This window comes from Pantoea agglomerans, assembly GCF_021397715.1.
Lineage (GTDB): Bacteria > Pseudomonadota > Gammaproteobacteria > Enterobacterales > Enterobacteriaceae > Pantoea > Pantoea astica.
Window position 1 is genome coordinate 1257738 of record NZ_CP090207.1, and the last position, 56237, is coordinate 1313974.

Sequence of the window (56237 nt, forward strand, 5' to 3'; positions counted from 1 at the left end):
CCTGTAATCAACCGATGGAAATTGATGCCGGTGAAGATCCGGCCGATTTTGTTGCGGCGCAGGATGAGCAGAATACCGCCGAACTGGTGGTGCGCCACGCGCTGGCACCGTTACTGCGGGCCGGCATTAATGCTCGCGGTATGATCCTGGCCGGCGAAGCGGCGGATACCATCGTTGCGCAGTCGCTTCAGCTCAAGGCCAGCATGATCATTATGGGCCGCCGTCATCTCTCTTCTTTTAACCGACTGTTAAAAGGATCGGTCAGTGCCTCGGTGATTGAGCGTGCTCACTGCCCGGTGCTGATTGATGTGCGTAAGGATTAATGCCGTAGCATGACCTCTCTGTCTGTTATAACGCTGGCCGCCTTTGCGCTGCTGGCGCTGATTATTATTGTGCTGATTAAAACCACCCGACTGCGCCTTTGGCAGGGACTGATTATTTTTCTGCTGCCGCTGATCGTGGCGAATCTGCTGTGGTTTAGCTGGGTTGCGCCGCAGCAGGAGCAGACCCGGCAGCGCGAGCAGGCGATCGGTTACCTGGCGCAGATGCCCGGTTACCGGGTATTGCAGAGTCAGGAACCGGCGCTGTGGCAGCTACTGACCCAGGAACTGACGCGTCGGATTCGCGCCGGCGAACCGGTTGAACAGGCCACCGGAGAACTGCGCGGCTGGCTTATTGATGTGGTGAATCAGCGGCTGATGCGGGGAACGGATGCGGCGGTGGTGAACTACATACGCGTGTCGGTGGAGGAGATGCAGGCGCTCAATGCGCAGGACGCTGGTCTGTGCTTCCGGTTTCTCTATCCGCAGGTCAACGGCGGCGTTAATTTAGTGAAAACGCTCACGCCGTCGCTTAACCAGAAAGAGGCCGAGGCGATGGAGCAGTTGTTGCTCAATAGTACGCATCCACCGCAGCCGGTGGACAGCGCGCTGGCGCATCGCGATCTGAAACAGGTGGTCGCACAGCTTTATCAGCGCTGGGGCGATAAGCTGCAACAGCTGAACGTGCCAGCCGACACCGCAGTGGATCGTTCATCGATGTGTGCCATGTCAATCGATCTCTACAGCGCTATTCTCGCATTACCTGACAAGCGCGCGGCCAACCTGTTACGTAAAATGATTGCTGTTTCCGGTTAGCGACGGGCATAAAAAAGCCCGCTTAGCGCGGGCCGAAAGGTCAGGATGATTTTATTGTTCTGGCTTTTACCTGGTGTGGTACAGACTTCGTTTTGTCTGAAGGCATTTTGTCATACCCTCTCTGATAGTGATAGCCGTTTAATCGTATCGCATTAATCGGCTAAAACTTATCAAGTTTCCGTTTTTCGCGCATTAATCCTATGGATGCGCGACATGCTGCGTCATACACTGCGCAGCAATGTGAGGATAAATAAATGAAAAAACAGATTATTGGCGCGCTGGCGCTGATTTTGCTAAGCGGATGTACCGCCAGCAAACCCGGGGCATTTGAACGTATCGACGAAGATCCCAGCTCAAATACTGTCCAGTACCGCTTTGACCCAATGAAAGTCGATCGCGATGCGCTGGATATTGATCTGGCAAATTATTGCAATAAGAAAGGATTCGATAAGGTAGAAGCATTGCCGGCACAGGACAGCCATATTCCGGGGCTGAAAAAAGCCTGGTTCCAGTGTAATTATGCGGTTAAAAGCTAAATAAAATGGGCGGGATAATTATCCCGCCCTGAATGTTTCTCTTTCTTTTATTATGCTGTGTGACGTCTTTGCCCGTTAGCGGTGATGATGTCCGCCATGATACCCACCGTGATAGCCTCCATGATAGCCGCCGCCACCTCCGCGGTGCCAGCCATTGTCGTGCCGTGGTTCGATAATGCAGCCGCTTAATAACGTCATCAGCGCTACTACCGAAACGACTTTAATTAATCTTTTCATAGGAAAGCTCTCCTCTTTTCCAATGACTACGACGTTACGCTGGAAAAGTGGAGTGAAGATGCAGGATTTGTAGAGTTATTTAGGAAGATATTACCGGATATTTCATTTTGCTGAAATTTATAGCGAGGAAGCAGAAGAAAATAAGAAAGGGATGAATAGCGATTATTCTTAGCGAGAATTTTCTTAAAAGCAAGCGAAAATAATTCTCATTTAAAATGAATTATAGCTACATTATTAGCAGGACTTTTCATCGGGAGAGAAACATGGCGTATGAGGTAAAAAATGTACTGAAGTTGCAGGCTGAGCTGGGCGAATGCCCGCTCTGGTCAACCGGGGAGCAGGTGCTGTGGTGCGTCGATATTCTGGCACCGGCGATTCACCGTTTTGATCCCGCCAGCGGCGAACTGCAAACTTTTCCTCAGCCAGAAGAGGTGGGTTGCATTGGCCTGCGCGAGCAGGGCGGGCTGATTGCGGCCTTGCGCAGCGGCGTCTGGCTGCTGGACGCGCAGGGCAAACCAGAAAAAAAGGTAGCGGATAATCCGGGTGAAGCCGCACGCAGCCGTTTTAATGATGGCCGTGTCGATCCCTGGGGTAACTTCTGGTGTGGCAGCCTGTGGGAACCACAGGATAAAAATGGCGGGCTGTTATGCCGGGTTACGCCTGAGCTGAAGCTGGACGTCAAAGCGCGGGATATCAAAATCTCCAACGGCGTGGCGTTCTCTCCCGATCGACGCTGGATGTACCACAGCGACACGCCCAACGAAGTGCTCTATCGCTATCCGCTGGACAGCCAGGGTGAACCGGGTGAACGCACTGTTTTCCGTCGCTTTGACGCGGCTGGTGGCTTACCGGATGGCGCGGCGGTGGACAGTGAGGGATATTACTGGTCAGCGCAGTTTGATGGCGGGCGCGTCGTGCGTATCGATCCGCAGAGCGGCGAAATAGTCGACGAGATCCTGCTGCCGGTGAAGTGGCCTACCATGGTGGCCTTTGGCGGTGCCGATCTGAAAACGCTGTTTATCACCAGTTCGCGTGAAGATCGCACTGAAGAAGAGCTGGCGCGTTACCCTGAGTCAGGGGATATTTTTGCGGTTGAGGTCGACGTGGCGGGTATTGCAGAGCCGCGTTTCCGCGGTTGAGCAAAGGGCCGCGTTATCGCGGCCCCGGAAGATTAATGGCGTTGCAACACCGGTTTACCGGCCACCGGCTGATTCGGCAAACGGATGGTCAGTGACAGCAACAGGGAGATCACCAGCAGAGTCATAATCAGACTGAAGGTGACGGTAAAGCCGCCAAACAAGGAAGCCACCAGTGAACCCATCACGCTACCGATACCAAAGCCGAGATAGAGCAGCCCGTAATTTTTAGTCAGGTTGTTAAGGCCGAAGAAGTCACTGACCAGTGAAGGGAACACGGTGATGGTACCGCCGAAGCTGAAGGCGATGCAGGCTAACGACAGGAAGAAAGTGGTTTCATTCATATGGGTAAACAGCAGCACGCTCATTCCCGCCAGTGAAACAACCTGCGCCAGCGAAATCACCCGAATACGCATCATCTTATCCGAGAGCACGCCCAGCACCAGACGGCCGCTAAGGTTAGCAATGGCAATAACCGTCACCGCGTTGGCGGCAGTCTGGGTGGAGAGATGCACCAGACCTTCGCCGATATCCTTGGCGACACCAATCACATATAAACCGCTCATGCAGGCCGTCAGAAACATCAGCGCCAGCATCCAGTATTGTGGCAGACGTACTGATTGGGCCAGCGTGTAATCACGCGCCTGCTGCTGGCTGGTGCTGGCTGCGCTTTGCAGTGGCGCATCACGCATCAGCAGCGCGCCCAGCACGATCATCGACATGGCCAGCAGACCCCAGATGATAAACGTCTGTTCCAGACCAAACCGGCTAAGCAGCGCGCCGCAGATAAATTTAAAGCCCAGGCTACCAAGGCCGTAAGCCCCAATCGCACAGGCCGAGATCATCCCTTTACGCTCCGGGAACCACTTCACGCAGTTTGAGAGTGTCATCAGGTATCCGGCACCATCTGCCAGACCCACCAACAAACCCGCGCTGAAATAGAGCATCATCAGGTTATCGGCATGGGCGGTCAGCCAGAAGCCTGAAGCCATCAGCAGGCCTGCGCCGATAGTCACACGGCGAACGCCAAACCGCTCCTGCAGTTTTCCCGCCAGCGACGAGGCAATTGCCAGCCCTAAACTTAACAGGCCAAATGAGAAGGCGACCTGACTGATCGACGCATCCAGTTTTTGCGACAGCTGGCCGTTGAATAAACTCCATGTGTAGACCGAACCCAGCGCGAACTGAGTAATGACCGTTCCGATCAGTGTGAGCCAGCGGGTACGCTGGTAAGTAGCCTGTTGAGTCTGGTTCATTTTGTCTCTCCCGTCCGGGAATCCGGAAATTACGCTCAGAATAGGGCAGCCTTACGCGTGCGTGATGGGTAACGGCATGAACGGAAGCGGGGACGGCATGAAATGCCATTAACCAGGTATGAACGGCAGCGGGAGGAAGTAACCAAAGCGGCAGCTTAATGATTAAGCGTAATTAGCCGTAAGATAATGTTTCAGGCAGGCGATTTCACCAGCAACTTTGCAGATTTTTTGCCAGGCTAAGGGTTCACTTATCAGGAGGAAATATGAAAGACCGGACATATGAATCCATTACCAGTGAGGATGAGGTTTGCTGCATTATCGGTCAGGCAGTGATTGAACTGAGTGCAGAACAACAGCCTGTGACCAAATCGACGCTTGCGCTTAAATTATTGTCGATGGCCGATCGTGATAGTGACGATGAGCGTGTTCTGCTCTACTGGATTGCCCGTAAGGCAATTAATCAACCACAAAAACTTATTCAACAGCAGCAGCAATGGGCATGATGCTCATCCGGAAGCGGGCCGCAACCCGCCTCCACGTCAGACGATAGCGCGGCGACGGCTTGCCGGCCAGCGGGCAAACATCACCAGGTTGCCCAGCAAAATCATGACAAGGCCAGGGATGGCGCTGACATGCCATTCGTAACCTTCATAGCGGGTAGACAACGCCAGCGCAACCAGCGGAAACAGCACTGTTGTGTAGGCAGCCCGGCTCGATCCGATGCGACCCACCAGCGTAAAATAAGCGCCAAAGCCCAGCACCGACCCGACGATTGCCAGATAGCTCAATGCGCCCAGCCATTGTCCATTCCAGGCAGGCTCAAGCGACACGCCCTGCAGCAGTGACACCAGCGCCATCAGCAGCGCGCCATACAACATGCCGTAACTGTTGGTAGTCAGGACATCACGTTGCTGTCGCTGATGACGCAGGCTAATCATATTACCGAACGAAAAGCCCAGCGTGCCGAGCGCGCTCAGCCCGATTCCCCACATCAATTCGCTGGAGGCCTGAGTGTGACGCAGGTCGTGCCAGAACAGCGCCACAATACCGGCCATACCCAGCACTATCGCCGGAATCAGACGTGGAGAAGGGCGCTGGCCGAAGAAAATCCAGCTATTGACGGCGTTATACATCACCGCCATCGAGAAAATTACTGACTCCAGACCGCTGCTGATATAACCGGAGGCGTAGTAGAAGCAGACAAAGTTGAAGCCGAACACGCAGCCACCCTGCAGCAGGCAAAACAGATGATCGCGCAGGTTTAAGCGATGCAGCCGTTTCACCGCTTTCAGCAGCAACAGCATCACCAGCGAGGCCAGTAAAAAGCGCCAGAATACCGCCACGGTCACGGCGGTGATGCCTGCCGATTGTTGCGCATAGATGGCGATCCAGGTAGTGCCCCAGATCAGAACAACAGAGAGATATAAAAACAGGTTCATGGTCGCGTCCTTTTTCCCTAAAGCACACCAGTCTGCGGCCAGCTGGCGATGGTGTCTTGCATCAGGCTGCGTGAGATTTGCAAAATCTTGCGCATTTTTGAGTCGCCAGGGCGCGGCGGCCTGTTCTCGCCGCCGCCGGAGCCGTAAACTGGCCCTCTGTTCACTGACCCTGACATCATGATGCGCACTTACCAGACGTTTGAAACTCTGCAACGCCATAAAGCGCAACTGCGCGATCGGGTGCAGTTGCACAGCGGCCTGCAACTGGCGGCCTGGTTCAACAGTGGCGATCGCGTGACGACGCTCAGCGATCACCACACGCTGAGTCTCTATGTCGAAGGGGGCTACGATACCTGGCATAAAACTGCCCACGGCTGGCGTAATGGCGGGGCGCCGGATCGTTTCTGTCTGATGCCCGCGGGCATTGAATCGACGTGGGATTTGCGTGCCGATTTGGCCTTTGTGCATCTTTACTGCAGCGAAACGCAACTGCGGCATCTGGCTGAACAGGTCTGGGATCGCAGCCCGGCGCAGTTAAATCTGCATGAAAAAATCTTCTCAGCCGATCCGCGGATTACTCAGCTTTATCGCCACTTTCTGCTGAGCTGCGACTGGCAACAACCTGCCAGCCAGCTGACGCTCAGCAGCGCATCAACCTTATTGCTGACCCATCTGCTGCAGCAATATAGCGAAGTACAGTGGCAGCTCCCTCAGGTGCGCGGCGTTCTGGCACCGGTGGTATTACGTCGGGTGCTCGACTTTATTGATGCGCATCTCGATCAGCCGTTAACGCTGGCCGATCTTGCGTGCGAAGCGGCACTGAGTGAGTTTCATTTTGCCCGTATGTTTCGTCACACCGTGGGCGAAGCGCCACACCAGTTCGTGATGCGTCGCCGTATGCTACGAGCGCAGTTATTACTGGCGCAGCCGGGCCTGACGCTGACAGAAATTGCTCTGCACTGCGGTTTTCACTCTTCCAGCCACTTCAGCCACCGTTTTCGTCAGGTACATGGCGTGACGCCCTCGGCTTTTCGTCAGGCGAAGCGCCCAGCGCGGATTGAATAGCGGCGTTCACCGCACAAGAAACGCTTAACCGCAAACTGCGATAATCTGGCATCGCTCTCAGCGGCTGGCGGCTGTGAGGTTAAAGGCAGTCAGATAATAAAAAACCTCGCCGGAGCGAGGTCGTTTTACCCGTCAGGCCGTTACTGAATGGTAAACTGCCAGGAGCCCATCGGCTTGCGAACCAGCATCATGGTTTTTTCCACACCATCAATAACGACATAATATTGTTCATTGAGTTTGAGGCCTCTGGGAAACGATTCATTCCCTTCATAGCGCACCGTAATTTTATTGCCGAATACCTCTGCATCAGCCTCCTGACCAAACTGGGGCAGAGTAATTTTCTTTTTCACGCCTTGGGTCCTCGTTTTGATAAAGCGGGTGAGTAGCGAACCATCCTCGTTGTACAGCGTTGCTGTAATAGTGTAGCCGCGCGCAGAGACGATCACGATACCCCAGCCGCTATTACGTTGATGGAGAAGTCAGTTTACAGCTGATTAGGGCAGGCATATCTGACGAGAAAGTTACTGCTTTTGCGGAGATGCGCTTCCGGTGAGTCAGTTTATCTGTGATGGGCAAACGTCTTATCACATTCAGCTAAGAAGATATCGCCACTGCCGGAACCGGTGGAGCAGAGCTGAAGGTTTGTTTTCACGGCGGCAAGGTTTAAACGTTGTCGTACTCGGTACGGCGCGCGAATTAACGAGGGGTTTGGGGCAGGTAGCAAGGATGCGGCGTGCTGGTGTCCCCTGCAGGAATCGAACCTGCAACTAGCCCTTAGGAGGGGCTCGTTATATCCATTTAACTAAGAGGACGACGGCGCGCAGTATAACGTAGAAAGCGGCAAAGATTCACTACAACGCCGTGCGTTTGTTCATTCCGCCAGCAGTTTAGCGGTTCTCTCCCCAACATTACCGCTTTCCCCCGCTTCACCGGTGCCAGCTTTGCGTGAAATCCGTGCCGCCACCACCCTCATTTTGTGTAGCGCTGAGCTGTGCCAGCATCCGGTTTCTGCCCGTCTCTTATTCATACTCCATATAAATAATGATGGTTCCTACCACCGTTCCGGGCGTCGCGTTGGCGGCATCGTAGATTTTGTATCTGGCGCCAATATCAAAAGAGGTCAGCGATCCCACCAGATCTTTATTTTTCGTTAACGATGCCAGAGAAGTGGAGGCGGAATCGTAGCCGCTACTGAATTTCAGAGGATCAGCGATATCGTTAAACAGCTGGAATCCGATGCCTGTCGATGTGGAAGAAGCATTTCTGACAATAAACTTCGCGTTATCTACAAGATCGTTGCTGTAAGCCCTGAGATTAAAGGTTTTGGTCGCCTTACTGTTGATGCTGCCGCTACAGGAGAGCGGAATGGTAAAGCGCGTATCCGAAGCGTCGCCTGACTTGATAGTGAACAGCGTCGTCGAGGGCAGTGAGAACTGCTGATTCTGAATATTGCAGGTGGTACTGACCGGGACGAAGGTAACGTCAAAGGAGGCAAATCCTTTTAAATCGGAGTAGGAACTTGTCGCCGCGGCAGCTTTAGAAGAAACCAGTCCCCGCAATGCACTCGCTGTCGGGTAGGCATTGCTGCCGTTTGATGAAATAAAATAGAGCACCGGAATTTCAATTTTTCCGGTTGTGGTAGCAATGTCATACGCCGTGCCATCGACGACTTCAGCGTTGATGGTGATATCAGTATCAAACTCACTCGAGGCATAATCCTGAGTGATAAAAGCGCCAAACTCTTTGCTTGAGGCAGGAATAGAGGCGGTGAATCTAATATAGGTTTCCTGATCGCCAGTCACAAATTTTACCGTATAGCCACCCTCAAGGCCGTTGCGATAATAGAGCATCTCCCCACCGGTGACGCAGGTCAGTTTAAATCCGGAGAAATTTGAGCTGTTAGTGGTTGAGTGGCTACTGGTCAGTGACAGCATCGTTGCAAGTTCAATATCGTTAACGGTTGAAGTGGCTACCGCGCTCTTGCCAGTAGATAAATTCGACGCATCACAATAGGCTAATGCCTGGTTAACTGAAAACAGGCTCAGTCCGGTCAGCAGCATTATCGCCGTGGAAAGAATTTTTATAAATTTACGCATAGGTTTTCTCCGGTAAGCACGGCGTTTTTAATAATGCAGGACGGCTGGTTGTCCATCCGGACCATAATGTAATCGGGTAAGCTATCCGCTTTGACATAGACCAGGCCGCCCTGTGCCACATAGCCGAGTTCCTCATCTTTTTTGTTAAACAGAGAGGCACCAAACGTCAGTGGTTTTCCATCGGCATAATGGGCATGCAGGGAAAATGTTTGCCGGGTATCGGTCGCATACTTCACATAGGAAATACTGCCTTTCCATGGCGCGATTTTTTTAATATTGCCCTGAATGTCACTGGATGAATCTGAATTGAGGTAAAAGGTATTTTTACGCCACGGCGTAGCGTAGGGCACCAGCGCCTTCCCCTGTTTATTGGTATAAAGGGTCGCATTACCATTCACTTTCGCGCCAGCCACACCCGGTGCATCAATAATCACAAAATGATTTCCGGTTTGCGGTGAGGCCAGTAAGCCATGCTGCGACAACAGCAACGAGCCAGAAGCACCGGCACCATACTGGGTATAATGCTCTCCCTGGGTGACGTTACCGGTGAAGGTGGACCAGGGTGACGCATAAGAGACATACCCGCTGGAAGAGGCACCCTCATTGTTCCGATGATTAACCAACAGGTTATATCTTAAAGCGTCAGAGACTTTTTCATTCCAGCCGAGTGACGCGCTGGTCTGGCTTCCCTGCACGCTGGTAGATGCACTGACCGTGCCGTTGTGGTTAAACAGGCTCCACGGAATGCTCAGCGATAAAGTGGCATATTGCTCATCGCGGTAGACCGCCTTACGCCGGTTTTCCGCGTAAATTTCAGCATTGGTATAAATTCTTTTACCGGCATTAACGGACCAGGATATCTGATTGTAACTGTTACTCCATCCCAGACTAAACTGACGGGAAACCTTCGACGTATTCCAGTAACCCACCGCATAGAGTCCGGCATTGAGATTGCCATAACCCGCCGGAAGGCGCTGATCAAGCGTCAGGTTCAGGCTGTTTTTTTCCTGGGCACGGTAGCCAATCTGATCGCTGATAAACTCCGCGGCAGAATCGGACTGACTCAGGGTAGTGAAGTTTTTATCGCTGTGCGTCGCGCCAACCGTAACGGAGGTTTTGGTTGGAAAATGTTTATTTAACGCGACCCTGACTTTATCGCCCTGGCGTTTTTCCGGGTTGAGAGTGGCCTGAGTATATTGATAACTGGTGGTCAGCGTGCCCAGCCACGGCACAAGCAGGCCGCTACCTATCAGGCCGGACTGATAATTCTCGCTGGCAATGGCACCGGTCACCAGTGTCAGGTTGTTCCGGACACCTCTGGAATATTCCGCCTGGATAAAATCGCGTTGTTTAAACAGCGCATCGCTGCTGAATTTACCCGCATACATCACCCAGTCCGATGAGCCGCTTCGCAGCAAATTACCCGAGGAGGAGTAAGGAATAATGGTCGTGGTTTTACTGCCGTCTGCATTTTCAATGACCAGGTAAAGATCCGAACGGGAGCCGGTAGGCATCAGCTCAGAAAACTCAAAGGGTCCGGCGGGAACGCTTTGCTGGAAAATGATTTTGTCGTCCTGCAGGACTTTAACTGTCGCATTGCTGTCTGCAATGCCGCTGACGACGGGCATATAGGTCCGGTAGCTGTCGGGCAGCATGGCCAGCTCTTTCGTCAGGCTGACGCCGCGAAATTTAACGCTGTCGAACCAGGATGAACTGGTGTAGTCATCGCCTGCTTTTACCGTTGAACTGATTGCCGGCAATGACTTTTCAAGGTAGCGGGAGCGGTTAACCCAGCGTGAGTAGGTTTCATTACGATAATAATAGGTGTTATCACGGAAATGCCAGTCGGCAACGTTCAGCCCGCTGTTCAGTGTCAGGTAGAGGTTCGACTGATTATTGCCGTTACTGTAGTTTCCGGCAGAGTAGATAGCATTATAGTTGGTAAATATGCCGGGGATGCCTTTATCCCATAGCTCTGGCGGCATCCAGTTACGGTCATGAGAAATAATACGCGCCTGCGGCACGGTAATATCCAGCTGAAAAATATTCTGACGAAAATTGACTTCATCCTTTCCGACGATCTCATTCAGGGCGATCCATTCCTGACTGAGCGCCTCTTTTTGCACTGCCGGTTTAGTTTTATCCGTTTTTATATCTAACGCGGCCAGTGCATTGGCGGAAATCAGAAAACTATTTTTCCCTTCAACCTTTAACTGATGTTTGCCTTTCCACTCTTTATTGACGTAAATGTCGACGCTATAAATACCCGGGGCAATGGTATTCTTCTCTTCAGACCACGCTTCATTGGAGGCGCTGCCCAACATAAAGCCCTGGTTGAACTCTTCATTGGCATAGCTGCGCAGGCACACGGCGACACCGATAAAAATGAGCATTGTCTTCAAAAACGTCAATTGGCTTTTCATTAGCGTTTAATATCAACCGTTCTGAGTGTGCCGAAGTCATCGATAAAGGTCAGATAAACCTGCGCCTGTTTTGATAAAGCCGCTGAATGGGGAAGAGGTGTGCAGCTTAGCGGTTTTGCTAAAACAGTGGACTGCAGGAAATTATCCTTTTTGCTGCCATTTTTAACATGGCTTAATCCGGCGACGGTCACGTAATAGGGCGAATCATTTTTAATGCAGGCGCCATTATTCTGCTTAACCAGCGACAGGTAACTCTGCAGTTTATTAATGTCAGCTTTCAGATTGGCCGGCCGGTAAAAAACTTTCACCCGATTACGCACGGCGAACTGGATATAGCTGCCGCTTTTGTCTTTGGGATTAGGGGGAATATCAATGAAATTGAGCCAGAAAAGGCTTTCACGATCGGCTGGCAGTGAACCGGCAAGATTGTTTTTAACGACGGTCAGGATCTGACCATCATTCGCGCTGATGCGAACCACTGAAGGCACGACGGCCAGCGGTAATCTGAGATCTTCGGGTTTCGCATCAGGATTGCCATTATCTATCCATGCCTGAACCAGGTGAGCTTCGGCTGATTTATTGACCAGCTGGACGTTGACGCTTTTTTTATCGCTGTTATAGATGACGCGCGTGTTGTTCATAACCACACTGGCGCTTGCGACGCAGGAAAGAGTAAACAGTAATGTGCCTAAATAAACGCGTTTCATTTTCTGATCTCATTTTTGACATCCTTGTCGGGTTAAATTATCCGGATTTAACAATTAACCGCAGATCGATTAATCGTAATTGAAGGTATAGGTCGCGGTGGTCACAACAGAACCGGGTTTCACTGCCGCACCACCGTAGTTGTAGTAGTTGGCAAAGTAGTTCAGTGCTCCACTTGGGGAGACGTCATAGGTCGTTCCGTCAGTGGAAGAGGTGCTCAGACCGGTATCGAGTGCGCTATTAAGTGCGACCAGCTGGCTACCATCTTTGGTAATACCGATTCCTACGCCGCTGGCGGTGCCGGTACTGTTTTTCAGGTAGGTATTGTCTTCCGACACGTTACCGCCTGAGAAGGTGATTTTCAGTGTTTGCGCCGCTGCACTGGTGCTATCAAAACCGGCGCAGCCATCGACATTCAGCGTAAACGGTTTAGCATTAGTCGACACCACGCCCACAGCGGTACCCATATCGCTGCTGGTCACCGGGTTTAAATCAACGGCGAAATCGCTGCCGCTGTTGGTGGTGACATTACAGGTTGCATCAGTGACTGAACCGTAAAAGGTGATGGTTCCGCCGCCAACGCTTTCGGTGGTTGCGGCCAAAGCAACCTGACAGGTCATTAACAGGGCGAGTCCTGCGGTGACTTTATTAAACATTATTTTTTTCATGTTATAATCCTTATTATGCGTAACGTAACCGGCGTATATTTTCCGTGTTGACGTTACTTATGGTGTGGCGACGCTGGATTAATACCCTTGTCTGATTTTGTGTGTTAATAACAGGCGGCATAGTAATGCTAAAGGTGATGCTGAAATAAATATTATTATGTGAACTGATTGTTTAATTTAAATAGGTTGTTTTAAATTTACTGCGTTGCGCAGCTCTGGTGTTTATAAACTCTCTTTTATAAGGCGGGGTGACAAAGTAACACTACTCTTTACCGTTTTCCTGTTAGTAGTAAATCTAACAAAAAATGCGTTAGGAAAATATCCATTTATTTCGATATCCATCTTCAAATGGAATCTTGCGTTAATTTAAGGGTGTTTTTGTGTGATTGGAGGCTGGCTTTATTAACATGCATTCCAAAATGAGAATGCGGTCCCGACGGAGAATGACGTTTATTGACAGAGGGATAATTTAATTTACGATTGCAGCCTGGTGATTGCAAATAATTCTTTATTCACGCTGTGCAGATTATTTTTGGCGGGGAGTAAATAATCGCTGAAGCGAATGCGTCATTCACTTTAAGGCAGTTATGGCAGTTATGGCAGTTATGGCAGTTACGGCAGTTATGGCGAATATGACGTGATGCGAATTAATGGGTGAAGCGGGGGAAGAGGGCGAGCGGTGTTGGACCAGCCCACGCCGCATCGCCATCTTCCTCCTTTAATTACTCTTCCTGTTGTTCGCGCTCGCGACGTTTCTCCTGCTTTTTCTGGTCGGCTTTGGCTTTGGCGACCGCCGCCTCGCTCATATCGTTGCGGATCTGCGCATGGCTGATCAGGGCAAAAATCAGGGTACCGCCGGTGATATTACCTAACAGCGTGGGCAGGGCGAAGGGCCAGAGGAACTGATGCCAGGGAATGCTGCCATTAAAGACCAGGTAAAGCACCTCGACCGACCCTACAACGATGTGCGCCAGATCGCCCAGCGCCACCAGCCAGGTCATCATCACAATCACCACCAGTTTGGCTCCGCCGGCAGAGGGGAACATCCAGACCATAGTGGCAATAATCCAGCCGGAAATCACCGCGTTGGCAAACATCTCGCCTGGCGTGTTTTCCATCACTTTCATGCTGATGTCAGTAAACGCCTGGCGGGTTGCATCATCAAAGATCGGCATCTCATTAAAGGCCAGCGCTGCCAGCGCGGTGCCAATCAGATTGCCCAGCAGCACGAAGCCCCATAAACGCAGCAGCAGGCCGACATTGCCCCAGGTCGGCTTGTGCATCACCGGCAATACCGCGGTAACGGTGTTCTCGGTAAACAGCTGCTGGCGCGCCATAATGACAATCACAAACCCAAAGGTATAACCGAGATTTTCCAGTAAAAAGGCCCCTGGCACGCCCTCAAGATAAACCTGAAATATCCCTTTCGCCATCAGTGAAGCGCCCATCGATAAGCCGGCTGCAATGGCTGACCAGAGCAGAGCCATACCGTCGCGTTCCAGCTCTTTCTCCCCATCCTGACGAATCTCTTCATGTATGGCTGCAGCACGCGAAGGTAGCGCCTCCTCGTCGACCTCTATTTCTTTACCCTCGTCCTTTTCATCACTTTCAACGTCATTGTGATCCTGTTGGTTACCTGATGAAGGCTTCATATTTTCTCCTGGTGATAGTGCTGTGGCGTAATAAGCGTAGCTGCTTTTTATTTGCCGATAATGTAACGAGGGATATGAATAAGCGTAACAAGCTTTTTCGTGGCTGCATTTTTAAGCGACCACCACGGCACACCGCACTTATCGCCTCCTGAAGGCCACTCTGAACGGCGCGGCAAACTTCGGCCCACAGCAACATTATGGTATTATCCTGGCCTTCTTTTAGCTGGTGCGATCCCCCCTTCATGTTGGAAATCATTACGCTCTCTTGTGTACGCGATGAACGAACGCTGTTTCATCAGCTCTCTTTCAGCGTTCATGCTGGCGACATTGTGCAGTTTGAAGGGCCAAATGGTGCCGGTAAGACATCGCTGTTGCGTTTAGTGGCGGGATTAAGCCGGCCAGAGCAGGGCGAGATACGCTGGCACGATCGTCCGATCGCGCAGCAGCGTGAACAGTGGCACGCTTCACTGCTTTACCTGGGGCATCATCCCGGCGTGAAGGCGGTGCTCTCCCCATTAGAAAATCTGCGTTTTTATCACCGCGACTGCGAAGACGCGCAGATTTTTGCCGCGCTGGAAAGTGTGGATCTGCTCGGTTATGAAGAGGTGCCGGTGGCGCAACTCTCTGCCGGCCAGCAGCGTCGGGTCGCGCTGGCACGTTTATGGCTCAGTCGCGCCACCCTATGGATTCTGGATGAGCCGCTGACCGCCATCGACAAAACGGGCATCGAAAAATTAATGATGAAATTTGCTCAGCATGCCGATAACGGCGGGGCGGTGATCGTGACGACCCATCAGGATCTGCCCGATCCTGCAGGGCGCGTGCGTAAAATTCGCCTCAGCGCGGCGGAGTCAATCTGATGCTGTTTCGTCTTATTCAGCGTGAATTGCGCATTGCCTTTCGCGGCGGGGCCGATGTGGTTAACCCGCTGTGGTTTTTCCTGATCGTCATCACCCTGTTTCCGCTGGGTATCGGGCCCGATCCGCAACAGCTGGCGCGTATTGCGCCGGGTGTCGCCTGGGTCGCCGCACTGCTGGCCTCGCTGCTGGCGCTTGAGCGGTTGTTTCGCGATGATTTTATCGACGGCTCACTGGAGCAACTGTTGCTGCAGCCGACGCCGCTGCCGGTCACGGTAGTGGGCAAAGTGATTGCGCACTGGCTGGTCACCGGATTACCGCTGATTGTCCTGTCGCCGCTGGCGGCACTGCTGTTATCGCTCGATTTTAATGGCTGGTGGGCGATGGCGTTAACGCTGCTGATCGGCACGCCGACCCTGAGCTTTCTCGGCGCCATCGGCGTTGGATTAACGGTGGGATTACGGCGCGGCGGCGTGCTGCTGAGCCTGCTGGTGCTGCCGCTGGCGATTCCGGTGCTGATTTTCGCCAGTGCGGCCATTGAGGCTGCCAGCCAGGGGTTACCGATAGGTGGCTATCTGGCGATCCTCGGGGCTATGCTGCTGGTCAGCGCAACGCTCTCCCCGTTTGCGACCGCGGCGGCGCTTCGGATCACGCTGCAATGAGTCCGTCACGGCGGCGCAGCGCCCAATAACTATTAACCGTAAATGTGAGCACTTGCTATGTGGAAAGCGTTACATCAGCTGGCTAAACCCGACCGGCTCTACCAACTCTCTGGTCGTCTGGTGCCCTGGTTCGCCGTGACCGGCCTGGCAGCGCTGCTGTTGGGTTGGATCTGGGGATTTGGTTACGCACCGGCTGATTATCAGCAGGGCGACAGTTTCCGCATTATCTATATCCACGTTCCGGCCGCCATGTGGTCGATGGGCATCTACGCGTCAATGGCCATCGCGGCATTTTGCGGGCTGGTGTGGCAGCTGAAGATGGCCGACCTGGTCTCTGCGGCAATGGCGCCGGTGGGCGCGGTGTTTACCTTTATCGCGCTGGTTACGGGCTCGGCGTGGGGGAAACCGATGTGGGGCACCTGGTGGATCTGGGATGCGCGCCTCACCTCTGAGCTGGTGCTGCTGTTCCTCTATATGGGTGTTATTGCGCTCTACCACGCCTTTGACGATCGTCGCACCGCCGGACGTGCCGCCGGTATCCTGATTCTGGTGGGCGTGGTGAATCTGCCGATCATTCACTACTCGGTTCAGTGGTGGAACACTCTGCATCAGGGCTCCTCCGGCATACTGCAACAGGCGATCGCGCCGGTGATGCGTACGCCGCTGCGCTGGGCGATTCTCGGTTATCTGCTGCTGTTTATCACCCTGACCCTGATGCGGTTACGTAATCTGATTTTATTAACCGAACGCCATCGCCCCTGGGCCATCAGCGTAGCGAATAAGGGAGAGAAAGCATGACGCCGGCCTTTTCCTCGTGGCACGCCTTCTTCGTCATGGGCGGTTACGCCTTCTATGTCTGGCTGGCGGTCGCCTGCACCCTGATCCCGCTGATCGGTCTGGTCATACACACCCTGCTGACACGCCGTCGTCTGCTGGCGCAGATTCGCCAGCGTGAGGCGCGCGAACGCCGCATCCGCACTGCGAAGAGTAAACAAGCCGCTGCTGATGCGGCAGGAGAAAGCCTGTGAATATCCGTCGACGTAATCGTCTGTATGCCGTGCTAGCGATTCTGATCGGCCTCAGCCTGGCTACCGCGCTGGTGATGTATGCGCTGCGCTCGAACATCGACCTGTTTTATACCCCGAGTGAAATTCTCTACGGCAAAGGCGAGGCGCATGAGATACCGGAGCCGGGTCAACGGTTGCGGGTTGGTGGCATGGTGATGCCGGGCAGCGTCAAACGCGATCCCAACACGCTGGCCGTCTCATTCAAACTTTACGATGCCAATGGTGTCGTCAGCGTCAGTTTTGAAGGGATTTTGCCGGACCTGTTCCGCGAAGGGCAGGGCGTAGTGGCACAAGGGGTGCTGGAGTCGGGCAACCGGATTACTGCCAAAGAGGTGCTGGCGAAGCACGATGAAAAATATACGCCGCCGGAGATTGAAGACGCGATGAAGAAAAATCACAACGGCCCGCAGTCGCTGTATCAGCCAGGAAAACAGTCATCATGATGCCGGAAATCGGAACCTTTCTGCTCTGTCTGGCACTGGGTATTTCGCTGCTGCTCAGCACCTATCCGCTGTGGGGCGCAGTGCGCCAGGATGCGCGCCTGATGGCAATGGCGCGTCCGCTGGCCGCTGGCCTGTTTGTGCTGATTGCCGCGGCATTTTTGCTGCTGGTCTGGGCGTTCATCGCCAACGATTTTACCGTCAGCTACGTCGCCACCAACTCCAACAGTCTGCTGCCGGTCTATTACCGCATCGCTGCCACCTGGGGCGCTCATGAAGGTTCACTGCTGCTGTGGGTGCTGCTGCTCAGTAGCTGGACGGTGGCGGTGGCGATCTTCAGTCGCGGCATGCCTCAGGATGCGCTGGCCCGCGTGCTGGCGGTGATGGGAATGATCAACCTCGGTTTCCTGCTGTTTATCCTGCTGACCTCCAATCCGTTCAGCCGGACCTTGCCCGACTTCCCGATTGATGGTCACGACCTGAATCCGATGCTGCAGGATATCGGCCTGATCTTCCATCCGCCGCTGCTCTATATGGGTTATGTCGGTTTCTCGGTGGCGTTCGCGTTTGCTATTGCCTCCTTAATGGCCGGACGGCTTGATACCGCCTGGGCGCGCTGGTCGCGTCCCTGGACTACCGCGGCCTGGGTATTTCTCACCATTGGTATCGTGCTCGGTTCAGCCTGGGCCTATTACGAACTCGGCTGGGGCGGCTGGTGGTTCTGGGACCCGGTGGAAAATGCCTCGTTTATGCCGTGGCTGGCGGGCACGGCGTTAATGCACTCGCTGGCGGTCACCGAAAAGCGCGGCACCTTTAAGGCCTGGACGGTGTTGCTGGCCATTACCGCGTTCTCGCTCAGCCTGCTCGGCACCTTCCTGGTTCGTTCCGGTGTGCTGGTTTCGGTTCACTCTTTTGCGTCCGATCCGGCGCGCGGCATGTTTATCCTCGCCTTCCTGGTGATTGTGATTGGCAGCTCGCTGCTGCTGTATGCGATTAAGGGCGGTCAGGTGCGGAGCCGGGTACAAAATGAAACCTGGTCACGCGAATCCTTCCTGCTCAGCAACAACGTACTGCTGATTGCCGCCATGCTGGTGGTGCTGCTCGGCACGCTGCTGCCGCTGGTGCATAAGCAGCTGGGACTGGGCAGCATCTCGGTGGGCGAGCCATTCTTCAATACCATGTTCAGCTGGCTGATGGCGCCGTTTGCCTTGCTGCTGGGGATCGGGCCGCTGGTGCGCTGGCGTCGTGACCAGCCACAAAAGCTGGCGAAACGGCTGGCGCTGGCGCTGATCGTGACGCTGGCGGGCTCAATCCTGATCCCCTGGTGGTTGCAGGATCGTATTGCTGCCATGACCGTGGTCGGTCTGCTGATGTCGCTGTGGATCATTGTGCTGACGCTGCTGGAACTGCATGAGCGCGCCACTCATCGGCACCGCTTCTTTAGCGGACTGCGCCATCTTTCGCGCAGCCACTGGGGCATGGTGCTGGGCCATCTTGGCGTCGGCGTCACAGTGATAGGCATCGCCTTCAGCACCCAGTACAGCGTCGAACGCGATGTGCGCATGAAGGCGGGTGACAGTGTGGACATTCACCACTATCACTTTGTTTTTCGTGGCGTCCAGAACCTTCAGGGTCCGAACTACAGCGGTGGCGCGGGCCTGATTGAAGTCACGCGCAACGGTAAACCGGAAGCGATGCTGCAGGCTGAAAAGCGTTTCTACACCGCCGCGCGCACCATGATGACCGAGGCGGCGATTGACGGCGGCTTCAGTCGCGATCTCTACGCGGCGTTAGGCGAAGAGCTGGATGATGGTGGCTGGGCCGTGCGGATCTATTACAAACCCTTTGTGCGCTGGATCTGGTTCGGCGGTCTGTTAATGGCGCTGGGTGGCCTGTTCTGCCTGTGCGATCCCCGTTATCGCGCCCGCAAAAAAGCGACACCTGAGGAGCTGGCATGAATAAGAAAATCCTGTTTATTCCGCTGGTGCTGTTTCTGCTGCTGGCGGCGGCGCTGCTGTGGCAGCTGTCACGCAATGCCGAGGGCGACGATCCGACCCGGCTGGAGTCGGCACTGATCGGCAAACCGGTGCCGCTGTTCCGGCTGGAAGCGCTGGACCAGCCGGGTAAAGTTTACGATCAGCAGGTGCTGACCGACGGCAAGCCGATTCTGCTGAACGTCTGGGCCACCTGGTGCCCGACCTGCCGCGCTGAACATCACTACCTGAATAGCCTGGCGGAGCAGGGCATTCGGGTGGTGGGACTGAACTACAAAGACGATCGTAACAAAGCGGTCAGCTGGCTGAATACGCTGGGTAACCCCTATGCGCTCAGCCTGTATGACGGCAACGGCATGCTCGGGCTGGATCTGGGGGTTTACGGCGCGCCGGAAACCTTCCTGATCGATGGCAAAGGCATCATTCGCTATCGCCATGCCGGCGATCTGAATGAGCGTGTCTGGCAGCAGGAAGTGAAGCCGTTGTGGATCAAATACAGTAAGGAGGCCGGAGCATGAGGCGTCTGTTACTGCTGGCCTGCGGTCTGCTGTTCAGCTTCAGCCTGTGGGCCACTATCGATACCCTGCAGTTCGATTCGGTAGCGCAGGAAGAACAGTACCGCGATCTGACCGCTTCGCTGCGCTGTCCGAAATGCCAGAACAACAGCATCGCCGACTCGAACGCGATGATTGCGGCGGATATGCGTCTCAAGGTCTATCAGCTGATGAAGCAGGGCCAGGATCGCCAGCAAATCATCGATTACATGGTGGCGCGCTACGGCAACTTCGTCACTTACCAGCCGCCCGTGACGCCATCAACGCTGATTTTGTGGGTTGGACCGGCGCTGTTCGTGCTGCTGGGCGGCGCAGTTATCGTGCTGCGCAGTCGCCAGCGCAAAACCCGCAGTGAGCTGGACGAAGATGAACAACAGCGTCTTGATGCGCTACTCAAGTCAGACAGGAAGCCGTAATGAGTGCATTTTGGATCACCCTTTTACTGTTATTACTGGCGGCCTGTGCTCTGTTCCTGGCCGCGGGCTGGCGGCAACGTCAGACCAGCGCGGGCGATCGCGATCGTCTCAATCAGCGCTTCTATCATCAGCGGCTGAGCGAGCTGGCGCAGGACGAAGAGCAGGGCGTGGTGGCGGAGCGGCCGGTGATGGAGCGGGAACTGCAACAGACGCTGCTGGCCGATATCCCGCCCGCCACTGCGCTGCAGCCGCACAGCAGCAGCCGCTGGATATTAGTGCCGGGACTGATTCTGCTGCTGGTGGTGTCGCTGGGGACTTATCTGAAAGTCGGCGGTCTGACGCAGCTGATCGGCTGGAAGCAGGTAGAGCAAGCGTATCCTGACTTGCGGGCGCGGTTAATGGACCCGGCAGCCAAACCGCTGAGTATGGAAGAGCTGGCACGGTTGCAGCTTGGGCTGCGCAGCGCACTGCAGTCGGAACCGGATAATCTTAACGACTGGACCATGCTGGGCCGGCTCGGCATGGTGCTGAATAACGCCAGCGTTGCCAGCCAGGCGTTTGAACGGGCCCTGCAGTTAGCGCCCAATGATACCGGGCTGAAGCAGGATTACGCCGAAGTGCTGACTCGCTCCAGCGATCCGCAGGATAACCGCCAGGCGGCGCTGCTGCTGCACGAATTGCTTAAAGCTGATGGTCACAACCTGCGTACTCTGGGCCTGCTGGCGTTCAATGCCTTTGAGCAACAGCAGTACGATCAGGCTATTGATGCCTGGCAAACGCTGCTGACGCTGTTACCGGCCAGTGATGAGCGGCGTGCCATGATTGCCCGCAGCATTGAACAGGCTAAAACCGCCGCCGGGCAGCAGAGCAGCCAGCTGGCGCTGACTATCAGCCTGACGCCGCAGGCAGAAAAAATGTTACCGCAAGGCGGAGTGTTGTATATTTCTGTGTCTGATGGTGTCTCGCCGGTGCCGGTAGCCGTGAAGCGCATGCCGCTCAGCCACTTCCCGTTATCGCTGACGCTGGATGACAGCAATGCCATGATGCCGGATCGCCTGCTGTCGGCGCAGCATCAGATCCAGGTCCGGGCGCGAATTTCGCGCGACGGCAGCGCCAACCCCCGGACGGGGGACTGGTCGGGTCTGAGTGCGATCACGCCCTGGGATGGTCATCAGCAGATAGCAGTAGAAATTAATCAACAGCAGCCCTGAGCGCGTGACCGATCACGTTCAGGCGGACCCCGTGGCAACCCCGGCTGACGTGAAGTTAGCTATGCTGATGGGATATGCAGGTTCGTTACCGGGCTGCCGCCTGAAAATGGGCAGACCTTTTTTCATCCGCACAGGGAGAATGGAATGAATTATCGCCTGACCAGCCTGGCTGTCGCCAGCCTCCTTCTGGTAGGTTGTGCCAGTTCGAAGCCAGCGAATGACGAACCCGCTCAGCGCAGCGATCCGTTCGAAGGCTTCAACCGCACGATGTTTAACTTTAACTATAACGTGCTGGACCCCTATGTGCTGCGCCCGGTGGCAGTGGCCTGGCGCGATTATGTGCCGGTACCGGCCCGTACCGGACTGAGTAATTTCCTCGGCAACCTCGAAGAGCCCGCCAGCATGGTCAACGCCATTCTGGTCGGCAACGGACGGGATGCGGGCATTCACTTCACCCGCTTCTTCCTGAACAGCGTGCTGGGCCTGGGCGGCTTCATTGACGTGGCTGGTAAAGCCAATCCGGAGCTGGCGCGTGAAGAGCCGCACCGTTTCGGTACCACGCTGGGGCACTATGGCGTCGGATATGGTCCCTACGTAGAACTGCCGGCTTACGGCAGCTTTACCCTCCGTCAGGATGGCGGCGGTTACGTCGATACCCTCTATCCGGTTCTGGGCTGGCTGACCTGGCCGATGTCGATTGGTAAATGGACGCTGGAAGGTATTGAGACGCGGGCGCAACTGCTTGACTCGGATGCGATCCTGAAACAGCAAAGCGATCCCTACGCCTTTATCCGCAACGCCTATTTCCAGCGTCACGATTTCCTGGCGCGCGGCGGCAAGCTCAAGCCGGAAGAGAACCCGAACGCGGCAGCGATTCAGGACGATCTGCAGGATATCGACGCGCAGTAACTTTTCGCCAGCATCGGTTTCTGCCAGTAAAAAGGGCGACTCATTTGAGTCGCCCTTGTTGTTTGCCTTTGCGCATCAGAACTTATAGTTAAAGTTCGCGCCATACAGCCAGGCCTTACCTTCGGAATTAAAGGTATAAGGACCTTCTTTGACCGTTACGTTCTGACCATGCATATAAGAGATACCGACATCGACTGAGGCGTGATCGTCGAAGGCATAGGAGGTACCGGCGCTGAGCCACAGGCGATCCTGATCCGGGATCGAGATTGAGCGCTTATCGGCCGGAACCGGGCTGTCATCAAAGGCGATACCGGTACGGAAGGTCCAGTTCTGGTCATAGAAGTAGGTCGTCCCCAATGCAATACGCCAGGCATCGCGGTAACTCTCATCTTTATAGAACAGGGTCTGGCCGTTAGAACCGGTCGCCTTCAGCTCCTGGAACTGGCTCCAGCTGGTATAGGCCATGCTGTAGTGTACCGCCCACTGCGGTGCTACTTTGTGCCAGCCTGACACTTCCCACATTTCCGGCAGGTTAAGCGTCAGTGCGCCAGGAATGGTTGAACCGTTGGTGCCGAAAGGGATGCCCGACTGCTGCGGATTATTAACCGCGTTCAGGGCGGAAGGGAGATTACTTTTGTAATCACCATCAAAATCGACTTTTACTTCCGAGCGATAGGTAAAGCCGAAACGGTTATTTTCATCCACTTCATACAGGATGCCGGCGTTCCAGCCGTAGCCCCACTCATCGCCTTTCAGATGGGCGACCTGGGTATCGGCCGGAATACGTAATGCCGCGCCTGATTCACCGGCATAACGCTCAATTTTGGCTTTGGCATAGACGGCATCAAATCCCACCCCAACACTGAAATGTTCATTCAGCCGGTAAGCGGTGCTGAGATTAAAGTTTCCGGTCATCAGGTCCGTTTTACCGCCATAGCCACCGGCGGTGTAACCATTATTAAACTCTGTCGCTAAGCCATAATTGGAGGTGGCAGAAGCACCGATCCACCATTGATCGTTAATCGGCTGAACGTAATGAATATTCGGCACCCACTGATTCGGGGCGATATTATCGGCATCGAGGCTACGACCGCTCTGACTGCGACCGCTGATATTGACATCCGGATCGATATAGACCGCGCCAATAGAGAATGCCGGACGATCCATTAATGCCATCGTTGCCGGGTTACGGCTGGCGGATGCGGCGGTATCGCCCATTGCGCCTTCGCCTGAATATGCGCGACCTAAACCAATCGAAGAAAATTCATTTAACTGAAACCCAGCTGCGTAAACGTGTGAAGAGACAAGTGCCACTGCAGCCGCCACGGCTGACTTTGCAAACAGGTTTTTATGGTTCATGACCACAACCTCATGTGAATTATTATTTAACGTTATTACGTCGCGTAACAAGGGACGGCGGATTGTAGGGACTGATGTAAATCGTACATATCAGACCAGTGCGGAGAGTATAGGTCCGACCTGTGTGCATGTTGCAATATTGTTTTTAAAATATTTCAGGATTGATCGCTTAAAATTCGATCTGCGTAACAAAACTGAGCTGGCGCAGCACAGCATAACCAGTCCAGTTTGTTCTGGATCAAATTTTATTGTGATATTCGTCACTTAGCTACCGCTTCGTGGCGCATCTTTAGCCGAAGAGGTAAAATCTGGCGTATAAAATTGCTTATCCCACCAGACCTATCGTCAGGAGAAAATAATGACTGATGCCATTAAAAAATGCAGTGCGACAGAAACCGCTGCCTGCTGTTGTGTTGATGTTGGCACGGTAATGGATAATACCGATTGCACCGCCAGCTGGTCGGAGTGGTTTGCCCAGCGCACTGAGGCGGAAGCCAAACTGGCCAGTCTGACCGAACGTGCCCGCCAGGTAGAGTCCGATCCCTGTCTGATTGAGGCGCGCTTCAGCGAGGTGGATCAGGGCGTCCAGCTTGATATCGATTTCACCTTCTGCTGCCAGGCAGAAACCCTGATTTTCCAGCTCGGTTTACGCTAACCCGCCCGACGCCGCGTTCAGCGCGGCGTTTTTCATTTTCGTGTTTCCCTTCGCACTTTTTCCCTTTCGATATTGGCGACTCACCCGCTTGTGGTTAACACTGGGATCAGGTCAGACCTCTTCAGGCAATGACGCCACGGTCCCGAGTCACAGGTGAGAACAATGAGCAAAGCGCAGCCGCTGCTGACGCGCGATGGCGAACGCATCGCGATTACCCACGGGTTACGCACCCCTTTTCTGCGCCAGGCGACCGGCTTCCACGGCATTCCGGCGGTGGAACTGGGCCGGATGGTGGTCAGCGAATTGATGGCGCGCAGTGAACTGCCGGTGGAAGTGATTGATCAACTGGTGTTTGGTCAGGTGGTGCAGATGCCGGAAGCGCCAAACATTGCGCGCGAAATTGTCCTGAGTAGCGGCCTGAGCGTTCATACCGACGCCTACAGCGTCAGCCGCGCCTGCGCCACCAGTTTTCAGGCGGTGGCTAACGTTTGCGAAAGCCTGATGGCGGGAACTATCTCTGCCGGCATCGCCGGTGGCGCGGATTCGTCATCAGTGCTGCCGATTGGCGTCAGCAAAAGCCTGGCGCGGGCGCTGGTCGATCTCAATAAAGCCCGCAGCCTGCAGCAAAAACTGCAGATTCTGCGCCGCCTGCGTCCGCGCGATCTGCTGCCGGTACCGCCTGCGGTAGCCGAGTATTCAACCGGACTGCGAATGGGCGATACCGCCGAGCAGATGGCTAAAAGCCACGGCATCAGCCGCGAGGCGCAGGATGCGCTGGCGCTGCGATCTCATCAGCATGCCGCTAAAGCCTGGCAATCGGGCGTGCTGCAACAGGAAGTGATGGCGGCGCTGGTGCCACCGTGGAAAAAACCGATCGACCAGGATAATAACGTGCGTATGGATGCAAAGGCGGAAGACTATGCCCGGCTGCGTCCGGCATTCGATCGCCAGCATGGCAGCGTCACCGCGGCCAACAGCACGCCGCTGACCGATGGCGCCGCCGCGGTCATTCTGATGCGCGAAGGACGCGCGCGTGAGCTGGGCCTGCAACCGCTGGGCTATCTGCGCAGCTATGCTTTTACCGCCATCGGCGTACAGCAGGATATGTTGCTGGGTCCGGCGTACGCCTCACCGCTGGCGCTGGATCGTGCCGGCGTCACCCTGGCCGATCTGACCCTGATTGATATGCATGAAGCCTTCGCCGCCCAGACCCTGAGTAACCTGCAGCTATTCCGTGACGAGCGCTTTGCCCGCGAGGTGCTTAATCGGCCACACGCGCTGGGCGAAGTGAATGAAGAGCGTTTTAACGTACTGGGCGGATCGATCGCCTACGGTCATCCTTTTGCCGCTACCGGTGCGCGGATGATCACCCAGACGCTGAACGAACTGCGGCGGCGCGGCGGCGGGTTAGGGCTGGTCACCGCGTGTGCGGCGGGTGGTCTGGGTGCGGCAATGGTTCTGGAGGCCGAATAATGGAACAGAGTGCTTTTCATTTACAGATGCGGCTGGATCACGTTGGCGTCATCACCATCGACGTGCCGGGCGAGAAGATGAACACCCTCAAAGCGGAATTTGCCGGACAGATCACCGCCATCATTGCCGAGGCGCGGCGCGACCCGCAACTGGCGGGGCTGGTGCTGATTTCGGGCAAAGCTGACAACTTTATAGCGGGTGCAGACATCAGCATGATCGATCGCTGCCAGAGTGCCGCAGAGGCTGAAGCGCTGGCGAAGCAGGGCCAGGAAGTGATGGCGGCGCTGGCCGCCTTGCCTTTCCCGGTGGTGGCGGCGATTCACGGTGCCTGCCTCGGCGGTGGGCTTGAGCTGGCGCTGGCCTGCGATGCACGCATCTGTTCTCTGGATGATAAAACCCGCCTCGGCCTGCCGGAAGTCCAGCTTGGCTTATTGCCCGGTTCAGGAGGCACGCAGCGATTGCCCCGTTTGATTGGCGTGCAGCAGGCGTTGCCGCTGATCCTGACCGGCAAAAGCCTGCGGGCGAAGCAGGCACGTAAACTGGGCATCGTTGATGATGCAGTGCCGCAGGCGATCTTGCTGGAAACGGCGATTGCCAGAGTGAAAAAGGGCAAGGTCAGCGGCCGCACGCTGCCGCTGCGCGATCGGCTGCTGCATGGACCGGTGGCGCGTCAGGCGCTGTTTGCGCTGGCAACCCGCCAGACCGCCGCTAAAACCCAGGGTAACTACCCGGCGGCGAAACGCATCATTGAGGTGGTGCGAGTCGGGCTGGAGCAGGGCAGCCGCGCGGGGCATGAGGCTGAAGCACGCGCCTTTGGTGAACTGGCAATGACGCCAGAATCGGTTGCGTTACGCGGTCTGTTCTTCGCAACCACCGCGATGAAAAAAGAGCCGGGCGGTGACGCCACGCCGCGTCCGGTGCGCAGCATCGGCATTCTCGGTGGCGGTCTGATGGGCGGCGGTATCGCCAGCGTCAGCGCGATCAACGCCGGGTTGCCGGTGCGGATAAAAGATATCAGCCTGGCGGGCGTCAACCATGCGCTGAAAACCAGCTGGGATTTGCTGAGCAAAAAGGTGAAACGCCGTCAGATCACGCCGGCTCAGCGTCAGCAGCAGATGGCCCGCATTACCGGCGGCATCGATTATCAGGGCTTCGCCCACCGTGATGTGGTGATTGAAGCGGTATTTGAAGATCTGGCGCTCAAGCAGCAGATGGTGCGCGAGATTGAATCGCACTGTCAGCCGCAGACCATTTTTGCCTCTAATACCTCTTCCTTGCCGATTGAGGAGATCGCTGCCGGGGCGCAGCGGCCGGAAAATGTCATCGGGCTGCACTATTTCAGTCCGGTGGAGAAGATGCCGCTGGTGGAGGTGATTCCCCATCTGAATACCTCTGGCGAAACGCTGGTCACCACTGTGGCGCTGGCGCGCAGCCAGGGCAAAACGCCGATTGTGGTGGCGGATCAGCCCGGTTTTTACGTTAACCGGATTCTGGCGCCCTATATCAATGAGGCAATGCGTTGCCTGCTGGAAGGCGAACCGATTGAACATATCGATCGTGCGCTGGTGAAATTTGGTTTCCCGGTTGGCCCGCTGCAGTTGCTGGATGAGGTCGGGATTGATGTCGGCAGCAAAATTTCTCCGATTCTGCAGCAGGCCTACGGCGAGCGTTTTGCCGCGCCCACTGCGTTTGAGGCGGTACTGAAGGATGGGCGCAAGGGGCGTAAAAACCGCAAGGGCTTCTACCGCTACGATCAGCCACGCTGGCAGCGTAAAAAACCGGATGCGTCGCTTTACGCCTTGCTGAACATTACCCCACAGGCTCGGCAGAGCGAGGCACAGATAGCCGAACGCTGCGTGATGATGATGCTGAACGAAGCGGCGCGCTGTCTGGATGAGCAGGTGATTCGCTGCGCGCGCGATGGTGATATCGGCGCAGTTTTTGGCATCGGCTTTCCGCCCTTTCTCGGCGGTCCCTTTCATTATATGGAACAACTGGGCGCGGCGGAGCGGGTCAACAGATTAACCCGGCTAATGCAGCAGCATGGCGAACGTTTCGCCCCCTGTGAGGCGCTGATCAAGGCCGCCGCAGAATAGACGAAATTTTACATTTCTGACTGAATCGGAATATCCACTCCGATTCAGCGGGTTAGAAAAGCGTCGCCAGAGTGTGCGCCGCAGCAGGAATCTGAGAAGTGCTTATTTAATAAACAACCGGTTGACTATACTGAAGCCATTAGGGTACAACACAGCGTTCACTCGCAGAGTGAAGAGTCAGGCGCGATGCGTCGGGCGATGTCGACAAACAACAGCGGTGCTTTATGCAAGTTTTTATCATGCGTCACGGCGATGCAGCTCTGGAAGCAGCAAGTGATTCGGTCAGGCCTTTAACCTTATGTGGCTGTGATGAATCACGCCAGATGGCTAACTGGCTTAACAGTCAGACGCCAGACATAGAATGTGTGCTGGTCAGTCCCTATCTGCGTGCGCAACAAACGCTCGCGACGGTACGTGAGGCATTCCCTCTGCCGGAAGGCCAGGAAGTCTTACCTGAATTAACGCCGGGCGGCGATCCGGGGCTGGTGGGCTGCTATCTGCAAACCCTGGCAAACGAAGGCGTGAAATCGGCGCTGGTGATTTCACATTTACCCCTGGTCGGGTATTTAGTGTCAGAACTCTGCCCGCAGGAAGCGCCGCCGATGTTCGCTACTTCGGCTATCGCCTGTGTGGAGTTTGATCCCGCCCGGAGCGAAGGCAAACTGCTGTGGCAGGTCAGTCCGCGCAAACTGGCAAAAGCGATTTAACGTCTGTGGGCCGAAACTTCGGCCCTTCCTCTCAGGGCAATTCAGGCGGTTGCCACTCCTCAATCTCAATCAGCACCAGTAGTGCGGCGTCTCCGCCAAACATTTTGGGTGCCTGATGAAAAGCCATCACCCACGGATGTTGCGCCAGCCACAGTGGCGTTTGCTGCTTCAGAATATGTTTCCCGTGGCCGGTCATCACGCTGGCGCAAAACAGATGCTCACGGCGACAGGCGGCGATCAGCGCGCCCAGTTCCTGCTTTGCCTGCTGCTGGGTTAAGCCATGCAGGTCGAGGAATATCTCTGGCGTATAGTCGCCGCGCCGCAGTTTCTTCAGTTCAAAATGGCTGACATCCGCGCGCACATAGCGCGTTGCGCCTTCGGTTGAGAGCAACGGCTGAAACTCATCCGAAAAATAGTGACTGTTGTCCGCCTGCTCCGAGAGCAGACGCTTTACCGGCACTTCACGGGTTTTCACCCGCGGTTTGTGCACAAAGGTATCCTGTTTTAGCTGACGCGTTCCGGTCATTAGCTGACGAAACAGCGCTTTATCATCCTGGCTCAAGGGCGTTTTTTTACTCATGGCGGGCCGGTCATATCAGAAAAGGCTGTCAGACAGCAGATGGCGATACCTTACCGTTAAGTGTCATTAAATGTCAGCTTTTTCACCTTGCTGCGCTGAATTCTCCCCGGCTTCATGGCACACTATCGGCCGATTTAGCAAATGGCCTGCGGAGGGCTACGTGGACAAAATTTTCGTCGATGAGGCAGTGAATGAGCTGCACACCATTCAGGACATGCTGCGCTGGGCGGTCAGCCGCTTTTCCGCTGCCGGAATCTGGTACGGGCACGGCACAGATAATCCCTGGGACGAAGCCGTTCAACTGGTCCTGCCATCCCTCTGGCTGCCGCTGGATATTCCGGAAGAGATGCGCAATGCGCGCCTGACCGCCAGCGAGCGTCATCTGATCGTCGAGCGGGTGATTCGCCGCGTCAATGAGCGCATTCCGGTCGCCTATCTGACCCACAAAGCCTGGTTCTGCGGCCACGAATTTTATGTTGATGAGCGGGTACTGGTGCCGCGTTCACCGATTGGTGAACTGATCGAGAATCGCTTTGCCGGTCTGATCGGCGAGAAACCGCGTCACATTCTGGATATGTGTACCGGCAGCGGCTGTATCGCCATCGCCTGCGCCTATGCCTTCCCGGAGGCGGAAGTTGACGCGGTCGATATCTCCACCGATGCGCTGGCCGTGGCTGAGCAAAATATTGAAGAGCATGGGCTGATGCAGCAGGTGACGCCGATTCGCGCCGATCTGTTCCGTGAGCTGCCGCCGCTGAAATATGATCTGATCGTCACCAATCCGCCTTATGTCGATGCGGAAGATATGGACGATCTGCCGGGCGAATATCACCACGAGCCGGAACTGGGGCTGGCAGCCGGCAGCGATGGCCTGAAGCTGGTGCGCCGCATTCTGGCCTGCGCGCCGCAGTATCTCAGCGAGCAGGGCGTGCTGATCTGTGAAGTCGGTAACAGCATGGTGCACATGATGGAACAGTATCCCGATGTGCCGTTTACCTGGCTGGAGTTCGACAACGGCGGCGACGGCGTCTTTATGCTGACGCGCCAGCAGATTGTCGACGCACAACATCATTTCTCTTTTTACAAAGACTAAACGTGGGGCGAAGCCTCGCCCGCCAAACCGTAACAAGGAACCACAATGGCCGGAAACAGCATCGGACAATTTTTTCGAGTAACCACCTTTGGCGAGTCTCACGGTGTTGCGCTGGGCTGCATCGTTGATGGTGTGCCGCCAGGTATACCGCTGACGGAAGCCGATATTCAGCACGATCTCGATCGTCGTCGTCCGGGCACCTCGCGCTATACCACGCAGCGCCGCGAGCCGGATCAGGTGAAAATTTTGTCCGGTGTGTTTGACGGGGTCACCACCGGGACCTCCATTGGACTGCTGATTGAGAATACCGATCAGCGTTCGCAGGATTACGGCGCGATTAAAGATCTGTTCCGTCCGGGCCATGCCGACTACACCTACGAACAAAAATATGGTCAGCGTGACTACCGTGGCGGCGGCCGTTCATCGGCGCGCGAAACCGCGATGCGCGTGGCGGCCGGGGCGATTGCTAAAAAGTACCTGCAGATGAAGCATGGCGTGGTGGTGCGCGGCTATCTGGCGCAGATCGGGGATATCGCCTGCGAGCTGAAACAGTGGGAGATCGTTGAACAGAACCCATTCTTCTGCCCGGATGCTGACAAGCTGGATGCGCTGGACGAACTGATGCGCGGCCTGAAAAAAGAGGGCGACTCGATTGGCGCCAAAGTCACGGTGATGGCGGAAAACGTGCCGCCAGGCCTCGGCGAGCCGGTGTTTGACCGGCTGGATGCCGATCTGGCCCATGCGCTGATGAGCATCAACGCGGTGAAGGGCGTCGAGATTGGCGATGGCTTTGCGGTGGTCAATCAGCGCGGCAGCCAGCATCGTGATGAAATTCGCCGCACCGGTTTCCAGAGTAACCACGCCGGCGGCATTCTCGGCGGTATCAGCAGCGGTCAGACCATCAGCGCCAATATCGCAATGAAACCGACCTCCAGCATCACCGTGCCGGGCAAAACCATCACCCGCGACGGCGAAGAGGTGGAGATGATCACCAAAGGGCGTCACGATCCCTGTGTCGGGATCCGCGCCGTGCCGATCGCTGAAGCGATGATGGCGATCGTCCTGATGGATCATCTGCTGCGTCAGCGCGCGCAGAACGGTGACGTTAACAGCACCGTGCCGCGCTGGTGATTCGATGAAAACAGTTCTGCTCACGCTTAGCGCGCTGCTGTTCAGCGCCTCCAGCCTGGCGGCGACGCCGTGGCAACAAATTCAGCAGCCGATCAGCGGCGCGCCGCAGTCGATCGGCGGCTTTGCCAACGGCTGTATTGTGGGGGCTCAGGCGCTGCCGCTCAATTCGCCGTATTATCAGGTGATGCGTCAGGATCAGCGGCGCTACTTTGGCCATCCTGACCTGATCCAGTTCATTCAGCGGCTCAGCACCCAGGTGCATAACCTGCAGCTGGGTAATGTACTGATTGGCGACATGGGCATGGCCGCGGGCGGGCGCTTCAGCAGCGGCCACGCCAGCCACCAGACCGGTCTTGATGTGGATATCTGGCTACAGTTGCCGAAAACCCGCTGGAGCGCGCAACAGTTACTGAAGCCGCAGCCGCTCGATCTGGTCGGGCCCGGCGATAAAAACGTCATTGCCCGTCACTGGCAACCGCAGATCGACAGCCTGATTAAGCTGGCGGCGAAAGACGATGAGGTCACGCGTATCTTCGTCAATCCGGCGATTAAAAAACAGCTCTGTGCCGATGCCGGTGCGGATCGCGACTGGCTGCGTAAAGTGCGTCCGTGGTTTGCCCACCGCGCCCATATGCATGTGCGTTTGCGCTGTCCGGCTGGCAGTATCGGCTGTGAAGATCAGCCTGCGCCACCGCCAGGTGATGGCTGTGGCGCAGAGCTGCAGAGCTGGTTCCTGCCGAAAAAACCGGGCACCGGTGCGCCAGTGAAACGCGAGCCGCCACCGTTACCGCCTGCCTGTCAGGCCCTGCTGGATAAGCATTTACTGTAAGGGATCACATGGATTGGTTCGTGATCAGCCCGTTGCTGGTTGGGCTGCTGTTCTTTGTTGCGATGCTGGCCGGTTTTATTGACTCCATCGCGGGCGGCGGCGGCCTGCTGACCGTGCCGTCGCTGCTGGCAGCCGGGCTGTCACCGGCGCAGGCGCTGGCGACCAACAAGCTGCAGTCGGTAGGCGGTTCGTTTTCCGCCAGCCTCTACTTTATCCGGCGCGGTGCGGTGAAGCTGAATGAGCAGTGGCTGAATATCGGCATGACGTTTCTCGGCTCGGTGCTGGGCGCGGTGCTGATTCAGCGCCTGCAGGCTGATTTTTTGCGCCAGATGTTACCGCTGTTTCTGATTGCGATCGGTTTGTGGTTTCTGCTGATGCCGCGCATTGGCGAAGAGGATTGCGCCCGTCGCCTGCACGGCATCGCTTATGCGCTGGTGGGCGGCGGCTGTATCGGCTTCTACGATGGCTTTTTCGGACCGGGCGCCGGCTCTTTTTATGCGCTGGCGTTTGTCACCCTGTGTGGCTACAACCTCGCCAAAGCGACCGCACACGCCAAGATTCTTAACTTCACCTCCAACTTCGGTAGCCTGCTGTTCTTTATGTTCGGCGGCAAAGTGGTGTGGGGAACCGGCCTGATCATGATGCTGGGCGCGTTTTGCGGGGCGCGGCTGGGCGCACGGCTGGTGCTGACCCGCGGGCAGCGGTTGATCCGGCCGATGGTGGTGATCGTCTCCGCCGTCATGAGCATTAAATTGCTGTGGGACAGCCACGGCAGCGCCGTTCTGGCGTGGTTAGCCACGCTGCACCTTTAACACAGACAAGATAACAATGAGCACAACACACGATTACACACAGCTGATTACGCTGTTTGATCGCTGCTTTAGCGATGAATTTCAGACCCGTCTAATTAAAGGCGACGACGAACCGATCTATCTTCCGGCAGATGCAGAGTCGCCGTGGAACCGTGTGGTATTTGCCCACGGTTTTTATGCCAGTGCGCTGCATGAAATTTCTCACTGGTGCATTGCGGGTGAAGCCCGTCGCAAACTGGTCGATTTTGGCTACTGGTACTGCCCGGACGGCCGCGATGCGCTGACCCAGAGCCAGTTTGAAGCGGTTGAAGTGAAGCCACAGGCGCTTGAATGGATGTTTTGTGTTGCCGCAGGCTTTCCCTTCAACGTCAGTTGTGACAATCTCAACGGAGATTGTGAGCCGGATCGCATTGCGTTCCAGCGTAAAGTGCATGCTCAGGTCATGAGCTATCTGACGTCCGGTATTCCCGCTCGTCCCGCGCGTTTTATTGCCGCCCTGGCGGAATTTTATGGCAGGCCTTCATTAAGCGCATCGCAGTTTCCCTGGCCGGACGATCTGTGATGCAGCAAGGCATTATCAAAAGAGGAATTGAGATGATCGCAGAATTTGAAGCGCGTATTCTGGCCCTGATTGACGACATGGTTGAGCATGCCAGTGACGATGAGCTGTTTGCCAGCGGTTATCTGCGTGGACACCTCACGCTGGCGGTGGCTGAAGTCGAACAACTGGGCGAGCATACGCCGGAAGCGTTACAGATCCAGGTTTCCCGCAGTTTGCAAAATGCGATTGCTGCCGGTGAACTGTCGCCGCGCGATCAGGCATTAGTGGTCGGTATGTGGGACAACCTTTTTGTCCAGGCACGTCAGCTCTCCGCGTAACGGTGCCGGGCGGTTCGCCGCCCGCAACGCCCTGTCAGACCGGTTTTCCCTTCAGTAGTTTTCTTACCCAGTAACGATTCGGATTCAGCGCGGCCAGCGTGGCGGCATCGGCGGGTTGCGGCTCGCCCGTCAACTGTGCTGCCAGCACCTCAGCCGCCAGCGGTGCGCTGCATAAGCCGCGTGAACCGAGCGCGCCAAACAGATAGAGCCCGTTAAAGCCAGGCGCATCCGCAATCGTGTCGCCTGCTGCCTGCCGGGCCGGTAAATCGGCGTAGTCTGCCAGCGTGGCGGCATAATCGGGCACGCTGCCGATCATCGGAAGGTGGTCGCGGGTGGCGCAGCGCACGCCGTTACGCGCTTCGCCCGCGCTGATGTCTACCCTGTCGGTCCAGGGGTTATCGGGCAGGCACTGCTGCAGACGACTGCGGTTCTGCTGCTGATCGTCCTCCCGATAAGCTGTATCGGTATCGCCACGATGATAGCTGGCACCGATGCAGTGGGTGCCGAACTGCGGGCTGACCGGCGTCAGATACCCTTCGTAGCAGAGCACGGTCTGCAGTGCAGCCAGTTCCGGCGTCGAGGGAACGTGACTTACCTGGCCCGCCACCGGATAGATCGGCAGCGGCGCACTCTGGGTAAACTCGCTGATGGCGTGACCGTTCGCCAGCACCACCGTCGGATGGCGCACCGCCGGGCGATCGCTGAACGACAGCGTCCACTGTTCACCGTCATGCGCCAGCCCGGTCACCCGATGCAGCCAGTGAATCCGCAATCCCTGGGTTTCGCCGTGCGCCAGCATCGCCGTGGTCAGTTCGGCCGGTGACAGCCAGCCGCCCTGCGGATAGAAAATCCCGCCGCAGCCGAGCGTCACGCCCGCCAGCGCTTCCGCCTGTGCGGTATCAACCCCATAAGCCACATCGTCAGGTAATCCCATCGCCAGCATCTGTTCAATTTTTTTGCGGCTCTTCTCGTCCCAGCCGAGTTGTAACACGCCGCTCCAGCGATGTTCATACGGCAGCGGCAGCCGATCGTAGAGACGACGGGCAAAGCTGAATGCCGCCGGAAAGAAGGTAGCGATAGCCGGATCGTGCTGATTAAGCAGCGGATAGAGTGCGCCCTGACGATTGCCGGAGGCGCCCAGTGCCGGCGCTTCATCAGCACAATAGAGCGTCACCCGCCAGCCGCGCCGCAGCAGCGCCAGCGCGAGACTGGCGCTGGCCACACCGCCGCCAATCAGCGCCGCTTCGCGCGACGAGCTGGCGGGACGGGCATACCACGGCTGGGCTGCGGGCCGCGGCGGGGCATCCTGCAGGCTGCCACACAGCATCTCGCGTTTGGGTCCGAAACCTTTGCGCCGGGTAACGCTGAAGCCAGCCTGCTGCAGTCCGCGCCGCACGAAGCCAGCGGCGGTAAAGGTCGCAAAGGTGGCCTGCGGCCGCGCCAGCGCTGCCATCATGCTAAACAGCTCAGGCGTCCACATATCGGGATTTTTCGACGGCGCGAAGCCATCAAGAAACCAGGCGTCCACCTGACGATGCAGGCTGTCATCCAGCGTACTTATCAGCTGATTAATATCACCCAGCCACAGATCGAGCGTGATGCGCCCGCCATCGAACAGTAAACGCTGACAGCCGGGCAGGGCGACTGGCCACTGCGCCTGCAATTCGCTGGCCCACGGCGCCAGTTCGGGCCAGTGCTGATGCGCGGCGGTTAAATCGGCGCGCGTTAACGGAAACTTCTCAAAGCTGATGAAATGCAGACGTTTTAAAATCGCATCCGGCTGCTGACGCTGAAAGGCATCAAATGCCTGCCACAGCGTCAGAAAATTGAGGCCGGTGCCGAAACCGCTTTCCGCCACAATCAGTAACTCACGCGGATGCTGAGCGAAGCGCTGCGGTAACTGATTCCCCCCAAGAAAGACGTAGCGGGTCTCTTCCAGACCGTTATCATTGGAGAAATAGACGTCGCCAAACGCTCGGGAAACAGGTGTACCCTGTTCATTCCAGTTCAGCTGTGCATGTTCGACCGGGGTTAATTTCACGCTAAAGGCTCATTTTTCAGGCAGTGGCGCGATTTTAACGACCGACGTGACATGACGCAAATTTACAAAAGGAAATGGCTGATCGGACTTGTTCGGCGTACAAGTGTACGCTAGAGTGCTCGTCAATTAAGAAGAAGTGGATGAGGATTATTGAATGAAACGTGCTGTGATTACTGGCTTAGGGATCGTTTCCAGTATTGGTAATAACCAGCAAGAGGTGCTGGCATCTCTGCGTGAAGGCCGCTCTGGCATCACCTTTTCTGAAGAGATGAAAGATTCCGGCATGCGTAGTCACGTCTGGGGTAACGTAAAATTAGATACCACCGGCCTCATCGATCGCAAAGTCGTGCGTTTCATGAGTGATGCGTCCATCTATGCCTATCTTTCCATGGAAGAAGCAATTAAAGATTCTGGCCTGAGCGTGGAAGCGTATCAGAACAACCCACGTGTGGGTCTGATTGCCGGTTCAGGCGGCGGTTCACCGCGGTTCCAGGTGTTTGGTGCTGATGCAATGCGCAGCCCACGCGGCCTGAAAGCGGTTGGCCCGTATGTGGTCACCAAAGCGATGGCTTCTGGCGTTTCAGCCTGCCTCGCCACGCCGTTTAAAATTCACGGCGTAAACTACTCCATCAGTTCAGCCTGTGCCACTTCAGCACACTGTATCGGTAATGCGGTTGAGCAGATCCAGCTGGGCAAACAGGACATCGTGTTTGCTGGCGGCGGCGAAGAGCTGTGCTGGGAAATGGCCTGTGAGTTCGACGCTATGGGCGCGCTCTCTACCCGTTACAACGACACGCCAGAAAAAGCGTCACGCACCTATGACAATGAGCGCGACGGCTTTGTTATCGCCGGTGGCGGTGGCATGGTAGTGGTTGAAGAGCTGGAACATGCGCTGGCCCGCGGTGCGCATATCTATGCTGAAATCGTTGGTTACGGCGCGACTTCAGACGGCGCAGACATGGTAGCTCCGTCAGGTGAAGGCGCGGTTCGCTGCATGAAGATGGCGATGAACGGCGTTGATACCCCTATCGACTACCTCAACAGCCACGGCACCTCAACGCCAGTGGGTGATGTGAAAGAGCTGGGTGCGATTCGTGAAGTCTTTGGCGACAACACCCCGTACATCTCTGCCACCAAAGCCATGACCGGTCACTCACTGGGTGCGGCAGGCGTTCAGGAAGCGATCTACTCGCTGCTGATGCTGGAACACGGCTTTATTGCCCCAAGCATCAACATCAGCTCACTGGATGCGGCGGCTGAAGGCATGAATATCGTGACTCAGCCAATGGAAAAAGCGCTGACTACCGTGATGTCCAACAGCTTCGGCTTCGGTGGCACCAACGCCACCCTGACCATGCGTAAATATCAGGCATAATTGCTGAGCAATTTGACATAAGGCCGCATTGCGGCCTTTTTTTTTGCGTATTATTTCTTAACTACGCTCCGTTGTTGAAAAGTGATGGGTTTTTATTTATAAAACGCCGTCTGATAATTTCAAAGGCCGTTCTGGCCAGAAAATAAAAGCGATAATCTTAATCAAAGGAGCTGATATGCTTAAAAAATGGATGCTTGCCGCGGGGTTAGTTATAAATTTAACCGGGTGTTCTGTTGCGACCTATAGTCATAAACTTCAGGATGTGGAAACTGGCGACCGCGTTGGAATCACCTTCGATAACCGAAATCTGGATTACATTCGCGTTTATCCTGAAACCAAAACCTGTATCAATCTGGATGCCAAAGACAACGGGTACACCAACAATGCCATTGGTTTTCAGACGCAATTAAATAATAAGCTGATGGGCTTTCCTGAAATTCCGGAGACGCCAGAACTCCGTCGTGAGTTTTGGGTAAGCGCAAAAGATAATATAGCCATTCGCATGATCCAACCCAATGGCGCGTATGATACCGTCTCATTTCGGCCTAAAGTCGGTTCGTTTTATTACGTGACCGGGCTTTTCACGAGTCAGTATACGCCGCGCAGCCTCTCGGTGGTTGAGGTCTATAAAACGGATAAAGGATATTACGATCGCAAGCCGGTAGAGGATCTCAAACTGAAGAACTGTGAAGACGGCTCTTTCCGGTTACAGCATTTTTGATGGGGCAGGCGAGCCTCGCTGTCAGCAGCGAGGCTCGCAGGCAACCGGCTTCAGGTAATCTGCTTGCCGATGAAACGCTTGTCATACCATGCATCCAGGGTTTCCAGCATTTTTGCCGCTTCCTGGGCGGTAAAGCCGTAATAGCGCGTGCTTTTCGAAACATTGATCACCAGCATCGGTACTTCAGCTCGCGTATGCAAAAAATCAAAGTGGTAATCCACCTCGTTGTTTTCAAATAAATAGCCAACAATATTGCCTGCCGGGCGTTTCATCACGATATGTTTATTATCAGAGGCGTTGTTGTTTGCCCACGCTAAAAAGTCACGTATAGGTTTGGTTTGTGCCGCATAGTTATCGCGGGTGAAACCGAGGTAACTTACGTCGTCGTTGTGATTGATATGTTTTGACAGTGCAATTTTATTATTGTCATCCGATATCTTAATGTCGAAATCCATCTTTTCCGCGCAGTCGGTGAATTTGGGTTTGTAGTTGCAGGCGGAAAGATTGCCAACGGTATACATTTCATAAAAACGGCCATTGGCATACTTATCAAACGTATCAAAAGCGGTGCAGGCGGATAATGTTGCTGCGCAAAGTAAAATTGCCGGAATAAAACAGGGCTTCAAGATATTCATCTCCGTTGAATTAAAACGGGATAATACAGCATCTCATTTCGCAGGAGAAGAATGGGAGGCGGAACGAATAGCGTAAAAAAATAAACGAGGCACAGACCTGAATAGAGCCGCAGGTTGGTTCTTCGCTATATTCCATTCAGACTGACCAAAACGGCGCGCGTCACTCCGGTGAAATGCGCGCTTAATTATCCCTGAATAACCTCGCCAGCTTCGCGCATCCCGCCACGATCTCATCCGGCGTCAGCGCCGCATAGCCCAGTATCCAGCCTTGCTGACGCGCCGGTCCGGCATAAAGCGGGCTAAGACGCGGCAGCAACAGGCCGATCTGCGCGGCCCGGGCGGTTAACTGTGCCTCATTCTGCGCTAACTTCACCGTTAGCTGTAATCCGCCGCCGCTGTCGATCGGGGTGATCCACGGCGTCAGCCGCTGGTTAATCTGCTCGATCAACTGCTCACGCCGGCTGCGATAAAGCTGGCGCATCAGCCGCAAATGGCTGGCGAAATGGCCCTGTTGCAGAAAAGCCGCAGTAACGGCCTGTGGCAGCAGGGCGCTGTGACCATCCAGCACGCTGCGTGCCTGGCCCAGCGGTGCCACCAGCGCCGGCGGTACCACCATCCACGCCAGCCGCAGCGAGGGAAACAGTGATTTGGAGAAGGTGCCCAGCGTGATCACCCGCTGATGGCGATCCAGTCCCTGCAGCGCAGGAATCGGACGTTCGTCGTAGTGAAATTCGCTGTCGTAATCGTCTTCGATCAGCCAGCTCTGGTTGCGCTGTGCCCAGTCCAGCCATGCCAGACGTCGCGGAAGGCTCAGCGTGATGCCGGTAGGATAATGATGCGATGGCGTCAGATACATGAGCTTTGCACTGCCGCTGGTGGGTAGGGCTCCTTCGGCATCGACCGCAATCCCGCGCAGCTGGGCGCCTGCAGCCAGAAAGGCATTGCGCGCACCGGGATAGCCCGGCTCCTCCATCCACACCTCATCACCAGGATCGACCAACATCATGGCAAGTAACTGCAGCGCCTGTTGTGAACTGGTCAGAATGATCACCTGTTCCGGCTGGCATGTCAGGCCTCGGGAGAGCGCCAGGTAATCTGCGATAGCGCTGCGTAACGGCAGATAGCCACAGGGATCGCCATATCCCATCGCGGCGCTGCCCAGTGAACGCTGCACGTTACTGCTCAGGCGTCGCCAGGTCTCATGAGGAAAAGCGCGTAACTCCGGTGAGCCGGCAGCAAACGCGTGCGGAAACGGCGGGTCCTGGCAGCCACCGGTTGCCAGCACCTGCTGACCGCGAGCCGAAAAATGAGCCGGCTGATGAATCGCAGACGGCGCTGACGGCGCGGGCATAGTAATCGCCACGAAGCTGCCGCGCCCGGTTTCACGCCGCAGATAGCCTTCACTCTCCAGCTGACCGTAAGCCGCCTCTACCGTAACGCGCGACAGGTTGAGATCGCGGGCCAGCTGGCGGGTTGAGGGCAACTGCTGGCCAGCGTGCAGATGATGACGGCTAATCGCCAGCCGCAGGGTGGTACACAGCCGTTCGCGCAGGCCGCCGGTGGCCTGATGCTGAAAAAGTTGCAACAGCGGTGAGCGCATAAGGGTCTTATCCGGTAAGCAAAATCGGTCTCAGAGAGCAGTCCACTTTGCCGTAAACTGCGGGCACACCACAACAGGAGAATCATAATGTCATCGGTATTACGTATTCCCGCCGCCACGCCGCAGCAGAGCCTCGATTATTTACAGGTAAAACTCGCTTATTACACCGATGCCTGGGATCTGGCGGAAGATCTGGCGCAGCGCCAGCCTGAGATAGTGGTGATTGATGCGCGCGCCACCGCGGTCTACCGCACGGGTCATATCTGCGGGGCGATCAGTTTTCCCCATCGTGAAATGGATGCGGTCAGCACCGCGCAGCTTGATCGCAGCAAAGTCTATGTTACCTACTGTGACGGGATTGGCTGTAATGGTTCGACTAAAGCGGCGTGGAAACTGGCTGCGCTGGGCTTTCAGGTAAAAGAACTGATTGGCGGGCTGGATTTCTGGAAGCGCGACGGCCATCCGCTGAGCTGGGGAGATGCGCCGGGCGAGTGGCCAGTGGCCGCGCCCGACGCCGCCTGCGGCTGTTAACTCACAGTACCAGCCAGAAGATAAACAGCACCAGCAGTACCACGGCTATCCCCAGCATCGGGCGTTTTGCCAGCGGCTGCAGCGGCTGCGGCAGTGAGGTAACAAACGGCGACCAGATTGGCTGCGGCTTGATCTCGCTGGCGGCCAGCGGCTGTTCGTGGATCTTTTCGGCGCGACGGCTGAACAGGAAGTTCAGCAGATCCTGGGTCTGAGTCACGGTCAGTACCGTTTGCGGTGTCGCCTGGAAACGCTGCTGGCTGTAATCCTCCAGCAGGCGCTGCTCATGCTGATCGAGCGGCTGCTTCAGCGACGCTTCCAGCAGTTGCAGCGTCGGCGCGCTGTGCTGACTCAGGGTCTGGCGCACCTGCAGATACTGCGTCAGCAGCGGGAAATGACGTGACGGGATCGGATCGCCGCTGGTCAGGTTCACCAGCTTCAGCGCTGCGGTCCAGAGTTTACCGGTCGATTCGCCAGTGGCGGCGGCGAGGCGCACCACCTGCTGATTCAGGGTCTGATGCTCGGCGGGTAACAGGCTGCGATCGCTGACGCGGGTCTGCTGCGGCTGTGGAATCGCCATCTGACCGTTCTGCAGCATGGTCAGGACCTGACGCAGCTGATCCTGGCTGAGCGCGCTCAGTACCGTCTGACCAAATTGCTGACGAATGAAATCGCTGACTGCCTGGCGATTATTGCCTTTCGGCAACAGATCGGTGAGCTGCGTCATCAGCTGACGGGTTGCATGACCGGTCTGCGCCTGGGTCAGGCGGGCATTCAGGTACTGCTCTGCCGCCGGAAAATGGCGCGACTGCAGCTCTGCTTCACTCTTAACGCCCACTTCATGACGCACGCCAGCCCACAGCTCAGGCGCTTTCAGATTACTGAGCGAAAGAATACGCACGATCAGACGTTCTAACGTGGTGCGCTGGGCAGGGGAGAGTGGCTGCTCACCCGCCACCGAACCGGGACGCGTCGCGCCGGTTTGCGGATTGACAGATGAACGATCGCCGACCGGCACACCGGGGCCGCTGAGAGGTTGCATGGCGGATTCCTTGGGGAAAACAGAACAGCGTGGGGTGCGCCGGAAAATGAATGCGCCATGATAGCAAAAGCCCCCGGGAAATCCCACGGGGGCGCACGCGTTTCGGCGGGAGATTTACTCTTCTGCCAGCTTCAGACGATGACGACGCCAGCGTTTCCAGATTGGCGGCACAACCAGCACGGCAATCGCCAGCACCAGCAGCACTTTGCAAATCAGGCTTTCCCACAGGATGACCATATTTCCGTTGCTGATCGACAGCGCACGACGCAGGTTCTGCTCCAGCATTTCACCCAGCACAAAGCCCAGAATTAACGGCGACATCGGAAAATCCATCTTACGCAGGATATAACCGAAGATCCCCAGCCCGACCATCAGCAGCAGATCGAAGGTGGTGCTGTGTACCGCGTAAACGCCAACCGCTGAGATGGCGGCGATGGCCGGCACCAGGAACCACAGCGGAATGGTCAGCATACGGGCGAAAACGTTGATCATCGGGATGTTCATGACCAGCAGCATCACGTTGCCGATTAACAGCGCGGCAATGAGACCCCAGACGATATCAGGCTGTTCAACAAACATCGCCGGTCCCGGCGTGATGTTATACAGCGTTAACGCGCCGACCATCACCGCGGTCGTGCCCGAGCCGGGGATCCCCAGCGTCAGCATCGGGATAAATGAGCCACAGGCGGAGGCGTTGTTTGCTGCTTCCGGCGCGGCCACACCGCGAATATCGCCTTTACCAAACTGATCGCTGCCGCTGATCTTCTTCTCGGTCATATAGGCGATGGCGCTGGCAATGGTTGCACCGGCACCCGGCAGCACCCCGACGAAGAAACCGATGAAAGAGGAACGCAGCGTGGCGCCGGTGACCATTGCCGCTTCTTTCATATTGAACATCATGCGTCCGCTGGCCCGTACCGCTTTCTGTCCGCCGCTGGTCGACTCCAGCATCAGCAGAATTTCGCTGACCGAGAACAGGCCAATCACCACCACCACAAACTGAATACCGTCGGAGAGATGAACGCTGTCAAAGGTAAAGCGGTAGACGCCGGTATTGGCATCGACGCCCACCGTGGCCATTCCCAGCCCAATCAGCGCGGCGAGGAACGATTTCAGCGGGTTATGGCTCATCATGCTGCCAAGACAGGCGATGGCGAATACCATCAGGGCAAAATATTCCGCCGGACCAAACGCCAGCGACCAGCTTGCCAGCAGCGGAGCGAACAGAATAATGCCGATAATGGCGATGGTGGAACCGATAAAGGAGCTGACCGCCGAAATCGACAGGGCAACGCCCGCCTTGCCCTGTTGCGCCATCGGATAGCCATCCAGCGCGGTCATGATCGCACCGGCATCCCCCGGTACGTTAAGCAGAATAGACGAGATACGTCCGCCATATTCACAACCGATATAGACCGTGGCCAGCAGAATCAACGCCGATTCCGCCGGTAAGTGCAGCGCAAAAGCCAGCGGCATCAGAATCGCCACGCCGTTAATCGGGCCAAGACCCGGCAGCAGGCCGACAATGGTACCGATAAAGCAGCCAATCAGGGCGATCAGCAGGTTCTCTGGCGTCATGGCGACGGCAAAGCCCTGCATTAAAAAGGACCAGGTATCCATGATGCTCTCCTTAACTCAGCCAGCTGCCGACCGGAAGGGTCACTTCCAGCAGGCGATCAAAGGCATAAAACAGCGCACTGCCCATCACTATCCCGGCCAGCGCCGCTGCCCACCAGCGCGCGCCAAACAGCAGACCGATGCCGAAAGTCAGCAGCGTGGTACAGACAGCAAAGCCCAGCGTTTCAAACAGCCAGCCATAGAGCATCATCATCAGCGCCAGCGCCACCAGCCGTTTCAGCGTACTGGCGGGCGGCCAGTGAATGGTGTCGGGTTTGCGAAACAGCATCAGCAGGGCACAGATCGCCATCAGGCCGAGGATCGCCATCGGGAAGGGCCGTGGCCCCACCGGTTCATAGCTGTATTCGCTCTGGATTTGCCAGGCTACCACCATGCCGCCGAGGCACAGCGCCAGCCACAGGCCTGCAAAAATACGATCGCTCATCGCATGCTCCTGTTATTTGGCCAGGCCAAATGATTTCGCCTGCTCACGGTAATCCGACACCTGCTTTTTCACGTAGCTGTCGAGCTCCTGGCCAAACATATTGAATTCGAACAGGCCGCGCATATCACGCTGCTTTTTGAATTCCGGGGTATCCACCATTTTTTTGAACGCCTGCTCCCACCACTGGTAATCGGCGTCGCTGACTTTCGGGCCGAGGTAGTAACCGCGGATGACCGGCCAGACGATGTTGAAACCTTGCTCTTTGGCGGTAGGCACCTGCGCCAGCTGGCCCGGCAGACGCTGCTCGGACATCACTGCCAGCACCCGCATTTTGCCGCTCTGCAGATGTGGCACCATTTCACTCATGTCGCCGGAGACCACCTGAATATGATTGCCGAGCAGTGCAGTCACCGGCTCACCGCCGCCTTCAAAGGCGACATAGCGCATCTTGCGTGGATCGATACCCGCTTCGCGCGCCAGCAGGGCGGTTTTCATCCAGTCCTGGCTGCCGATAGACGCGCCGGCACCAACGACTACTTTGGTCGGGTCCTCTTTCATTGCCGCCATCAGTTCACCCAGGGTTTTCCACGGCGCATCGTCACGCACCGCCACCATGCCGTAGTCGGTTCCTACTGCTGCCAGCCACTTCACATCGTCCACCGAGTAGCGGCCAAATTTGCCCTGCGACAGGTTCAGCAGCGAGCCGCCCGAGAAGGCGACTACCGTGCCAGCTTCAGCCGGGCGCTGGGCAATAATCGCGTTGTAGGCAACCGCGCCGACGCCGCCGGGCATGTAGGTGACGCGCATCGGCGTCTCAATCTGTTTGGTTTCCTGTAGCGAAACCTGCAACAGCTTACAGGTGAGGTCAAAACCGCCACCCGGTTTGGCCGGTGCAATACATTCAGTGCGGCCTGGACCCTCGGCGGCGATTGCAGCAGGCACCATCAGCGCCAGCAAGGCGGTGGTCAGGGCGGTATGGATTATTTTTTTCATCGGAGGCTCCATTCATTCTTCCAGAGTGTGATTGCTGCCGAACTATTGGCGTTACCGAATTGTTAAAACAATTACCTTTCATTTACCTTTCACTGCCCGGATTTAATGACAGGATGTGATATGCGTCTCTTACTGGTGGAAGATACGGCTGACCTGGCGCGCTGGCTGCAGAAAGCGCTGACGCAAAAAGGCTTTGCCGTTGACTGGGTAGCTGATGGCGTTGCCGCCGATCACGCCCTGCAATGTGAAGCCTATGCGCTGGTGGTGCTGGATGTCTCGCTGCCGCGCATCGATGGGCTGGAAGTGCTGACGCGGTTGCGGCGGCGCGGACAGAGCGTGCCCGTTTTGCTGCTGACGGCGCGCAGTGCGCTGGACGATAGGGTGCGCGGCCTGAACCTCGGGGCGGATGACTACCTGACCAAGCCTTTCGAACTGGATGAACTGGAAGCGCGACTGCGTGCGCTGCTGCGGCGCAGCCAGAGCCAGGCCGCGCAAACGCAGTCGCTGGGCCAGCTGGTGCTGGATGGCGAAGGCTATTTCCTGCTGTGTGACCGGCCGCTGGCGCTGACGCCGCGTGAATCGAGCATTCTGACGACGCTGATGCAGCGCCACGGCCGGCCGGTTTCCCGTCAGCATCTGTATGAACAGACTTTTAGCCTGGCGGATGAGGCCAGCCCGGAGAGCATTGAGCTCTATGTCCATCGGGTGCGGAAAAAACTGGCGGGCAGCGATGTCGCCATCGTGACGCTACGCGGACTCGGCTACAGCCTGGAAACGCTGCCGTGCGGCTGATCCATTCGCTACGCGGCGAACTGCTCGCCTGGCTGGGTCTGCCGCTGCTGCTGCTGTGGGCGCTGTCAGTTTACACCCATTATCAGAGCGGGCTGGCGGCCGCCAATCAGGCTTACGATCGCTCGCTACTGGCCTCGGCGCGCACCGTGGCAGAACGGCTGGTGGTGCGCCAGCATCATCTGGAGGTGGATGTCCCCTGGGTGGTGCTCGACAGTTTCGAACGTAACATGAATGATCAGCTGTTTTATCAGGTGATCTCCCCGCAGGGAAAGACGCTGTCCGGTTATGACGATCTGCCGCCGATCCCGCCCGCCAGTAAAATGTCGACCGCTTATCCGGCGCTGGTGCACTTTTATGATGGACGCTATCACCAGCACCGTATTCGGGTCGCGGCGCTGTGGCAGCCGGTGAGCGAGGCGGGCGTTGACGGCATGGCGCTGGTGCTGGTGGCGGAAACCGTCAACTCCCGGCAGGAGTTTGCCCGCGGGCTGATGCGTACCGCGCTGATCAGCCAGAGCGGGCTGGTGCTGATGACGCTGCTGCTGGCCAGCCTGATGCTGCGCCGGGTGTTACGCCCGCTGCGGCGGCTGTCACGGATTGTCTTGCAGCGCGACGGCGGAGAATTAACCCCGTTGCCCTCGCTGCCGTGGTCAGAACTGCAACCGCTGATCATCGCCTTTAACCGCTATCTGGAGCGTCTGCGCGGCCTGCTGGCACGTCAGGATCGCTTCAGCGCAGATGCCGCCCATCAGTTGCGCACGCCGCTCACCATCCTCAAAACCCAGGTGAGCGTAGCGCTCAGCAGTGAACGGCCCGAGCAGTGGCAGGAGAGTCTGCTGGGTATGCGTCATACGCTGGATGAGACCATCTTACTCACCGATCGGCTGCTGCAGCTGGCGCGTATCAAGGCGCGTCACGGTGAAGATAAGCCGATGATGCGGGTCGATCTGGCGGTCATCGTGCGTGAAGCCTGCCTCAGTCGCTACACGGCGGCGCGCACCCGGCAAATCGATCTCGGCTATGAGGGCGAGGAGAGCAGTCAGGTGATCGGGGATGGTGTGCTGCTCGGCGAGCTGTGCGCCAACCTGCTGGACAACGCGATTAAATATACTCCGCATCAGGGTATCGTTACCGCGCGGGTGGTAGCGGGAAAACTGGAGATTGAGGACAGCGGACCGGGCATTGACGGAGCAGAGCAGTTGAAAGCGCTTCAGCCCTTTCAGCGGCTGGATAATGTCGGAATGCAGCCCGGTGCCGGAATCGGGCTGGCGCTGGTACAGGATATCTGTGCCTGGCATGGTGCCAGTATGCAGCTGGATCGCAGCCCGCAACTGGGCGGGCTGCGCGTGACGGTGCGGTTTACAACCGACGCAGGCTGACGGGCTTAGGCCGGGTCAGCGGGGTGCGCAGCCACTGGGCCAGCATCACCCCGAACAGCGTCAGACCGCCGCCAATCCAGTGATAGCTGTGCAACTGCTCATGCAGAAACATCACCGCGATCAGCGCGGTAAACACCGGGATCAGATTCATAAAGATACTGGTGGTGCTGGCTCCCAGACGCTGTACGCCGTGGATCCACAAAAACGGCGCGATGATTGAGGCAAACAGACCGGCAAAGGCGACCAGCGGCAGATTGTGCCGGTTCAGCGCCACCTCAGGTGCCAGCAGAAAGCCAGGCAACAGCAGTACGACACCGAATAAAATCTGCACATAGAGGCTGTGCCAGATCGGCAGCGGCAGCGCCCAGCGCCGGGTCAGCACGCCATACAGCGCATAGGCGGCGGAGGCGGCCAGCATCAGCAATTCGCCTTTGCCCAGGCCCTGATGCAGCAACTGCATCACATTACCTTCACTCACCAGCCACACCAGGCCAATGAACGAGATAATGCTGCCGAGCAGGATGCCGAGCGTCGGAGCGATCCGCAGGATCACCACGCTAAGCAGCACCGTGAGCAGCGGGATCAATGCGCCAATAATCCCCATAAACAGCGCGCTGACGCTCTGGGCCGCATAGTAGGCGAGGCTCTGATAGAGCACCATGCCCAGCAGGCCAAGGATCAGCAGCCGCCAGAGATGCGGCCGGATCGCCTGACGCGTCCGCCAGATACCGGGCAACACAAACGGCGTCAGCACCAGCAGCGCCAGCAGCCAGCGATAAAAGGAGATCGCTGCCGGATCGATTGCCGTTGCCGACAGCTTGCTGACAATCGAGTTGATCGACCAGATCAACACCGCGAACAGCGGATACAGGAAAAACATGCTCACTCTCCACAGGCTAAGATGAGGCGCAGTGTACGCTTGTCCGGATTTATCCAGATAGTTAATATCAGACAAAATTAATCGCTCTCCGGACATAATGACCTTACAGATTACCTACCAGCCGCCGCTGGACGCACCGCAGCTGCACTACTTCATGCGTTTCGAACAGGCCAACGCTCATACCGAATATCTGCCGCATACTCATGACTGGGGTCAGCTGATCTTCGTAAAAAGTCATGTGCTGGAGATGCGGGTGGAGGGCGAGCGGTTGCTGACGCCGGCCGATATCCCGGTGTGGATCCCGCCGGGTCACCGGCACAGCAGCTATAACCATCGTCAGGCGCAGTTCCGCACCTTTAATCTCGCCGCCACGTTATGCAGCGGCCTGCCGCAGCGCGCCTGTCTGTTAATGGTCGATCCAATTGTTCACGCCATCATGGATGAGTTTGCCGGCCAGCAGATTGAGCAGCCGGTCACCGAAGCGCAGTGGCGGTTGTGTGAGGTGCTGCGCGATCGCCTGCCGCTGGCGCAGGTGCAGGAGAGCTATCTGCCGACCTCAACCGATAAATTCCTGGCGCCGGTGCTGCACGCGCTGGAGGCTAATCCGGGCGATAACACCACGCTGGCAGGCTGGGCCGCGCGGGTTTTTACCACCGAGCGGACGCTGGCGCGGCGCTGTCAGCAGCAGCTGCATATGACCTTTGGCGAATGGCGACAGCGGCTGCGTTTTCTGCGCGCCATTGTGCTGCTGGAGCAGGGCGCCAGCGTGCAGAGCATCGCCCATGATCTCGGCTACAGCTCCGCATCGGCGCTGATTGTGATGTTCCAGCAGCAGGCCGGCACCACGCCGGATCGTTACCGCGCGCGGTTAGGCTAACGCGTCGCTTTGTGCCAGAATAATGGCCTTTATTGCAACAGACAGGAAAGCCGTGGTGAAGATTCTCGTCGATGAAAATATGCCGTATGCCCGTGAGTTGTTCAGCCGTACCGGAACAGTAGTGGCGGTACCGGGTCGTCCATTGCCGGCGGCGGAGCTGGCCGATGCCGAGGGTCTGATGGTGCGGTCGGTGACCCAGGTGAATGAAGCGCTGCTGGCCGGTAAGCCGGTGAAGTTTGTCGGCACTGCCACCGCCGGCACCGACCACGTCGACGAAAACTGGCTGCAGCAGGCGGGCATTGCCTTTTCAGCCGCGCCGGGCTGCAACGCCATCGCGGTGGTGGAGTATGTCTTCTCCTCGTTGCTGCTGCTGGCGGAACGTGACGGTTTCCAGCTGCGTGACCGCACCGTCGGCATCGTCGGTGTCGGCAACGTCGGCGGACGGCTGCAAAAACGGCTGGCGGCGTGGGGCGTTAAAACCCTGCTGTGCGATCCGCCGCGTGCCGACCGCGGCGACGAAGGCGAATTTCACTCGCTGGAGACGCTGGTTGAGCAGGCGGATATTCTGACCTTCCATACGCCGCTGTTCAAATCGGGGCCGTACAAAAGCTGGCATCTGGCGGATGCGGCGTTACTGATGGCGCTGAAGCCCAACACCATTCTGATCAACGCCTGTCGCGGCCCGGTGGTTGATAACGCCGCGCTGCTGGAAGTGCTGAAGATGCGTACCGACCTCAGCGTGGTGCTGGACGTCTGGGAGCCGGAGCCGGATCTGTCGCTGGCGCTGCTCGATAAGGTGGATATCGCTACGGCGCACATTGCAGGCTATACCCTCGAAGGCAAAGCGCGCGGCACCACCCAGGTATTTGAAGCCTGGTGTGACTTCATTGGTCAGCCCCAGCAGGTGCCGCTCAGCAGCCTGCTGCCGGTGCCGGAATTCAGCGACATCACTCTGAATGGCCCGCTGGATCAGGCAACGCTGAAACGGCTGGTGCATCTGGTGTATGATGTGCGCCGCGATGATGCGCCCCTGCGAAAAGTGGCGGCTCAGCCTGGCGAATTTGATCGCCTGCGTAAGCAGTATCAGGAGCGCCGCGAATGGTCCTCGCTGCAGGTCTGCTGCGATGACGCCGCAACCGCTGAGATGCTGACCCATCTGGGTTTTAACGCAACGCTCTCTTCCCGATAGTTCGTGCCCTGGCACGACGGCCTGCGGGCAGGGAAAAATCCGAATCCCTGGGCGGTGAGATCACCGCCTTCTGTTTTTATGTCATTGTCTGGAGTAAACCAACATGTCTGACGGCTGGAATATTGCGCTACTGGGCGCGACAGGCGCAGTAGGGAACGCTGTACTGGAATTGCTGGCGGAACGCCAGTTCCCGGTTGGTGAATTGTATCTGCTGGCCAGCGAAAACAGCGCCGGTGAGATTAAACGTTTTGAAGGCCGCTCGGTGCGGGTCGAAAACGCGGCGGAATTTGACTGGTCGCAGGCGCAGCTGGCCTTTTTCGTAGCCGGTCGCGATGCCTCGGCCCGTTTTGCTGATGACGCGGCGAACGCCGGTTGCTTAGTGATCGACAGCAGCGAGCTGTTTGCACTGGAACCTGACGTGCCGCTGGTGGTGCCCGATGTGAATCCGCAGGTGCTGGCCGACTACCGCAACCGTAACATCATCAGCGTGGCGGATAACCTGGTTAGCCAGTTGCTGACCGCCATCAAACCGCTGATGGATGCGGCTGGCTTAGGCCGGTTACAGGTCACCAATCTGATCTCCGTCTCCAGCTACGGCAAAGTGGCGGTGGATGCGCTGGCCGGTGAGAGTGCCCGGCTGCTGAACGGCATCCCGGCGGATGAACACCACTTTGGTCGCCAGCTGGCGTTTAACCTGATGCCACAGCAGGCTGATGCGGAAGGCAGCGTAGAAAGCGAGCGTCGCCTGGTCGATCAGGTGCGTAAAGTCCTGCAGGATGAAGGTTTACCGATTGCGGTCAGCAGCGTGCAGGCCCCGGTTTTTTACGGCAATGCGCAGATTGTGCACATTGAAAACCTGCGTCCGCTCGCGGCTGAAGAAGCGCGTGCGGAACTGGCGCTGGTGTCAGACATCTCGCTGAGCGAAGAGGATTCAGTCCCGACACCGGTCACCGATGCCTCCGGCAACGGCGCGCTGAGCATCGGCGGCGTGCGAAACGATTACGGCATCCCGGAGCTGCTGCAGTTCTGGTCAGTGGCCGACAATATCCGCTTTGGCGGCGCGTTGATGGCGGTGAAAACGGCTGAGAAACTGGTTCAGGAGTACCTGTAACCATGTCCGACGGTCAGACGCAAAAACTGGCGCTCGGCATCGAGTATGACGGCAGCCGCTATTACGGCTGGCAGCGTCAGCAGGAAGTGCGCAGCGTGCAGGAGAAGCTGGAGCACGCGCTGTCAAAAGTGGCCGATCATCCGGTCAGCGTGTTTTGTGCCGGACGCACCGATGCGGGCGTCCACGGCACCGGACAGGTGGTGCATTTTGAAACCACTTCGCAGCGGGCGGATGGGGCCTGGACACTCGGCGTGAACGCCAATCTGCCGGCAGATATCGCGGTACGCTGGGTGAAAGCGGTGCCGGATGAATTTCATGCCCGTTTCAGCGCCACCGCCCGACGCTATCGCTATCTGATCTACAATCAGCGGCTGCGTCCGGCGGTACTGGCGCAGGGCGTGACCCATTTTTATCATCCGCTGGATGCTGAAAAGATGCATCGCGCCGGGCAGTGCCTGTTGGGGGAGAATGATTTCACCTCGTTTCGCGCCGTGCAGTGTCAGTCGCGTACCCCGTGGCGCAACGTGATTCACCTGAATGTGACGCGTCAGGGGCCGTACGTGATTGTTGATATTAAAGCCAACGCCTTTGTGCATCACATGGTGCGCAATATCGTTGGTAGCCTGATGGAGATAGGCTGCGGCAATCAGCCGGAGTCATGGATGGCAACGCTGCTGGCGGCGAAGGATCGGACATTAGCCGCAGCCACAGCCCGGGCAGAAGGGTTGTACCTGGTGGCGGTGGATTACCCATCCCACTTTGCGTTACCACAGCCGTCGATGGGACCGTTGTTCCTCGCGGATTAATTCACTTTAGGGCTTAAAAGGGCGCGTTATGGAGTTTATCCATTTTCTGGTTGATTTTATTTTGCACATTGATGTGCATCTTGCCGAACTGGTTGCGCAGTACGGTATCTGGATTTACGCTATTTTGTTCCTGATTTTGTTCTGCGAAACCGGTTTAGTGGTGACGCCCTTCCTGCCCGGTGATTCGCTGTTGTTTGTCGCGGGCGCACTGGCGGCGCTGCCTGGCAACGATCTCAATGTGCATCTGATGGTGGCGCTGTTAGTGGTGGCGGCGATCCTGGGTGATGCGGTCAACTATACTATCGGCCGTCTGTTCGGCGAGCGGTTGTTCAGCAACCCGAACTCAAAAATTTTCCGTCGCAGCTATCTGGATAAAACCCATGCGTTTTATGCCCGTCACGGCGGTAAAACCATTATTCTGGCGCGCTTTGTGCCGATTGTTCGTACCTTTGCGCCGTTTGTTGCCGGTATGGGCCACATGTCCTATCGTCACTTTGCGCTGTTCAACGTCACCGGCGCGCTGGCCTGGGTCCTGCTGTTCTCCTATGCCGGTTACCTGTTTGGCGATCTGCCGGTGGTACAGGAAAACCTGAAGCTGCTGATCGTCGGCATTATTCTGGTCTCGGTATTGCCGGGCGTGATTGAAGTCTGGCGTCATCGCCGCCAGGCAAAGCAGCAGAAGCAGCCCTGAACGGCAGCTTCGCTCAGGGGTAAGACCAGATTTTTATCCACAGTCTGAACGGGTTGTGGTTTAATGAGCGACATTTACCGTCTGCTGAAGCGGTTTTCAGCAGTATCAAGACGACTGGACCAGGTCAGTTTTAAACAGAAAGGTCATCAATGAGCTGGATTGAACGCATTCTTAATAAAAGCAACGTTACGCCTGCGCGCCGCGCCAGTATCCCGGAAGGGGTCTGGACCAAGTGCGACAGCTGTGGCCAGGTTCTCTACCGTGCCGAGCTGGAGCGTAATCTTGAAGTCTGTCCGAAGTGTGACCATCACATGCGTATGCACGCCCGTGAGCGCCTCGGCAGCTTCCTCGATCAGGGCACCCTGGTTGAGCTCGGCAGTGAACTGGAACCCAAAGATCTGCTGAAGTTCCGCGACTCGAAAAAGTACAAAGATCGTCTGATTGCTGCGCAAAAAGCGACTGACGAGAAAGATGCGCTGATCGTGATGAAGGGCCAGCTGCATAGTATGCCGGTTGTGGCGGCCGCCTTTGAATTTGCCTTTATGGGCGGTTCAATGGGTTCAGTAGTGGGCGCTCGCTTTGTGCGTGCGGTTGAGCAGGCACTGGAAGATAATTGCCCGCTGATCTGTTTCTCCGCCAGTGGCGGGGCGCGTATGCAGGAAGCGCTAATGTCGCTGATGCAGATGGCGAAAACCAGCGCCGCGCTGGCTAAAATGCAGGAGCGCGGTCTGCCTTATATTTCGGTACTGACCGACCCGACCATGGGCGGCGTGTCAGCCAGTTTCGCCATGCTGGGCGATCTCAACGTGGCGGAACCGAAAGCGCTGATCGGCTTTGCCGGTCCTCGCGTAATCGAACAGACCGTGCGTGAAAAACTGCCGCCGGGCTTCCAGCGCAGTGAGTTCCTGATTGAAAAGGGCGCGATTGATATGATCATTCGCCGTCCGGAAATGCGGTACAAACTGGCAAGCCTGCTGGCGAAAATGATGAACCTGCCAGCACCGCTGCACGATGGTGAAGAGTCTGCCCCGGCGACGACTCAACCGGAGAGCAACGAGGCCTGACAGGAGATAGAGAGGCGCGCCCGTCGCGCCTTTTACCAATGCACCGTATACCTCAGCCTCCGTCTGCCGGGTATAAATAAGCAAAACGGGACATATGGACAATCTTCACCTCCCTCAAGCCACGTCGCCTTTGGCCACGTGGCTTTATTATCTTGAGCACCTGCATACTCAGGCCATCGAACTGGGCCTGGATCGTATTCGCCAGGTGGCGCAACGTCTCGACCTGCTGAAACCGGCTCCCTTCGTCTTCACCGTCGCCGGTACCAACGGCAAAGGCACCACCTGTCGCACGCTGGAAACGCTGCTGATGGCGGCTGGCTATCGCGTTGGTGTCTACAGTTCGCCGCATCTGGTGCGCTATACCGAACGGGTACGGGTTCAGGGCCAGGAGCTGAGCGAAGCACAGCACTGCGCCAGTTTCGCCGACATCGAAGCCGGACGCGGTGACATCTCTCTGACCTATTTCGAATTTGGCACCCTGTCAGCGCTGAAGCTGTTTCAACAGGCGCAGCTGGACGTGGTGATCCTGGAAGTGGGTCTCGGCGGACGGCTCGATGCCACCAATATTGTGGATGCGGATGTCGCGGTGGTCACCAGCATCGCGCTCGATCATATCGACTGGCTTGGCCCGGATCGGGAAAGTATTGGTCGTGAGAAAGCGGGCGTTTTCCGGGCCGGTAAACCGGCGGTAGTGGGTGAACCTGATATGCCGCGCAGTATTGCGGCGGTGGCCAGTGAAAAGGGCGCGGCGCTGCTGCAACGCAACCGTGACTGGTCTTACCGTGAGCAGCCGGAAAGCTGGTCGCTGCGTGACGCGCACGGCGAGCTGAACGATCTGCCGCTGCCGCAGGTACCGCTGCCGAATGCAGCGACGGCGCTGGTGGCGCTGCGCGCGTCCGGGCTGCAGGTCAGTGAAGCGCAGATCCGCGCCAGCCTGCCGTTAGCCATGCTGCCGGGTCGCTTTCAGACCCTGAGTGAATCGCCACGGGTGATTCTGGACGTGGCGCATAATCCGCACGCGGCGACCTATCTGGCGTCACGCCTGGCGACGCTGCCAAAAACCGGCAAGGTTCATGCGGTGGTGGGTATGCTGCATGACAAAGATATTGCCGGCACGCTGGCGGCGCTGTCACCGGCGGTGGATCGCTGGTACTGCGCGCCGCTCGACGGGCCTCGCGGGGCCACCGCGGCGCAGCTGCTGGAATGGCTGCCGCAGGGTGAGGCATTCAGCACGGTAGAACAGGCCTGGCAGCAGGCGCGCCAGCAGGCGCAGCCGCAGGACATTGTGCTGGTGTGTGGTTCGTTCCACACCGTGGCACAGGTCATGGAATCGATTGAAACGGAGAAAGGGCGTGGCAAGTAAGTTTCAGAACCGTTTAGTCGGCACCGTTATTCTGGTCGCCGTCGGCGTGATTGTATTGCCGGGGCTGCTGGACGGGCAGAAGAAGCACTATAAAGAGGAGTTCGCTGCCATTCCGCTGGTACCGAAACCGGACGATCAGCAGGACAGCGAGATGGTGCCGCCGGTGACCCAGACGCTGCCCGCGCAGCCGCCGGAAGGTGCCGGTAATGCGGTCAGCAGCAGCAATGGCAAAACCAGCGCACCGGCTGATCAGGGACGGACCAGACCGGCAGAAGAGAGCGAGCCCGCCGTGGTCACGCCACCGCCGGTCCATCAGTCAACGCCAGTGCAGGTGAAACCCAAACCGGTCGAACAGCCAAAACCGAAGCCGGTTGAGCAGCCGAAGCCAAAACCGGTCGAACAGCCAAAACCGAAACCGGTTGAGCAACCCAAACCGGTAGAGCAGCCGAAGCAGACTGAGCAGCCGAAAGCCGCGGAACCCGTCGCGCCTGCGGGTCAGGCCTATGTGGTTCAGCTGGGCGCACTGAAAAATGCCAGCAAAGTGAATGAGATTGTCGCGCAGCTCCGGCTGTCGGGTTATCGCGCCTTTACCGTGCCGTCAACGCCGGTACAGGGACAGATCACCCGCATTTACGTCGGACCGGACGCCTCAAAAGCTAAAATGCAGAGTGCAGTCGGCGAGCTGAAAGGTATCTCCGGACTGGGCGGTGTGGTGAAGCCATACAGCGCGCGCTAACCCTGGCGATTGGCGCTGCCGATAACAGTAACAGGCAGCGCCTTTAGCGCCATAGCACAGGCGGCTAACGTGGCGAAACGGGTAAAAAAATGATGATTTTCAACGGGCTGACCGTCAGGGAATCAACCAGGCGACGAAGGTTTTTTTCATCGCCTTTTTTATGGATGCAGAACAGGAAAACCGCTACGCAAACGTTTTCTTTTTCTGTTAGAATGCGCCCCGAACTGGATGCAGGGGTGCAATGGCACTGGCGCTGGAAGAGTTCATGATCTGGATTGA

At 56.7% G+C, this 56237-nt stretch carries 59 protein-coding genes and 1 tRNA gene (2 of these 60 cut by a window edge); 40 read left to right on the forward strand and 20 right to left on the reverse strand.

Annotation, left to right across the window (positions count from 1 at the left end):
• The 3 genes from LZU96_RS06060 to LZU96_RS06070 all read left to right on the forward strand — a co-directional run.
• Positions 1–323 carry the 3' portion of a universal stress protein gene (locus LZU96_RS06060; RefSeq protein ID WP_233987471.1) on the forward strand. It extends 130 nt beyond the left edge of the window, so only the last 323 of its 453 coding nucleotides appear in the window; the start codon falls outside the window, past its left edge; the stop codon is at positions 321–323.
• A 9-nt stretch (positions 324–332) separates the two neighbouring features.
• Positions 333–1136: a hypothetical protein gene (locus LZU96_RS06065; RefSeq protein WP_233987472.1), complete on the forward strand. Its 804-nt coding sequence runs from the start codon at positions 333–335 to the stop codon at positions 1134–1136.
• Positions 1137–1390: 254 nt separating this feature from the next.
• Positions 1391–1672 (forward strand): hypothetical protein, encoded by a 282-nt coding sequence (locus LZU96_RS06070; protein WP_233987473.1) that lies wholly within the window; start codon positions 1391–1393, stop codon positions 1670–1672.
• Positions 1673–1747: 75 nt separating this feature from the next.
• Here the strand turns inward: LZU96_RS06070 and LZU96_RS06075 are convergent, their stop codons facing one another.
• Positions 1748–1909: a hypothetical protein gene (locus tag LZU96_RS06075; RefSeq protein WP_233987474.1), complete on the reverse strand. Its 162-nt coding sequence runs from the start codon at positions 1907–1909 to the stop codon at positions 1748–1750.
• A 263-nt stretch (positions 1910–2172) separates the two neighbouring features.
• Here LZU96_RS06075 and LZU96_RS06080 point away from each other — a divergent pair, with 263 nt between their 5' ends.
• Positions 2173–3048, forward strand: coding sequence for an SMP-30/gluconolactonase/LRE family protein (locus LZU96_RS06080; RefSeq protein WP_233987475.1), 876 nt, complete (start codon positions 2173–2175; stop codon positions 3046–3048).
• Positions 3049–3080: 32 nt separating this feature from the next.
• Here LZU96_RS06080 and LZU96_RS06085 read toward each other — a convergent pair whose 3' ends face one another.
• Positions 3081–4301: an MFS transporter gene (locus LZU96_RS06085; protein WP_233987476.1), complete on the reverse strand. Its 1221-nt coding sequence runs from the start codon at positions 4299–4301 to the stop codon at positions 3081–3083.
• A 263-nt stretch (positions 4302–4564) separates the two neighbouring features.
• Here LZU96_RS06085 and LZU96_RS06090 point away from each other — a divergent pair, with 263 nt between their 5' ends.
• Positions 4565–4804: a hypothetical protein gene (locus LZU96_RS06090; RefSeq protein WP_233987477.1), complete on the forward strand. Its 240-nt coding sequence runs from the start codon at positions 4565–4567 to the stop codon at positions 4802–4804.
• Positions 4805–4840: 36 nt separating this feature from the next.
• Here LZU96_RS06090 and LZU96_RS06095 read toward each other — a convergent pair whose 3' ends face one another.
• Positions 4841–5740 carry a DMT family transporter gene (locus LZU96_RS06095; protein ID WP_233987478.1) on the reverse strand — a complete coding sequence of 300 codons (900 nt, stop codon included), beginning with the start codon at positions 5738–5740 and terminating at the stop codon, positions 4841–4843.
• A 180-nt stretch (positions 5741–5920) separates the two neighbouring features.
• Here LZU96_RS06095 and LZU96_RS06100 point away from each other — a divergent pair, with 180 nt between their 5' ends.
• Positions 5921–6805, forward strand: coding sequence for a helix-turn-helix domain-containing protein (locus tag LZU96_RS06100; RefSeq protein WP_233988138.1), 885 nt, complete (start codon positions 5921–5923; stop codon positions 6803–6805).
• A gap of 140 nt (positions 6806–6945) precedes the next feature.
• On the opposite strand, the gene LZU96_RS06105 is transcribed toward LZU96_RS06100, so the two are convergent.
• The 7 genes from LZU96_RS06105 to LZU96_RS06135 all read right to left on the reverse strand — a co-directional run bounded on the left by LZU96_RS06105 (position 6946) and on the right by LZU96_RS06135 (position 14349).
• Positions 6946–7251 carry a hypothetical protein gene (locus LZU96_RS06105; RefSeq protein ID WP_233987479.1) on the reverse strand — a complete coding sequence of 102 codons (306 nt, stop codon included), beginning with the start codon at positions 7249–7251 and terminating at the stop codon, positions 6946–6948.
• A 291-nt stretch (positions 7252–7542) separates the two neighbouring features.
• Positions 7543–7617, reverse strand: a tRNA-Arg gene (locus LZU96_RS06110).
• 207 nt (positions 7618–7824) lie between these two features.
• On the reverse strand, positions 7825–8901 hold the full coding sequence (locus LZU96_RS06115) for a fimbrial protein (RefSeq protein WP_233987480.1): 1077 nt from the start codon (positions 8899–8901) through the stop codon (positions 7825–7827).
• Complete coding sequence (locus LZU96_RS06120) at positions 8886–11294, reverse strand: fimbria/pilus outer membrane usher protein (protein ID WP_233987481.1); 2409 nt, start codon at positions 11292–11294, stop codon at positions 8886–8888. The genes LZU96_RS06115 and LZU96_RS06120 overlap by 16 nt, the downstream gene beginning before the upstream one ends.
• A 29-nt stretch (positions 11295–11323) precedes the next feature.
• Entirely contained in the window at positions 11324–12031 is a 708-nt protein-coding gene (locus LZU96_RS06125) for a molecular chaperone (protein ID WP_233987482.1), read from the reverse strand.
• 69 nt (positions 12032–12100) lie between these two features.
• On the reverse strand, positions 12101–12697 hold the full coding sequence (locus LZU96_RS06130; RefSeq protein ID WP_233987483.1) for a fimbrial protein: 597 nt from the start codon (positions 12695–12697) through the stop codon (positions 12101–12103).
• A 722-nt stretch (positions 12698–13419) separates the two neighbouring features.
• Positions 13420–14349 carry a formate/nitrite transporter family protein gene (locus LZU96_RS06135; protein ID WP_233987484.1) on the reverse strand — a complete coding sequence of 310 codons (930 nt, stop codon included), beginning with the start codon at positions 14347–14349 and terminating at the stop codon, positions 13420–13422.
• A 242-nt stretch (positions 14350–14591) separates the two neighbouring features.
• Here LZU96_RS06135 and ccmA point away from each other — a divergent pair, with 242 nt between their 5' ends.
• The 10 genes from ccmA (at position 14592) to mlaA (ending at position 22459) form a co-directional block, all read left to right on the forward strand.
• The gene (gene ccmA / locus LZU96_RS06140; RefSeq protein ID WP_233987485.1) at positions 14592–15209 is read left to right on the forward strand and encodes a cytochrome c biogenesis heme-transporting ATPase CcmA; all 618 of its coding nucleotides are present in this window, start codon (positions 14592–14594) and stop codon (positions 15207–15209) included.
• Positions 15209–15868: a heme exporter protein CcmB gene (gene ccmB, locus LZU96_RS06145; RefSeq protein ID WP_233987486.1), complete on the forward strand. Its 660-nt coding sequence runs from the start codon at positions 15209–15211 to the stop codon at positions 15866–15868. The genes ccmA and ccmB overlap by 1 nt, the downstream gene beginning before the upstream one ends.
• 57 nt (positions 15869–15925) lie before the next feature.
• Positions 15926–16666: a heme ABC transporter permease gene (locus LZU96_RS06150; RefSeq protein WP_094121021.1), complete on the forward strand. Its 741-nt coding sequence runs from the start codon at positions 15926–15928 to the stop codon at positions 16664–16666.
• Entirely contained in the window at positions 16663–16896 is a 234-nt protein-coding gene (ccmD, locus tag LZU96_RS06155) for a heme exporter protein CcmD (protein ID WP_233987487.1), read from the forward strand. The genes LZU96_RS06150 and ccmD overlap by 4 nt, the downstream gene beginning before the upstream one ends.
• On the forward strand, positions 16893–17378 hold the full coding sequence (gene ccmE, locus LZU96_RS06160; protein WP_233987488.1) for a cytochrome c maturation protein CcmE: 486 nt from the start codon (positions 16893–16895) through the stop codon (positions 17376–17378). Before ccmD ends, ccmE begins: the two co-directional genes overlap by 4 nt.
• The gene (locus tag LZU96_RS06165; RefSeq protein WP_233987489.1) at positions 17375–19333 is read left to right on the forward strand and encodes a heme lyase CcmF/NrfE family subunit; all 1959 of its coding nucleotides are present in this window, start codon (positions 17375–17377) and stop codon (positions 19331–19333) included. Before ccmE ends, LZU96_RS06165 begins: the two co-directional genes overlap by 4 nt.
• Positions 19330–19887, forward strand: a complete 558-nt coding sequence (locus tag LZU96_RS06170) for a DsbE family thiol:disulfide interchange protein (protein ID WP_233987490.1) — start codon at positions 19330–19332, stop codon at positions 19885–19887. The genes LZU96_RS06165 and LZU96_RS06170 overlap by 4 nt, the downstream gene beginning before the upstream one ends.
• Positions 19884–20339: a cytochrome c-type biogenesis protein gene (locus LZU96_RS06175; RefSeq protein WP_233987491.1), complete on the forward strand. Its 456-nt coding sequence runs from the start codon at positions 19884–19886 to the stop codon at positions 20337–20339. Before LZU96_RS06170 ends, LZU96_RS06175 begins: the two co-directional genes overlap by 4 nt.
• Positions 20339–21550: a c-type cytochrome biogenesis protein CcmI gene (ccmI, locus tag LZU96_RS06180; RefSeq protein WP_233987492.1), complete on the forward strand. Its 1212-nt coding sequence runs from the start codon at positions 20339–20341 to the stop codon at positions 21548–21550. Before LZU96_RS06175 ends, ccmI begins: the two co-directional genes overlap by 1 nt.
• Before the next feature lie 144 nt (positions 21551–21694).
• Positions 21695–22459, forward strand: coding sequence for a phospholipid-binding lipoprotein MlaA (gene mlaA / locus LZU96_RS06185; RefSeq protein ID WP_233987493.1), 765 nt, complete (start codon positions 21695–21697; stop codon positions 22457–22459).
• 75 nt (positions 22460–22534) lie between these two features.
• Here mlaA and fadL read toward each other — a convergent pair whose 3' ends face one another.
• On the reverse strand, positions 22535–23818 hold the full coding sequence (gene fadL, locus LZU96_RS06190; RefSeq protein WP_233987494.1) for a long-chain fatty acid transporter FadL: 1284 nt from the start codon (positions 23816–23818) through the stop codon (positions 22535–22537).
• Between the two features lie 358 nt (positions 23819–24176).
• On the opposite strand from fadL, the gene LZU96_RS06195 reads away from it, so the two are divergent.
• The 4 genes from LZU96_RS06195 (at position 24177) to sixA (ending at position 28749) form a co-directional block, all read left to right on the forward strand.
• Entirely contained in the window at positions 24177–24473 is a 297-nt protein-coding gene (locus LZU96_RS06195; RefSeq protein ID WP_233987495.1) for a YfcZ/YiiS family protein, read from the forward strand.
• Between the two features lie 162 nt (positions 24474–24635).
• Positions 24636–25946, forward strand: coding sequence for an acetyl-CoA C-acyltransferase FadI (gene fadI, locus LZU96_RS06200; protein ID WP_094121031.1), 1311 nt, complete (start codon positions 24636–24638; stop codon positions 25944–25946).
• Positions 25946–28042, forward strand: coding sequence for a fatty acid oxidation complex subunit alpha FadJ (fadJ, locus tag LZU96_RS06205; protein ID WP_233987496.1), 2097 nt, complete (start codon positions 25946–25948; stop codon positions 28040–28042). The genes fadI and fadJ overlap by 1 nt, the downstream gene beginning before the upstream one ends.
• A gap of 224 nt (positions 28043–28266) precedes the next feature.
• Complete coding sequence (sixA, locus tag LZU96_RS06210) at positions 28267–28749, forward strand: phosphohistidine phosphatase SixA (protein WP_233987497.1); 483 nt, start codon at positions 28267–28269, stop codon at positions 28747–28749.
• Positions 28750–28780: 31 nt separating this feature from the next.
• Here the strand turns inward: sixA and smrB are convergent, their stop codons facing one another.
• The gene (smrB, locus tag LZU96_RS06215) at positions 28781–29329 is read right to left on the reverse strand and encodes an endonuclease SmrB (protein WP_094121033.1); all 549 of its coding nucleotides are present in this window, start codon (positions 29327–29329) and stop codon (positions 28781–28783) included.
• Positions 29330–29489: 160 nt separating this feature from the next.
• On the opposite strand from smrB, the gene prmB reads away from it, so the two are divergent.
• From prmB to LZU96_RS06245, 6 genes are read left to right on the forward strand one after another with little or no spacing between them, the layout of a single operon-like run.
• The gene (prmB, locus tag LZU96_RS06220) at positions 29490–30422 is read left to right on the forward strand and encodes a 50S ribosomal protein L3 N(5)-glutamine methyltransferase (protein WP_233987498.1); all 933 of its coding nucleotides are present in this window, start codon (positions 29490–29492) and stop codon (positions 30420–30422) included.
• A gap of 45 nt (positions 30423–30467) precedes the next feature.
• Positions 30468–31553, forward strand: a complete 1086-nt coding sequence (gene aroC / locus LZU96_RS06225) for a chorismate synthase (protein WP_233987499.1) — start codon at positions 30468–30470, stop codon at positions 31551–31553.
• Positions 31554–31557: 4 nt separating this feature from the next.
• Positions 31558–32382 (forward strand): penicillin-insensitive murein endopeptidase, encoded by an 825-nt coding sequence (gene mepA / locus LZU96_RS06230; RefSeq protein ID WP_233987500.1) that lies wholly within the window; start codon positions 31558–31560, stop codon positions 32380–32382.
• 8 nt (positions 32383–32390) lie between these two features.
• Complete coding sequence (locus tag LZU96_RS06235; protein ID WP_233987501.1) at positions 32391–33194, forward strand: sulfite exporter TauE/SafE family protein; 804 nt, start codon at positions 32391–32393, stop codon at positions 33192–33194.
• A gap of 16 nt (positions 33195–33210) precedes the next feature.
• The gene (locus tag LZU96_RS06240; protein ID WP_233987502.1) at positions 33211–33756 is read left to right on the forward strand and encodes an elongation factor P hydroxylase; all 546 of its coding nucleotides are present in this window, start codon (positions 33211–33213) and stop codon (positions 33754–33756) included.
• 32 nt (positions 33757–33788) lie between these two features.
• Positions 33789–34073 (forward strand): YfcL family protein, encoded by a 285-nt coding sequence (locus tag LZU96_RS06245; protein ID WP_003854283.1) that lies wholly within the window; start codon positions 33789–33791, stop codon positions 34071–34073.
• A gap of 34 nt (positions 34074–34107) precedes the next feature.
• On the opposite strand, the gene mnmC is transcribed toward LZU96_RS06245, so the two are convergent.
• Entirely contained in the window at positions 34108–36114 is a 2007-nt protein-coding gene (gene mnmC, locus LZU96_RS06250) for a bifunctional tRNA (5-methylaminomethyl-2-thiouridine)(34)-methyltransferase MnmD/FAD-dependent 5-carboxymethylaminomethyl-2-thiouridine(34) oxidoreductase MnmC (protein WP_233987503.1), read from the reverse strand.
• Between the two features lie 154 nt (positions 36115–36268).
• Here mnmC and fabB point away from each other — a divergent pair, with 154 nt between their 5' ends.
• Positions 36269–37489 (forward strand): beta-ketoacyl-ACP synthase I, encoded by a 1221-nt coding sequence (fabB, locus tag LZU96_RS06255; RefSeq protein WP_094119745.1) that lies wholly within the window; start codon positions 36269–36271, stop codon positions 37487–37489.
• A 175-nt stretch (positions 37490–37664) separates the two neighbouring features.
• On the forward strand, positions 37665–38210 hold the full coding sequence (locus LZU96_RS06260) for a hypothetical protein (protein ID WP_233987504.1): 546 nt from the start codon (positions 37665–37667) through the stop codon (positions 38208–38210).
• Positions 38211–38260: 50 nt separating this feature from the next.
• Here the strand turns inward: LZU96_RS06260 and LZU96_RS06265 are convergent, their stop codons facing one another.
• Positions 38261–38845 (reverse strand): hypothetical protein, encoded by a 585-nt coding sequence (locus LZU96_RS06265; protein WP_233987505.1) that lies wholly within the window; start codon positions 38843–38845, stop codon positions 38261–38263.
• Positions 38846–39026: 181 nt separating this feature from the next.
• A complete protein-coding gene (locus tag LZU96_RS06270; RefSeq protein ID WP_233987506.1) occupies positions 39027–40445 on the reverse strand; it encodes a PLP-dependent aminotransferase family protein in 1419 nt (472 codons plus the stop codon).
• A gap of 87 nt (positions 40446–40532) precedes the next feature.
• Between LZU96_RS06270 and LZU96_RS06275 the strand changes: the two genes are divergently transcribed.
• Positions 40533–40976, forward strand: a complete 444-nt coding sequence (locus LZU96_RS06275; protein WP_233987507.1) for a rhodanese-like domain-containing protein — start codon at positions 40533–40535, stop codon at positions 40974–40976.
• 1 nt (position 40977) lies between these two features.
• Here LZU96_RS06275 and flk read toward each other — a convergent pair whose 3' ends face one another.
• From flk to LZU96_RS06295, 4 genes are all read right to left on the reverse strand, one after another.
• Positions 40978–42015, reverse strand: coding sequence for a flagella biosynthesis regulator Flk (gene flk, locus LZU96_RS06280; RefSeq protein ID WP_233987508.1), 1038 nt, complete (start codon positions 42013–42015; stop codon positions 40978–40980).
• A 114-nt stretch (positions 42016–42129) separates the two neighbouring features.
• Positions 42130–43635 carry a tripartite tricarboxylate transporter permease gene (locus tag LZU96_RS06285; RefSeq protein WP_233987509.1) on the reverse strand — a complete coding sequence of 502 codons (1506 nt, stop codon included), beginning with the start codon at positions 43633–43635 and terminating at the stop codon, positions 42130–42132.
• 10 nt (positions 43636–43645) lie between these two features.
• Complete coding sequence (locus LZU96_RS06290; protein ID WP_233987510.1) at positions 43646–44077, reverse strand: tripartite tricarboxylate transporter TctB family protein; 432 nt, start codon at positions 44075–44077, stop codon at positions 43646–43648.
• Between the two features lie 12 nt (positions 44078–44089).
• Positions 44090–45070, reverse strand: coding sequence for a Bug family tripartite tricarboxylate transporter substrate binding protein (locus LZU96_RS06295; protein WP_233987511.1), 981 nt, complete (start codon positions 45068–45070; stop codon positions 44090–44092).
• A 120-nt stretch (positions 45071–45190) separates the two neighbouring features.
• Between LZU96_RS06295 and tctD the strand changes: the two genes are divergently transcribed.
• Both tctD and LZU96_RS06305 read left to right on the forward strand, forming a co-directional pair.
• Positions 45191–45862, forward strand: a complete 672-nt coding sequence (tctD, locus tag LZU96_RS06300) for a transcriptional regulator TctD (protein WP_233987512.1) — start codon at positions 45191–45193, stop codon at positions 45860–45862.
• A complete protein-coding gene (locus tag LZU96_RS06305; RefSeq protein ID WP_233987513.1) occupies positions 45853–47241 on the forward strand; it encodes a sensor histidine kinase in 1389 nt (462 codons plus the stop codon). Before tctD ends, LZU96_RS06305 begins: the two co-directional genes overlap by 10 nt.
• Here LZU96_RS06305 and LZU96_RS06310 read toward each other — a convergent pair.
• Positions 47222–48121, reverse strand: coding sequence for a DMT family transporter (locus LZU96_RS06310; RefSeq protein ID WP_233987514.1), 900 nt, complete (start codon positions 48119–48121; stop codon positions 47222–47224). The genes LZU96_RS06305 and LZU96_RS06310 overlap by 20 nt on opposite strands.
• Before the next feature lie 97 nt (positions 48122–48218).
• Between LZU96_RS06310 and LZU96_RS06315 the strand changes: the two genes are divergently transcribed.
• From LZU96_RS06315 to cvpA, 9 genes are all read left to right on the forward strand, one after another.
• The gene (locus LZU96_RS06315) at positions 48219–48998 is read left to right on the forward strand and encodes an AraC family transcriptional regulator (protein ID WP_233987515.1); all 780 of its coding nucleotides are present in this window, start codon (positions 48219–48221) and stop codon (positions 48996–48998) included.
• Positions 48999–49053: 55 nt separating this feature from the next.
• A complete protein-coding gene (pdxB, locus tag LZU96_RS06320) occupies positions 49054–50187 on the forward strand; it encodes a 4-phosphoerythronate dehydrogenase PdxB (RefSeq protein ID WP_233987516.1) in 1134 nt (377 codons plus the stop codon).
• A gap of 103 nt (positions 50188–50290) precedes the next feature.
• The gene (locus tag LZU96_RS06325) at positions 50291–51298 is read left to right on the forward strand and encodes an aspartate-semialdehyde dehydrogenase (RefSeq protein WP_233987517.1); all 1008 of its coding nucleotides are present in this window, start codon (positions 50291–50293) and stop codon (positions 51296–51298) included.
• A gap of 2 nt (positions 51299–51300) precedes the next feature.
• A complete protein-coding gene (gene truA, locus LZU96_RS06330; protein WP_233987518.1) occupies positions 51301–52104 on the forward strand; it encodes a tRNA pseudouridine(38-40) synthase TruA in 804 nt (267 codons plus the stop codon).
• A 28-nt stretch (positions 52105–52132) separates the two neighbouring features.
• Positions 52133–52795, forward strand: coding sequence for a DedA family protein (locus tag LZU96_RS06335; RefSeq protein ID WP_233987519.1), 663 nt, complete (start codon positions 52133–52135; stop codon positions 52793–52795).
• Between the two features lie 149 nt (positions 52796–52944).
• Positions 52945–53859: an acetyl-CoA carboxylase, carboxyltransferase subunit beta gene (accD, locus tag LZU96_RS06340; protein WP_233987520.1), complete on the forward strand. Its 915-nt coding sequence runs from the start codon at positions 52945–52947 to the stop codon at positions 53857–53859.
• Between the two features lie 94 nt (positions 53860–53953).
• Positions 53954–55222: a bifunctional tetrahydrofolate synthase/dihydrofolate synthase gene (gene folC / locus LZU96_RS06345; RefSeq protein WP_233987521.1), complete on the forward strand. Its 1269-nt coding sequence runs from the start codon at positions 53954–53956 to the stop codon at positions 55220–55222.
• Entirely contained in the window at positions 55212–55958 is a 747-nt protein-coding gene (gene dedD / locus LZU96_RS06350) for a cell division protein DedD (protein ID WP_233987522.1), read from the forward strand. The genes folC and dedD overlap by 11 nt, the downstream gene beginning before the upstream one ends.
• Positions 55959–56223: 265 nt before the next feature.
• A protein-coding gene (gene cvpA, locus LZU96_RS06355) for a colicin V production protein (RefSeq protein WP_031376251.1) crosses the window boundary here: on the forward strand, positions 56224–56237 show its 5' portion. It continues 472 nt past the right edge of the window; only the first 14 of its 486 coding nucleotides appear in the window; it begins with the start codon at positions 56224–56226; its stop codon lies off the right edge, out of view.

Bases quoted from the DNA above. Each gene is read 5' to 3' on its own strand.
- LZU96_RS06065 (WP_233987472.1), top strand. From the start codon at position 333: ATGACCTCTCTGTCTGTTATAACGCTGGCCGCCTTTGCGCTGCTGGCG.
- LZU96_RS06070 (WP_233987473.1), top strand. From the start codon at position 1,391: ATGAAAAAACAGATTATTGGCGCGCTGGCGCTGATTTTGCTAAGCGGA.
- LZU96_RS06075 (WP_233987474.1), bottom strand. From the start codon at position 1,909: ATGAAAAGATTAATTAAAGTCGTTTCGGTAGTAGCGCTGATGACGTTA.
- LZU96_RS06080 (WP_233987475.1), top strand. From the start codon at position 2,173: ATGGCGTATGAGGTAAAAAATGTACTGAAGTTGCAGGCTGAGCTGGGC.
- LZU96_RS06085 (WP_233987476.1), bottom strand. From the start codon at position 4,301: ATGAACCAGACTCAACAGGCTACTTACCAGCGTACCCGCTGGCTCACA.
- LZU96_RS06090 (WP_233987477.1), top strand. From the start codon at position 4,565: ATGAAAGACCGGACATATGAATCCATTACCAGTGAGGATGAGGTTTGC.
- LZU96_RS06095 (WP_233987478.1), bottom strand. From the start codon at position 5,740: ATGAACCTGTTTTTATATCTCTCTGTTGTTCTGATCTGGGGCACTACC.
- LZU96_RS06100 (WP_233988138.1), top strand. From the start codon at position 5,921: ATGCGCACTTACCAGACGTTTGAAACTCTGCAACGCCATAAAGCGCAA.
- LZU96_RS06115 (WP_233987480.1), bottom strand. From the start codon at position 8,901: ATGCGTAAATTTATAAAAATTCTTTCCACGGCGATAATGCTGCTGACC.
- LZU96_RS06120 (WP_233987481.1), bottom strand. From the start codon at position 11,294: ATGCTCATTTTTATCGGTGTCGCCGTGTGCCTGCGCAGCTATGCCAAT.
- LZU96_RS06125 (WP_233987482.1), bottom strand. From the start codon at position 12,031: ATGAAACGCGTTTATTTAGGCACATTACTGTTTACTCTTTCCTGCGTC.
- LZU96_RS06130 (WP_233987483.1), bottom strand. From the start codon at position 12,697: ATGAAAAAAATAATGTTTAATAAAGTCACCGCAGGACTCGCCCTGTTA.
- LZU96_RS06135 (WP_233987484.1), bottom strand. From the start codon at position 14,349: ATGAAGCCTTCATCAGGTAACCAACAGGATCACAATGACGTTGAAAGT.
- ccmA (WP_233987485.1), top strand. From the start codon at position 14,592: ATGTTGGAAATCATTACGCTCTCTTGTGTACGCGATGAACGAACGCTG.
- ccmB (WP_233987486.1), top strand. From the start codon at position 15,209: ATGCTGTTTCGTCTTATTCAGCGTGAATTGCGCATTGCCTTTCGCGGC.
- LZU96_RS06150 (WP_094121021.1), top strand. From the start codon at position 15,926: ATGTGGAAAGCGTTACATCAGCTGGCTAAACCCGACCGGCTCTACCAA.
- ccmD (WP_233987487.1), top strand. From the start codon at position 16,663: ATGACGCCGGCCTTTTCCTCGTGGCACGCCTTCTTCGTCATGGGCGGT.
- LZU96_RS06165 (WP_233987489.1), top strand. From the start codon at position 17,375: ATGATGCCGGAAATCGGAACCTTTCTGCTCTGTCTGGCACTGGGTATT.
- LZU96_RS06170 (WP_233987490.1), top strand. From the start codon at position 19,330: ATGAATAAGAAAATCCTGTTTATTCCGCTGGTGCTGTTTCTGCTGCTG.
- LZU96_RS06175 (WP_233987491.1), top strand. From the start codon at position 19,884: ATGAGGCGTCTGTTACTGCTGGCCTGCGGTCTGCTGTTCAGCTTCAGC.
- ccmI (WP_233987492.1), top strand. From the start codon at position 20,339: ATGAGTGCATTTTGGATCACCCTTTTACTGTTATTACTGGCGGCCTGT.
- mlaA (WP_233987493.1), top strand. From the start codon at position 21,695: ATGAATTATCGCCTGACCAGCCTGGCTGTCGCCAGCCTCCTTCTGGTA.
- fadL (WP_233987494.1), bottom strand. From the start codon at position 23,818: ATGAACCATAAAAACCTGTTTGCAAAGTCAGCCGTGGCGGCTGCAGTG.
- LZU96_RS06195 (WP_233987495.1), top strand. From the start codon at position 24,177: ATGACTGATGCCATTAAAAAATGCAGTGCGACAGAAACCGCTGCCTGC.
- fadI (WP_094121031.1), top strand. From the start codon at position 24,636: ATGAGCAAAGCGCAGCCGCTGCTGACGCGCGATGGCGAACGCATCGCG.
- fadJ (WP_233987496.1), top strand. From the start codon at position 25,946: ATGGAACAGAGTGCTTTTCATTTACAGATGCGGCTGGATCACGTTGGC.
- sixA (WP_233987497.1), top strand. From the start codon at position 28,267: ATGCAAGTTTTTATCATGCGTCACGGCGATGCAGCTCTGGAAGCAGCA.
- smrB (WP_094121033.1), bottom strand. From the start codon at position 29,329: ATGAGTAAAAAAACGCCCTTGAGCCAGGATGATAAAGCGCTGTTTCGT.
- aroC (WP_233987499.1), top strand. From the start codon at position 30,468: ATGGCCGGAAACAGCATCGGACAATTTTTTCGAGTAACCACCTTTGGC.
- mepA (WP_233987500.1), top strand. From the start codon at position 31,558: ATGAAAACAGTTCTGCTCACGCTTAGCGCGCTGCTGTTCAGCGCCTCC.
- LZU96_RS06235 (WP_233987501.1), top strand. From the start codon at position 32,391: ATGGATTGGTTCGTGATCAGCCCGTTGCTGGTTGGGCTGCTGTTCTTT.
- LZU96_RS06240 (WP_233987502.1), top strand. From the start codon at position 33,211: ATGAGCACAACACACGATTACACACAGCTGATTACGCTGTTTGATCGC.
- LZU96_RS06245 (WP_003854283.1), top strand. From the start codon at position 33,789: ATGATCGCAGAATTTGAAGCGCGTATTCTGGCCCTGATTGACGACATG.
- fabB (WP_094119745.1), top strand. From the start codon at position 36,269: ATGAAACGTGCTGTGATTACTGGCTTAGGGATCGTTTCCAGTATTGGT.
- LZU96_RS06260 (WP_233987504.1), top strand. From the start codon at position 37,665: ATGCTTAAAAAATGGATGCTTGCCGCGGGGTTAGTTATAAATTTAACC.
- LZU96_RS06265 (WP_233987505.1), bottom strand. From the start codon at position 38,845: ATGAATATCTTGAAGCCCTGTTTTATTCCGGCAATTTTACTTTGCGCA.
- LZU96_RS06270 (WP_233987506.1), bottom strand. From the start codon at position 40,445: ATGCGCTCACCGCTGTTGCAACTTTTTCAGCATCAGGCCACCGGCGGC.
- LZU96_RS06275 (WP_233987507.1), top strand. From the start codon at position 40,533: ATGTCATCGGTATTACGTATTCCCGCCGCCACGCCGCAGCAGAGCCTC.
- flk (WP_233987508.1), bottom strand. From the start codon at position 42,015: ATGCAACCTCTCAGCGGCCCCGGTGTGCCGGTCGGCGATCGTTCATCT.
- LZU96_RS06285 (WP_233987509.1), bottom strand. From the start codon at position 43,635: ATGGATACCTGGTCCTTTTTAATGCAGGGCTTTGCCGTCGCCATGACG.
- LZU96_RS06290 (WP_233987510.1), bottom strand. From the start codon at position 44,077: ATGAGCGATCGTATTTTTGCAGGCCTGTGGCTGGCGCTGTGCCTCGGC.
- LZU96_RS06295 (WP_233987511.1), bottom strand. From the start codon at position 45,070: ATGAAAAAAATAATCCATACCGCCCTGACCACCGCCTTGCTGGCGCTG.
- tctD (WP_233987512.1), top strand. From the start codon at position 45,191: ATGCGTCTCTTACTGGTGGAAGATACGGCTGACCTGGCGCGCTGGCTG.
- LZU96_RS06310 (WP_233987514.1), bottom strand. From the start codon at position 48,121: ATGTTTTTCCTGTATCCGCTGTTCGCGGTGTTGATCTGGTCGATCAAC.
- LZU96_RS06315 (WP_233987515.1), top strand. From the start codon at position 48,219: ATGACCTTACAGATTACCTACCAGCCGCCGCTGGACGCACCGCAGCTG.
- LZU96_RS06325 (WP_233987517.1), top strand. From the start codon at position 50,291: ATGTCTGACGGCTGGAATATTGCGCTACTGGGCGCGACAGGCGCAGTA.
- truA (WP_233987518.1), top strand. From the start codon at position 51,301: ATGTCCGACGGTCAGACGCAAAAACTGGCGCTCGGCATCGAGTATGAC.
- LZU96_RS06335 (WP_233987519.1), top strand. From the start codon at position 52,133: ATGGAGTTTATCCATTTTCTGGTTGATTTTATTTTGCACATTGATGTG.
- accD (WP_233987520.1), top strand. From the start codon at position 52,945: ATGAGCTGGATTGAACGCATTCTTAATAAAAGCAACGTTACGCCTGCG.
- folC (WP_233987521.1), top strand. From the start codon at position 53,954: ATGGACAATCTTCACCTCCCTCAAGCCACGTCGCCTTTGGCCACGTGG.